This is a genomic window from Candidatus Dactylopiibacterium carminicum, from assembly GCF_014736495.1.
Taxonomy (GTDB): domain Bacteria; phylum Pseudomonadota; class Gammaproteobacteria; order Burkholderiales; family Rhodocyclaceae; genus Uliginosibacterium; species Uliginosibacterium carminicum.
Genome location: NZ_MDUX01000010.1, coordinates 1 through 56,408, shown reverse-complemented (window position 1 = coordinate 56,408; position 56,408 = coordinate 1). Strand labels below are relative to the sequence as shown.

Sequence of the window (56,408 nt, the reverse complement as noted above, 5' to 3'; positions counted from 1 at the left end):
AGGCGCAAGGATACGGGATTTGGGAGACCTGCGCCGCCGACAGAACACCGGCGGCAGGCAGACTGCCTACAGCAGATAGGCGCCTGTAGAAAAATTGGCGATAGGCGCCAACAACCCGTCAGGCATGTCCCCCAATACGATATCGGCCCACAAAAAGGCCGCCAACGGCGGCCTGCGATGCACAACCAGGAAACCGGGGCTCAGATCTGCGGAGCCCAGTCGCCAAACACCTTTGCTGCGGTAAAGGCCTTGGCCTGTTCGGCAGAACCCGTCAGCTGATCACGCATCTTGCTGGCATCCTTGCGCGGTGCGCCGGGGCCCTTGCTGCCATGCTCCAGAAAACGGGCGTGCTTGGGATTGTCCGGCAGGAACGTGTCCTTGGTGCCGGCGGCACGACCGGTGCCGGTCATCGAAGCCCAGCCATCAATCGCGATGTGGTCATCCATCCAGCAATCGATGAACGTGCTGGCTCCGATCGCATCCGGATCAGCATAGCGGCCATCCGGCAGAGAGGCGGTCGGGTGCCAGGGGCGGCCCAGCGGACTGGAATTGGCCGGAACCTTGTCGTTTTCCTTCTTCAGACGGCTGTTGATGAACACCAGCCCATACGGATCGGCGATCTTGGTGCTCGGTGCGGTGACATAGCCGATCGTCTTCAGATCCGGACGCAGGCGCGGGCGGGTGATGATGTCGCTGTCCTCAAACACCGCCTGGCCAGCACCAAAGATGAAATCGACGTGGCCGGAAACATAGCTCTGATAGAAGTAAGCGCGGCCGGCGTTGACGAACAGCGTGTCCTGGAAGCCGGTAACCTTGACCTTGTAGAAGACGGCACGGTCGCTCCCCGTATCCGTCATCAGCGCCACGGCCTGCGGTGCATTGGTGTACTTGGGATCGCTCTTGTCGAGCACGTCGTTGGCGTTATAGTCATAGCCGTTCTCGATCGTCAGACTTTCGGCGCGGAAGTCCGGTGCCTTCACGATCAGCGTCTCGCACCCCCAGGTTCCCCAAGCCTTGCCCCCCGGCCTGTCCAGACCGGAAAAGGCATCGTAGGTCAGCACGGTCTTGTCCTGGCCTTCACCGATGAAGGTGACGTTCGGCCGGGTGATTTCAAGCTTCTCGTAGTAGCGGCCAGCCTTGATCCTGACGACATACGGCTGCTTGCTCCTGGCAGGTGCGGCATCCAGCGCGGACTGAATGGTCTTGTAGGTTTTGATGCCACCGACATTGGCACCTGCCGGGCCGGCATGTGCAGCATCCACGATCACCTGGCTGCTCATATCGGCGGTTTGAGTACCACTTGCCTGCGGCTGTATCGCGCAGGCGCCCAGCATGAAACCTGCAAACGCAAACCCGCCCAGCGTCCATCCTTTGACGATCTTCATCGTGATCCCTTGTTGCGAAGAAAACTGGGCGGCACCTTACGCCTTTCGTACCAGAATCTCCAGCACGGGCATTCCCCGGTCATGTCGATGCAGCGCAGGCCTGGCGTTTCCCGTCAGCCGCTGCGCAGCATGCATGTGTCACGATCAGAGAATCATGCCGGCGCCGACGGTGTTGTTGTTGCTCTCATCGATGACGATGAAAGCCCCCGTGGCGCGGTTCGCGGTATAGGCGTCGGCAAACACAGGCTGGGCAAGCTTGAAGCCGACCCTGGCGATATCGTTCATCGCCAGTTGCGTGGCATCCACATGCTCCTGCGAATTGACGTCGACCTTGAAGGCCACGCCCGTGAGCTTGGCTTTGGTGGTGCGCGTGGTGTGGCGGATCAGGTAGGTGCGGGCGGGAGACAACGGCGTCTCGGAGAGCCAGCACAGCATCGCTTCGATTTCCTTCTTCTGTTCGGGCACTTCGCCGGCCTTCACCAGCATGTCACCGCGCGAGATGTCGATCTCGTCTTCCAGCAGAATGGTCACGGATTGTTCGGTAATGCCTTCGGCGATATCCACTCCGCCGATCTGTACGGCTTTCACGCGGCTCTCACGACCACCGGGCAGCGCGGTCAGCAGATCGCCGACCTTCACGGAGCCGGATTCGATGCGCCCCTGGAAGCCACGATAGTCGTGCAGCTCGGGGTTGGCGGAATCCTGCGGGCGGCACACGAACTGCACCGGGAAGCGGAAGGCTTCCGGACGTTCCGCGTGCGAACCGGGCACGGTTTCAAGGAGTTCCAGCAGTGTCGGCCCTTGATACCAATCCATGACATCGGACTTGTCGACGATGTTGTCGCCCTTCAGTGCGGACATCGGGATGAACCGCAGCGCGCGACCATCGCTGAAAAGCCCCATCTTTTCGACGAAGGCCTTGTACTCGGCGACGATGGCATCGAAGCGGGCCTGATCATGGTCGATCAGATCCATCTTGTTGACCGCCACCACGATATGCGGGATGCCCACCAGATGCGCCAGGTAGCTATGACGTCGGGTTTGCGTCAGCACGCTCTTGCGCGCATCGATGAGGATGATGGCGAGGTTGGCCGTGGAGGCTGCCGTCACCATGTTGCGGGTGTACTGCTCGTGGCCTGGCGCGTCGGCGATGATGTACTTGCGCGTGCCGGTGGAGAAGTAACGATAGGCCACGTCGATGGTGATGCCCTGCTCGCGCTCGGCCTGCAGGCCGTCGGTGAGCAGTGAGAGATCCACAGCTTCCATGCCACGCTTCTTCGAGGTTTTCTCGATGGCCGAGAGCGTGTCGACCAGAATGGTCTTGGTGTCGTACAGCAGGCGGCCGATCAGCGTGCTCTTGCCGTCATCCACGCTGCCGCAGGTCATGAAGCGGAGGAGGCCGTTGTCGGTGATGTTTTCGTGTGCAGACATGTTCTGATTCCGTTCTGTACATTCTGTCGGCCAGCCGATCAGAAGTAGCCTTCCTTCTTGCGCTGTTCCATCGAGGCTTCCGAAGTCTGGTCATCCAGACGGGTGGCGCCGCGTTCGGTGATCGTGGTACTGGCCGTCTCGACGACGATCTTCTCGACCGTATCGGCGTCCGAGGGCACCGGTGCCGTGCAGGGGATGTCACCGACGGTACGGAAGCGAACCTGCAGGTCGATGATCTCTTCACCGGCCTTGGGCTGGTTCAGCACTTCACCACTGGCCAGCGTGACGTTGACCGGCATGATGGCGCCGCCACGCATGACCACCGGACGCTGGTGGGCGAAGTAGATCGACGGCAGTTCGAGCTGCTCGCGCTCGATGTACTGCCAGACGTCCATCTCGGTCCAGTTGCTGATCGGGAAGGCGCGGATGTTCTCGCCCTTGTGCACGCGGGCGTTGTACAGGCTCCACAGCTCGGGACGCTGGTTCTTCGGATCCCACTGGCCGAATTCGTCGCGGAAGCTCATCACGCGTTCCTTGGCACGGGCCTTTTCCTCATCCCGGCGTGCCCCACCGATACAGCAGTCGAATTCGAATTCGGCGATCGCTTCGAGTAGCGTCACGGCCTGATGCTTATTGCGCGATTCGTCCGCGGACTTCAGCACCACGGTGCCACGCTTCATGGAGTCCTCCACCGAGCGCACGATCAGGCGTTCGCCCAGTTCAGCGGCGCGGCGGTCACGGAAGTCGACCACTTCCCTGTAGTTGTGGCCGGTATCGATGTGCATCAGCGGGAAGGGGAACTTGCCCGGGCGAAAGGCCTTCTCGGCAATCCTCAGCATGCAGATGGAATCCTTGCCGCCGGAGAACAGCAGCACCGGGCGTTCGCACTGGCCAGCGACCTCGCGCATGATGTGGATCGCCTCGGCTTCCAGCCAGTCGAGGTGGGAAAGGGTTTGTTTTGTGAATGCAGACATTCTCAGCGTCTTCTTTTATGTTTGACCCGAAAGGCCTGAAAGGCTCTCTCCGTCTCAACTTCATCAATTAAAGCCAGCCCGGCAGAGCGAAACAGCCGGCTAACCAACATCGCAAATGTAAATAGCACAAGGAAGACCGACGAAAATCCAGGAGAAACAATGGACTCAAAGATTGAATCAAGATTTTTACCACCTATCACAGCCGTCACTGGAGCAAGACACAAGGACAAAACGGCAGCAACGAGTATCGTCGACGATCCAGTGATCAAGCTTTTCCGTAGAATTTCTTTACTTTGGAGTGTCCTTCCATTTATCTCAGGGAAGAAAATCCGCAACACCCACGCCCTTCGATATATCAAAATATCCCCTAGTCACTTTTTATGCAGCCCGCATTCCTTGCTGTCCGGGTTCTCCCACCACCAGCGGCCAGCGCGGATGTCTTCACCGATAGTGATGGCGCGGGTGCAGGGTGCGCAGCCGATGCTGGGATAGAACTGGTCGTGCAGGGCGTTGTAGGGCACGCCGTGGATGCGGATGTAGGCCCACACTTCTTTCTCGCTCCAGTCGGCCAGCGGGTTGTACTTCTCGAGGCCGTTGCCCTCGTCGAACTGGCGCGTCGGCAGATCGGTACGAGTGGCGCTCTGTGCCGCACGCATGCCGGTGATCCAGGCCTTCTTGCCGGCCAGCGCGCGCCGCAGCGGTTCAACTTTGCGCACCGCGCAGCAAGCCTTGCGCAACTCAACGGAGTCGTAAAAGGCGTTGATGCCGTGCGTACGCACGTACTGCTCGACCGCACCACTTTCGGGGAAGAACACCTTCAGCCGCGTACCGTAGTGCTGTTCCACCTCACCGATCAACGTATAGGTTTCGGCGGGCAGGCGCCCGGTATCCAGCGAGAAGATCTCGATCGGCAGACCTTCCTTGAGGATCAGGTCGGTGAGCACCATGTCTTCGGCGCCAAAACTGTTGGCAAAGGTCACTTCACCACCGACCTTGCCGAATTCCTCGACGGCGGCGTGCAGCAACTCCACGGCATTCGCCCGCTTGACGGCGAGATTGGCGCGCAGCACTTCATCGATCATCGGGTTGGTCGCCGGATTGACGAAACGCGGTTGCAACAGCGAAACGCTTTCCACCATTTCAGCTTCGCGCATGACGCCGCCAGACAGGCTGATCCACCACCACAGCGGCCTGATAGGGCTCGGAGAAATCGTTCAGTGACGCCAGTGCGTCCTGCGCGGAGCGATCGGCGCGGATCTGGTAGGCATCGAAGCCGCAGCGCTTCATGAAGAAGAGCTGATCACGCAGCACATCCCCGAGGGCGCGCAATTCGCCCTTGAAGCCATAACGTGTCCGCAACAGTGCCGCCATGGAATAGGCGCGGCCATCGGCAAAGCGCTCGATGAAAACGGCAATCAGCGGGAAAACGTTCAAGTCCGGCTGGTCGGCGGCCAGGGTTTCGACCAGTTCGTGGGTTTCCAGCCACACGCCGACCTCACCGGCCGCCACGCGCGCCGCAAACTCCGCCTTGCGTGCTAGCCAAACACTCAGCGGCAATACCACCTTGCCTGCCGGTACTTCGGTGGCGGCGATCTGCTCCGCCGTCGCGCTTTCCGCGCCGGTGAGCTTGAACAGCACGACCTTGCCGGCCTGTTTCTTCACTTCGGCCTCAGCCGCTGGCAGATGCACGATCTGCCATGCGTCATCCGCCACGATGGCGGCAACGCCCGCATTCAGCTTGATCAGGTTGGACATGCTCAGGCCTCCACTTTCTTCTTGCCCGGCTGGCGATCGGCGTACACACGTTCCTTGAACGGAGCCACGCCCAGGCGGCGCACCGTATCGATGAATCGCTCTTCGGGCTCCCGGTTTTCGACATAGACATCGATCAGACGCTGAACCACGCCAGCCACCTCGTCCGCAGCAAAGGACGGACCGATGACCTCACCGATGCTCGCATCATTGCCCTGCTTGCCACCGATGCTGACCTGGTACCACTCGCTGTCGTTCTTGTCGACGCCGAGCACACCGATGTGGCCTACGTGATGGTGACCGCAGGAATTCATGCAGCCGGAAATGTTCAGCTCCAGATCGCCGATGTCGTGCTGGTAGTCCAGGCTTTCGAACTGCCGCTGCACGGACTCCGCAATCGGAATGCTCTTGGCGTTGGCCAGATCGCAGAAGTCGCCCCCGGGGCAGCAGATGACGTCGGTGATGAGGCCAATGTTCGGCGTCGCCAGCCCGGCCGCCTTCGCGTCCTGCCACAGGGCGAAGAGTTCGCCCAGCTTCACGTCGGAGAGCACCACGTTCTGCTCGTGGGTGGTACGCAGCTCACCGAAACTGTACTTGTCGGCCAGATCGGCCAGCGCATCCAGTTGCTTGTCGCTGATGTCGCCGGGTGCGATGCCGATGGTTTTCAACGACAGCGTCACGGCACGATAGCCCGGCTGCTTGTGCGCGTGCACGCAGCGCTTCACCCAATTGGCGAAGGCCTTCTCTTCGGCGAGCCTGGCGTCGAAGCTGGCGTCGCTGTCAGTCAGCGCCTCGTAGTCGGGTGCCGTGAAGCTCTTCGCCACACGCTCAAGCTCAGCCTGGGTGACCGTATTCGGACCATCCTTCTGGAATGCCCATTCCGCCTCGACCTGCCGTTTAAATTCCTCGATGCCGAGCGCCTTCACAAGGATCTTGATGCGCGCCTTGTAGATATTGTCGCGGCGACCGTGCAGGTTATAGACACGAACGATGGCCTCGATATAAGTCAGGATGTGCTGCCAGGGGAGTGCTTCATGCAGCACGCTGCCCAATACCGGGGTACGCCCCATGCCACCACCGACCCAGACCTTGATCCGCAACTCGCCAGCGGCATCCCGGAACAACTGCAGGCCGATGTCATGCATCTGCAGCACGGCACGGTCTTCCAGAGCCCCGGTCACGGCGATCTTGAACTTGCGGGGCAACAGCGCGAACTCGGGGTGGAAGGTGCTGCACTGACGGATGATTTCGGAAATCGGCCGCGGATCGACCACTTCATCGGGCGCGATACCGGCGAACTGGTCGGTCGTCACGTTGCGGATGCAGTTGCCGGAAGTCTGGATGGCGTGCATCTGTGCCGAAGCCAGCGCGGCGAGGATGTCCGGCACGTCCTTCAGCGCGGGCCAGTTGTACTGGAAATTCTGACGCGTGGAGACGTGGGCATAGCCCTTGTCCCAGGTACGGGCCACATAGGCCAGCTTGCGCACCTGCGTCGAGTTCAGCAGGCCGTAGGGAACGGCCACGCGCAGCATCGGGGCATAACGCTGGATGTAGAGGCCGTTCTGCAGACGCAGGGGCTTGAATTCATCTTCACTGAGCTCGCCCGCCAGATAACGGCGGGTCTGATCGCGGAACTGCGCAACGCGCTCATCCACAATCCGCTGGTCGTATTCGTCGTATCGGTACATTTACAAATTCCCTATTGAATCAGCGCGCCATTATCAGTTTGGCACCCACCAGCACCAGCATGACCGCCAACAGCGGCCGTAACACACGCTCCGGCACCCGGGCGGCCACGAGGCTACCCAGCCAGATTCCCGGCAAGGATCCCACCAGCAGACTGCCCAGGAGCACCCAGTCGATGCTGCCCAGCAACCAGTGCCCGGCCCCGGCCACCAGGGTCAGCGGCACCGCATGCGCGATGTCCGAGCCCACGATGCGGTGTGCCGGCAAGGCTGGATACAGCAGGAACAGCACGGTCACCCCGAGGGCGCCCGCGCCGACTGATGAGATGGATACCAGAATCCCCAGCACCGCGCCTGTCACCACCGTCAGGCGGAAGGTGTGGCGCGGGTCTGCCCCGAATCCGTGACGCTGCGCGAATGCCTGAACATGACGACGCAGCACCAGGGAGATCGCGGTCAATAACAGCGCGATTCCCAGGGCAAAGGAGATCAGTTTACTCGCCCCTTCCAGGCCGCCGGGGAAGAAAGTATGAACGGTCAGCAGGGTCAGGATGGCGCCGGGGATAGAACCATACGCCAACGCGCGCGTGATTTGCCAGTCCACCGTGCCCCTGAGGCTGTGTGCCAGCGTACCGCCAGCCTTGGTGACCGCCGCGTAGAGGAGATCGGTGCCTACCGCCACGGCCGGATTCACACCGAACAGCAGCACCAGCAAGGGAGTCATCAGGGAGCCGCCGCCAACACCGGTCAGACCGACGATGGCGCCCACGGCAAAGCCGGCAACCGGGTACATCAGATCCATGAAGCTTCTTCCTGCCTGTCAGGTGGGATGGGATACGAAAAGATGCCCGCATCTTAAGACCTTGCTTCAGTCAGACATCCCAGGGAAGGCATGCTTGCTTAAAACTATTAGTGATATAGAATCCAAAAAAACACAGATTCCACCATGAACCTCCAACAACTGCGTTACATCCTGGAAGTCTCCAAACGCAAGCTTTCCGTCTCGGAAGCAGCCGAGGCGCTGTATACCTCCCAACCCGGCGTTTCCAAGCAGATCCGCCTGCTGGAAGAGGAACTCGGCATCGACATCTTCGTGCGCCACGGCAAGCGTCTGGTTGCGATCACCGAGCCGGGGCTGCAGGTCATGGCCATTGCCGAGCGCATGCTGCGGGAAGCAGACAACCTGCGGCAGGTCGGCGCGGACTTCCGCAACGAAGACAGCGGCCGCCTCATCGTAGCTACCACGCACACCCAGGCACGCTATGCACTGCCGCGCGTCGTAGCGGACTTCATGCGCCGCTACCCCCGCGTGCAACTACACATCCACCAGGGCAACCCGCGCCAGATCTGCGAACAAGTACTCGCCGGAGAGGCAGACATTGCCATCGCCACAGAAGCGGCTGCCGACATGCCCGACCTCGTGCTGCTGCCCTGCCACCAGTGGAACCGCAGCGTGATCGCCAAACGCGGCCACCCCATCCTGCGCGAAAGCCCGCTCACGCTGGAAGCCATCAACCGCTTCCCGGTGATCACCTACGATGCCGCCTTCGCCGGCCGCAGCCTCATCAACAAGGCCTTCCTCGCCCGCGGGCTCAAGCCCAACGTGGTGCTCACGGCCATCGATTCGGACGTGATCAAGACTTACGTCAATATGGACCTGGGCATCGGCATCATCGCCAGCATGGCTTTCGATCCGCTCGTGGACCGGGACCTTGCCGCACTGGACGCCAGCCACCTGTTCGAATCATCCACCACCCGCATCGGCCTGCCCCGCAACACCTGGCTACGTGGCTACGCCTACGCCTTCATCGAAATGTTCGCCCCGCACCTGAGCCGGCGCGTGGTGGACGCCGCGCTCGGCGGCGACAACGAAAGCGATCCGGGGCTCTGAACGACGCAGGCTGCACACCCCGGCAAGATCCGCCACCAACAAGGAGCCAGCATGACCCTCAACTTCGCTGCCTTCTGCCAACGCCAGGCGCGTTTCCGGCGCCTCACGGATTTCATCGGTGCCAGCCTGGACGAAGACATGCTGCGCGTTCAGGATCTGGCCGACATTGCCTGTCTCTCGCCCGCCCATCTCATGCGCCTGTACCGCGCGCGTACCGGCGAAGGCCCGATGCAGACCGTGCGCCGTCTGCGCCTGCTGCGCGCACGCGAACAGCTCTGCCACGAGCGGCAGCTCTCCGTCACCCAGATCGCCTTCGCCGCCGCTTACGACTCGAATGCAGCGTTTTCCCACGCCTTCAGACGCCAGTTCGGCATCGCTCCAAGTCAGTTCCGCCTGCTGCAGACAAACGTCGCAACGCCCCCGCCCTTGTGGCTGACGCGCCTCGCCGAACGCAAGGTCTGGCAATTCCATTATACCGGCGCCTACGGCGATAACGCCTACTACAAGGCGCGTCTGGCCTGGCTGTGTCTTGCCGCAGGCAGCCGCCGCTGGCGTGGCTGGCGTCGCAATGATCCGGAGCACCCGTTCGCCGAGCATGCTGCCCAGCGCGTAGATCTCTGCCACTTCGTGCCCCTGGCGCTGCATCCCCAGCGACTTGCCGAAGCAGACCTGGTGACACACGCTGGCGGGCTTTACGTCGTGGCCGAGATAAACCCTGCCAAGCGAGATCAATGCATGGCCACACTAGCCACCCGGCTGCGCACGGAGCTGCACTGCACACTCGGCGAAGGGCCATCGCTGGAACAGGATCTTCAGGTCCGCGACTTCCACCCGCCGCAGGAACGACGCATCGCCCTGTACCTTCCGGTCAGCCCGCTCGGCCGCCGGCAAGACTGACAGGACGCAAGTTTCGATCAAGTCTCCGCGTCGCGAAGGCCGCACATTACGGACTTCTTCCTTCCCGGCAGGAGTCGGCCATGTCTTTCCTTCGCACACGTTGTCTGCTCGGCTGCGCGCTCGCCAGCTGGCTATTGTCCGGCGTGGCGATGGCCACACCGCTGCTCGCGCATGAAGAAATCCCCTTATGGGGCGCCGCTGTACCACCGGGCTCCGAAGCGCTCACCGTCACCGAACAGCTCGTCAATCGCAGTGGCGATCCGCAACGGCCAGAGCGCGTGTTCAGTGGCATCACCCGCCCTAGCCTGAGCGCCTTTCTGCCCGCCAAACCCAACGGGGTGGCCCTGATCGTGGCGCCCGGGGGCGGCTATACCAGGCTGGCTTTTGACAAGGAGGGCGTCGCGGTGGCGCAGTGGCTCACCGCGAAAGGTTTCTCGGTATTCGTGCTGAAGTATCGCCTGCCCGACGAGGGGCATCGCGCTGGCCGCCTGGTGCCCCTGCAGGATGGGCAGCGGGCCGTTCGCCTGCTGCGCAGCCAGGCGGAGAAGTGGCACATCGATCCGCAGCGGATCGGCATCATGGGCTTTTCGGCCGGCGGCCATCTCGCCGCAGCGACAGGGCTGGACTTCGCCCGCCCCAGCTACGCCCCGGTGGATGCCATCGATGGTCTCAGTGCCCGGCCCGATTTCGTGGCCCTGATCTATGCCGCAGCAGCCTTCCGCGCACAGCCGGCAGACGCTGGCGGGCGCCCCGAATCCAGCCTGGCCTACAGCGCGTCGGGCACTCTCGACCGGGTCTCGCGCAACGCACCGCCCACTTTCATCCTCATCGCGGGCGACGATGCCCGCGTTCCACCGGAAAGCAATGTGGCCCTATGGCAGGCACTGCATCAGGCGGGGGTGGCGGCCGAGCTGCACGTCGCCCTGCGTGGCGGTCACGGCTTCGGCCTGCTGGAAAACGCCAGTGAGTCCGTTCGCAGCTGGCCCGCCAGCTTCGAAACCTGGCTCCGGGCCATCGGCATGAACCCGTGAATGCCCCATGCATGCCACCTCTCTGAAAGGAACCACAGCATGAAATCGGTCCTCATCCGCTTTTTCATCGTCCTCGTCTGCTGGAGCGGACTCGTCGCGCCGCTCAACGCAGCCATGCCGACCAAGAAAGTCTTGCTCGTGGTCGCCTCGCGAAATTATCTGGAAAGCGAATACCTGAACACCCGCCGTGCCCTCGAAACCGCCGGCATCTCGGTCGAAGTCGCCAGCGACGCCGCCACCGCCACCGGCTATTCCTTCGGCGCAATCAGAGCGGATCTGCTGATCGGACAGGCCAATGCGGCCGATTACGCCGCCATCGCGGTAATCGGCGGCACCGGCGCGAAGGAGCTGCTATGGGAGCACGCCGGTCTGCGTACATTGCTCCAGCGGGCTCACGTGCAAGGCCGGATCGTCGCGGCCCTGTGCGCGGCACCGCCAGTGCTGGCCAATGCCGGCCTGCTCAAAGGACTCAAGGCCACAATGTGGCCCGATCCGCAATGGATCGCCACACTGGAAGCCGGCGGCGCCCGCTACCTCGACGCACCGATAGTGATCGAAGGGCGCGTCATCACCGGCAAGAATCCGGCGGCAGCCCCGGCTTTCGGTGCAAGCCTCGCCGAGGCCGTGCTGCGCGGCGACTAGCACAACCGCCCCTCCCCGGATTCAGGAATTCGCAGATCACGCCGTGCAAAAAGCCGGAATGAAAACCGGTGATCCATGCTCGCACACGGATCACCGGTTTCCTGCAACACCTGCCTTGCGCCGACGGATTACTTCAGATCGAAGCGATCGAGGTTCATGACCTTGGTCCAGGCAGCGACGAAGTCACGCACGAATTTTTCCCTGGCATCTTCCTGCGCATAGACCTCAGCCAGCGCACGCAACTGCGAGTTGGAGCCGAAGACGAGATCCACGCGGGTGGCGGTCCATTTCAGCTTGCCGTCATTGCGGCCGTGCCCCTCGTAGCGCCGCGCCTTGTCGTCCACCGGACGCCATACGGCGCCCATGTCGAGCAGATTGACGAAGAAGTCGTTCGTCAGTTGGCCGACACGTTCGGTGAATACACCATCCTTGGAGCCGCCGTGATTGGCGCCCAGCACACGCAGGCCGCCGATCAGCACGGTCATTTCGGGCGCTGTGAGGGTGAGCAGCTGTGCCTTGTCGACCAGCATCTCCTCGGCAGGGATCCGGTAGGCCGCTTTTTGGTAGTTGCGGAAGCCATCGGCCAGCGGCTCCAGCGGCGCGAAGGAGGCGACGTCGGTGAGTTCCTGCGTGGCATCCGTGCGACCAGGGGTGAAGGGGACTTCCACACTGACCCCTGCAGCCTTGGCTGCCACTTCCACCGCGGCGTTACCCGCAAGCACGATGAGATCGGCCAACGAGACTTTCTGGCCATTGGTCTGCGCGGCGTTGAAACTCTTCTGGATGCCTTCGAGCACGCCCAGCACACGGGCAAGCTGCTCCGGCTGATTGGCGTCCCAATCCTTCTGCGGTGCGAGGCGGATGCGTGCACCATTGGCGCCACCACGCTTGTCGGAGCCACGGAAGGTGGAGGCCGAGGACCAGGCGGTGAACACCAGCTCGGAAACCGACAGCCCGGAGGCGAGCACCCTGGCCTTCAGCGCGGCAATTTCGACGGCGGACACCGGCGGATGATCAAGTGCGGGGAGAGGATCCTGCCAGATCAGGTCTTCAGCAGGTACTTCAGGGCCGAGGTAGCGGCTCTTCGGCCCGAGGTCACGGTGCGTGAGCTTGAACCAGGCGCGGGCGAACGCATCGGCGAACTCGTCCGGATTCTCCATGAAACGACGGGCGATCTTCTCGTAGGCCGGGTCGAAGCGCAGCGAGAGGTCCGTGGTGAGCATGGTCGGCACCAGCCGCTTGGACGGGTCGTGGGCATGCGGAATGGTGGCGCCGGCGCCCTTGGCGATCCATTGATGCGCACCTGCCGGGCTCTTGGTGAGTTCCCATTCGTAGCCGAAGAGGTTCCAGAAGAAGTTGTTGCTCCACTTGGTAGGCGTGGTGGTCCAGGTGACTTCCAGGCCACTGGTGATCGTATCGGCGCCCTTGCCGGTACCGAAACTGTTGGCCCAGCCGAGCCCCTGGGCTTCAAGACCATTCGCCTCGGGCTCGGCGCCGACATGGGATGCCGGGCCGGCACCGTGAGTCTTGCCGAAGGTATGGCCGCCGGCGATCAGGGCGACGGTTTCCTCATCGTCCATCGCTATGCGGGCGAAGGTCTCGCGGATGTCGCGGGCCGCGGCGATGGGGTCCGGATTACCGTCCGGCCCTTCCGGGTTCACATAGATGAGCCCCATCTGCACGGCAGCGAGCGGGTCTTCGAGGTCGCGGTCACCCGAGTAGCGGCTGTTGGCCTTGTCGCTGGTGGCAAGCCATTCCTGCTCGGAGCCCCAGTAGACGTCCTGATCCGGTTCCCACACATCCGCGCGGCCACCGCCGAAGCCGAAGGTCTTGAAGCCCATGGATTCAAGCGCGACATTGCCGGCGAGAATCATCAGATCGGCCCAGGAAATCCGGTTGCCGTATTTCTGCTTGATCGGCCAGATCAGGCGGCGCGCCTTGTCGAGGCTGACGTTATCGGGCCAGCTGTTGAGCGGCGCGAAACGCTGCTGACCGCGCCCGGCCCCTCCACGGCCGTCACCGATGCGATAGGTGCCGGCACTGTGCCAGGCCATGCGGATGAACAAGGGGCCGTAATGCCCGAAATCGGCTGGCCACCAGTCCTGCGACGTGGTCATCAGTGCCTGCAGATCCTTCTTCACCGCAGCCAAGTCGAGCTTCTTGAATTCCTCTGCATAGTCGAAGTCCTCGCCCAGGGGGTTGGATAGCGCCGAATGCTGATGAAGGATGTTGAGATTGAGCTGTTTGGGCCACCAGTCCTGGTTGGACTGCACGCTCACGGTGGTACGTGCGCCATGGAACGGGCATTTCGATTCGCTGCTCATGGTTTTCTCCTTTTAGTGGATTGGAAGTGAGTGGCTGACGTACAGCTTAGAGAGACAGGCGCCGGCTTTCTATTGAATTGCCTCCATGGCCCCAATACCCAACAACTATCAAAACAAGACAAAACATAAAACAAAGCTATTGCAAAAACACAAACGGATTCCCTTGCGCGCCTGGTAACCAGCCGACCATGCCGGCGACTTTCTGGACAGGCCTCCGATCGGAACGTTCGTCCGCCTGGAAAACCTGGCCCATGCAACACGCGCTATTCAATACAAAAGCATAGTTCGGAAGATCCACGGAGCATCGCGGGCGCATCCTTAGCGGTCCCTTTTCCGGACAGGAGAATGCGCTTTACCACCTCGCCATGGCCAGCCTCCCGCCCCCCGATCGAGCGGGCAATCCGACAATGCACAAAAAGACCTAAGAATCTGCGTCTTACATCGCCATGACGGTGCCTCGGAGCAAAGCGGCGCAGATATAATTTCGCGTTTTTTTTGGCCCAGCACGCCTTTCCATCCGCCTGAGATCATGCTGCTCACCTTCGTCATCGTTTATTGGCTGATTTCGATCGCCATCGGGCTGTACGCAGCCATGCGTGTGAAGAACACCACGGACTATGCGGTCGCCGGCCGCGCCTTGCCCTTCCATGTGGTCACGGCGACGGTGTTTGCCACCTGGTTCGGTTCCGAAACGGTGCTGGGTATCCCGGCCACGTTCCTGCAGGAGGGCCTGGGTGGCGTGGTGGCGGATCCTTTCGGGTCTTCGCTGTGCCTGATCCTCGTCGGCCTGTTCTTCGCCAAGCCGCTCTACAAGCTGAACCTGCTCACTATCGGTGACTATTACCGACTGCGCTTCGGACGAACCGTCGAGCTGCTGACCACCGTGGCCATCGTGATTTCATACCTGGGCTGGGTGGCCGCCCAGATCAAGGCATTGGGGCTGGTGTTCTTCGTCCTCTCCAATGGCGCCCTATCGCAGGAACTGGGCATGGTGCTCGGCGCCGCCTCGGTGCTGGTCTACACGCTGTTCGGCGGCATGTGGTCGGTGGCGATCACCGATTTCATCCAGATGATCGTGATCGTGATCGGCCTGCTCTACATCGGCTGGGATATCGGCGGTGCCGCGGGTGGTGTCGGCGAGGTGATCCAGCATGCGCAGGCGGCGGGCAAGTTCGGTTTCCTGCCCGAGTTCCGCCTGGATGCCATCGTGCTCTTCATAGGCACGCTCATCACCATGATGCTGGGCTCGATCCCGCAGCAGGACGTATTCCAGCATGTGCAATCGTCCAAGAGCGCCAATATCGCCATGTGGGGCTCGGTCCTGGGTGGCTCGCTGTACTTCCTGTTCGCCTTCATCCCGATGTTCCTGGCCTACTGCGCCACGCTGATCGCGCCGGATCTCGTCGCCCGGTATCTGGATACCGACCCGCAACTGATCCTGCCGATGCTGGTGCTCTCCGAACAGGTGCCGCTGATCGCGCAGATCATGTTCTTCGGTGCCCTGCTCTCGGCCATCAAGAGTTGTGCCTCGGCCACGCTGCTGGCCCCCTCGGTAACCTTCTCCGAAAATCTGCTGCGCCCCATCCTCAAGGCCTGGAATCCTGACCTGAGCGACAAGCAGTTCCTGCGCTGCATGCAGGGCGTAGTGCTGGTGTTCACCGCCGTGGTGACCTACATCGCGATGAATACCGAGCTTTCCATCTACGGGCTGGTCGAGAATGCCTACAAGGTCACCCTGGTGATGGCCTTCGTGCCGCTGGCGCTGGGCGTGTACTGGAAGAAATCCACCACGCAGGGTGCCGTGGTCTCGATGCTGCTGGGCGTGGCCGTGTGGCTCACGCTGGAACTCATCACGGCTGGCGACAACGCCCCCGCCTGGACGGAATTCTGGCTGCCGCACTTCGTGGGTTTCCTCGTCAGCCTGAGCAGCTTCATCCTGTTCTCGCTGCTGCCCCAGTTCGTGCGCACCCCGCCGATCCCCACGCCGGAAAGCGTGGCGGAAGGCAATCGCCCGCACCACCATCAGCACGCCCACGCAGCCTCGCACACGCACCACACGGCGCCCTGACGCCGCGTGGGCATCTGCTCCGGCGTGGCCGGCGGCACCGCCAGTGGGCGGAAGCTGCCGGCCACGTCCGGAAATTGAGCGCCTTCAAGTACAAGCGTGGCCAAGGCCGTACAATGACGTTTTTTGCGGCGCCCCAAGGCGGTGCATTCGTAACCCCAAGCTCGAGGAACCTCCCAGATGTTCAAGATCCAGACGCTCAACAAGATCGCAGCCTGCGGCCTGAACCGCCTGCCGCGCGACAACTACGAATCTGCCACCGAGATCGTCAATCCGGACGGCATCCTGCTGCGCTCGGCCGACATGCACAGCATGGACATCCCGACCTCCGTGAAGGCCATTGCGCGTGCTGGCGCCGGCGTCAACAACATCCCGCTGGACAAGTGTTCCGAGCGCGGCATCGTGGTGTTCAACACCCCGGGGGCGAACGCCAACGGCGTGAAGGAAATCGTCATTGCCGCGATGCTGATGTCCTCGCGCAACCTGTATGAAGGCATCGCCTGGACCAACACGCTCAAGGGCAAGGGCGCGGACGTGCCGCCGCTCGTGGAGAAGGGCAAGGCTCAGTTCGTCGGCCCCGAGATCCAGGGCAAAACGCTGGGTGTGATCGGCCTGGGCGCCATTGGCGTGAAGGTGGCCAACGCCGCCACCGCGCTGGGCATGACCGTGCTGGGCTACGATCCGTTCGTGAGTGTGGACGCAGCCTGGAGCCTGTCGCGCGACGTGAAGAAGGCCCCCAGCCTGGATGTGCTGATCGCCGAGTCGGACTACATCACCATCCACGTGCCGGCCACCAAAGACACCAAGAACATGTTCAACGAGGAGCGCATCGCCCGCATGAAGAAGGGCGCGCGCCTGCTGAACTTCTCGCGCAACGGCCTCGTCGACAACGCCGCCATCAAGGCTGCCATCGCCTCCGGCCACATCGCCGGCTACGTGATCGACCTGCCGGAAGAAGAACTGCTGGGCGTCGACAAGATCCTCTGCGTGCCTCACCTGGGCGCTTCCACGCCGGAATCCGAAGACAACTGCGCGGTGATGGCCGCCGACCAGATCCGCGAATACCTGGAGCGCGGCAACATCCGCAACTCGGTGAACTTCCCGGCCTGCGAACTGGCCCCCTCCGGCAAGACCCGCATCACCGTGGCCAACAAGAACGTGCCGAACGTGATCAGCAGCCTTACCGCCGCCATCGGCGCTTCGGGCCTGAACATCGACGACATGATCAACAAGAACCGCGGTGACTACGCCTACAACATCATCGACGTCTCCGGCGAAGTCTCTGACGACCTCGTCGCCAAGCTCGGCGCCGTCGAGGGTGTGATCATGGTGCGCGTGCTCCCCGACTGCCAGTAATCCATTACGCGCATTACGCAGACGCCATCCGGCGGCCCGCCAGACAAGATCCAGGCGGGCCGCCGGACAGGACAGTTGGCTATAATCGCGCGCTTTTCCCACCTACCTTCCGCTATCGTCATGACCGATTCCGCCACCCCCGACCTCGCGCTCGAACGTGAAGTCGCCGCCCTGATCGTGGAAGCGCTGAACCTGGAAGTCAGCGCCGACGAGATCCAGCCCGAAGACGCCCTGTTCGGCGAAGGCCTGGGGCTGGACTCCATCGACATCCTCGAAGTCGCGCTGGTGGTGTCCAAGCGGTATGGCTTCCAGCTCAAGGCCGACAGCGAGGACAATTTCAGCATCTTCTCCTCGCTGCGCAGCCTCGCAGCCTACATCCAGGCCCACCGGACCACCTGATGAAAGCGGGGCAGGCGCTGCGCCTGGGCGTCGCCGGGGTGCTCGGCGCCGCCTACCTGTGGCTGGGGCACATCACCAGCGCCTCCGCGAATCCTTCGCTGCTGGGCCTGTTCGTGGGGTTGATCCCGCTCGGCACAGGCGCCTGCGTGCTTGCCTGGCACACACCGCCACGCGTGCTGTGGCTCACCCTGTGCGGGCTGGCGTTCGCAGCCATTGCCTGGCAGGCCGAATTCCTGCGCAGCAACGCCGCCTGGGTCTATTTCATCCAGCACGCGGGCAGCATGAGTCTGCTCGGCCTGATGTTCGGCCGTACGCTACGCAGCGGCAGACATGAAGACGCCCTGTGCACACGCATCGCAGCCCTGCTGCACACCCAGCCGATGAGCCCCGCCTACCTGCGCTATACCTGGCTCGTCACCTGGGCCTGGACGCTGTTCTTCGCCGCCAGCGCACTGCTCTCCATCCTGCTCTTCGTGCTTGCTCCACCAGCAGTCTGGTCGGTTTTCGCCAACCTGCTCACGCCACCGCTGCTGGGGCTGATGTTCGCCGGTGAATACCTGATCCGCCTGCGGGCACTGCCCGGCGAATCCCACTTCAACATCGCCGACACCGTGCGTGCTTGGCAACGCTTCTCCGCCGAGCAGTCCGCGCACGGACGCGCCGGCCGCCAAGATCCATGAGCGCCCCCGACCTGCTGCCACTGCTGCCCGAAGCCGCCCCCGAAACGGTCTGCGCCATCCATCGCGGGCGTGCGATCACGCGCCGCGAGCTGCTGGCACAGGTTGCCGCGCTGGCGACCCGCCTGCCGGCCGGGCGGCCGCTGCTGAACCTCTGCAACGATCGCTACCTGTTCGCCATCGGCCTGCTCGCCGCCATCAGCCGGGGCGCGACCAGCCTGCTGCCCAACGCCACCGCACCCGAAAACATCGCCGCGCTACATGCCGACTGGCCCGAGCTGCTCTGCCTCTCGGATGACGCCGACGCACCTTTCGGCCTGCCCTGGCTGCAGGTCCGCACGGAAGCGCTCCCCGTCGATGCGCCTGCCCCGCTGCCCGTGATTCCCGCCACACAGCGCGTGGCCTGTGTGTTCACGTCCGGCTCCACAGGTCGCCCACAACCTCATGCCAAGCATTTCGGGCCGCTCTTCCGCAACGCCCGGACCGGTGCGCAACGCCTCTGGCAGACGGCGGGCGGCGCCTGTGCCGTGCTCGGCACGGTGCCTTTCCAGCACATGTACGGGCTGGAATCCACCGTGCTGCTGCCACTCTTCGGCGGCGGCATCCTGTGTGGCGAGCGCCCTTTCTTCCCGGCCGACGTGGCCACCGCGCTGGACGCCCTGCCCGCACCGCGCCTGCTGGTCACCACCCCCTTCCATCTGCGCACGCTGCTCGATGCCGGGCTGCCGATGCCGAAGCTGGGCGCCCTCCTCTCGGCTACCGCGCCGCTGCCTGCCGAGCTGGCCATCCGCGCCGAGCAGGCATTGGCTGCGCCGATGCTGGAGATCTACGGCTCCACGGAAACCGGCCAAGTCGCCACGCGGGCGCCGGCACAGGAAACCGACTGGTTGCCCTTTGCCGGCATCCATCTGGAGCAGGAAGGCGATTTCACCTTCGCCAGCGGCGCGCACGTCGAAGGCCGCATTGCGCTGGGCGACCTGATCGAACGCTTGCCCGACGCACGCTTCCGCCTCGTCGGGCGCCACGCCGACATGATCAACATCGCGGGCAAGCGCAGCTCGCTGGCTTACCTCAATCACATCCTGTGCGCCATTCCCGGCGTGCGTGACGGCGCCTTCTGCCTCCCCGGCAACGATGCCGACGCGCTCGCGCCGCAGCGCCTGGCAGCCTTCGTCGTCGCGCCCGGGATGAAGGCCGAGGCAATCCGCACAGCCTTGCGCCAGCGCGTGGATGCGGTGTTCCTGCCCCGCCCCGTCGTGCTGCTCGACGCGCTACCGCGCAACGCCACCGGCAAGCTCACGGCCACCGCGCTGGCCGGCCTGATCAGCGCCCACATCGAGGATGCCGGCTGATGCCGCGCCTAGACCTGCCCGCGCTGCACGGGCACCCCGCCCTGCCCGGCCATTTCCCGGGCCAGCCCATCGTGCCCGGCGTGGTGCTGCTGACCCTGGCCCGCCAGGCCATCGAAGCCGCCAGCAGGCGCCGGATGAATGGCCTGCCCACCGCCAAGTTCCTCAGCCCGGCAGGGCCGCAGGATGCGCTGCAACTCGATTTCCAGCTCGGCGAAGACAGCGCCCGTTTCGAGATCCTGTCAGGCGAACGGCGCATCGCCAGCGGGCGTTTCACCCTGGTATGAGCGGAGAAAACGGCCCCCCCGCCTGGATGCAGCACCAGGAACGCGGCAGCCTGTTCTGGCTGCGCGTGATGGTCTGGCTGTCGCTGCGCCTGGGGCGCAGACTCACCCGGCCCGTGGTGTATTTCATCGCGCTGTATTTCCTGCTCACGGCCCGCACCGCGCGCCGCGCCTCACGCACCTATCTCGGCCGTGCCCTGGGGCGCCCTGCGCGCGGGTTCGAGCTCTACCGCCATGTGCTGTGCTTCGCCGGCAGCATCCACGACCGCCTCTACCTGCTCAACGGCCGCACGCGTGCCCTGCGCCTGCGGCATGCCGGCACGGCGGCGCTGCATGCCGCGCACGCGCAGGGCGGCGTCTTGCTCTTCGGCGCCCATTTCGGCAGTTTCGAAGCCCTGCGCGCACTCGGGCGCGAAAACCTCCCAGGCCAGGTCAGCCTGCTGATGTATCCGGACAATGCACGCCAGATCAACGCCACACTGGCCGCGATCAACCCGCAGGCAATGGCCGACATCATTCCGCTGGGGCAACTCGACACCATGCTGGAGGTCAGCCACCGGCTGGAGCAAGGTGGCCTCATCAGCGTCCTCGCCGATCGCGCCAGCGGCCAGGACCGCCATCTCACGCTGCCTTTCCTCGGCGCGCCGGCACAGTTTCCCACCGGCCCGTTCCGCATGGCCGCGATGCTGCGCCGGCCGGTGTTCTTCATGGCCGGCATCCATGAGGGCGGCAACCGTTACGCCGTACACTTCGAGCCGCTGGCCGACTTCAGCCAGGTGACGCGCGCCACGCGTGAAGCCGCCATCGAGGCCGCACTGCACGCCTACGTCGCCACGCTGGAGCGTCATTGCCGCGCCAACCCCTGGAACTGGTTCAACTTCTTCGATTTCTGGGAGTCTTCCCCTGATGCGTCCGCTTAGATCCGCCCTGCTCACCGTCCTGCTGGTACTCGCACTGCCAGCGCAGGCCTGGTCACCGACCGAACTGATGCAACTGCTCGCGCAGCAGAAGTCCGGTCGTGCCAGCTTTGTCGAGAAGAAGTATCTCGGCATCGTGGACAAGCCGGTCGAGTCCTCCGGCACGCTGGCCTTCACCGCCCCCGATCGCCTGGAAAAGCGCACGCTCAAACCGAAGCCCGAGGCCCTGCTGCTGGCCAGCGACCGGCTCACCGTCGAGCGCGAAGGCAAGCCGGCCACCACCGTGCGCATTTCCAGCTATCCGGAAGCCGCAGCCTTCGTCGACAGCATCCGCGGCACGCTGGCCGGCGATCTGCGCGCGCTGGAGCGCAGCTACTGGGTCAAGCTCAGTGGCGAGCGCAAGCAATGGCGGCTGGAGCTGCAGCCCCGCAGCGAAGACATGGACCGCCTGCTGACCCGCGTAGCCATCAGCGGCGAGCAGGGCGCGGTACAACGCATCGAATTCGAGATGGCCGACGGCGACCGCACCGAGATGCTGATCACGCCCCTGCCATGAAGCGCCTGCTCAACCCCTTGCTGCTGTGGCTGTGCATGCTCGCCGCGTGCATCGCGGTGATCACGCAGACGCGCTTCGCCGCCGATCTCTCGGCTTTCATGCCGCAGGCACCGAATGCCCGCCAGCAGATGCTCATCGAACAGCTGCGCGACGGCATCATCGCCCGCCTGGTGATGGTCGGCATCGAAGGCGGTGACGTCGCCGAGCGCGGCGAGCTTTCACGTGCCCTGGCGGCGCGGCTGCGCGAGGACCCGGCCTTCGTCGGCGTCCTGAATGGCGAGACCAGCATGGAAGCGCGCGACCGTGCCTACGCTTTCGACAACCGCTATCTGCTCAGTCCGGCCGTCACACCGGAGCGTTTCACCGCCGAGGGGCTGAGCGATGCCATCGGCCAGAGTCTGGAAGGGCTGGCCGGCAGCGGCGGCATGCTGTTGAAGCGGCTGCTGCCGCGCGACCCCAGCGGCGAAACCCTGGCCCTGCTCGACCAGTTCACCGGCCAGGGCCAGCCGCATCAGGCTGGCGGCGTGTGGGCCTCGCGCGATGAAACGCGCGCGCTGCTGCTGATCCAGCTCGCCGCCGACGGCGCCAATACCGATGCCGTGGCCGACACACTGGCGCGCATCGAACGGGTTTTCGCCACATTGCCCGACCGCGCCGCCGACAGCCGCCTGGTGATGAGCGGCACGGCGGTATTCACCGTCGCCTCGCGCGACCGCATCCAGGGCGACATCCACAGGCTGGCCACCGCCAGCGCCTTGCTGGTGATCCTGCTGCTGCTCTCCATCTACCGCTCGCCGCGCCTGCTGGGCCTGGGCCTGCTGCCCGTGGGCACCGGCATCCTCGCCGGCATCGCCGCCGTGAGCCTGGCCTTCGGCAATGTGCACGGCTTCACGCTGGCCTTCGGCTGCACGCTGATCGGCGAGTCGGTCGACTACTCCATCTATTTCTTCATCCAGCGCGGCGCCGGCGTGCCGGAGAAACGCTTCTGGCGCACCGTGACGCTCGGCGTGGCAAGCTCGCTGGCCGGCTTCGCCGTGCTGCTGGTGTCCGGCTTCCCGGGGCTGGCGCAACTGGGCGTGTTCTCCATGGCCGGCCTGGTCGCCGCCGCGCTCACCGCACGCTTCCTGCTGCCGCAACTGGCACCGCAACACCTCACGCTACGCGATCTCGGGCGCTTCGCCCGCCTGATCGATGGCCTGTTCGCCCAGGGTCGCCGTCTGCGTCCGCTGTTACTGCTGCTCGTGGCGCTGTCCGCCGGCTTCCTGTGGCACAAGGGCGACGCCGTGTGGAACCGCCAGCTCAATGCGCTGAGCCCGGTGACCCGCGCCGAACAGGATCTGGACATGAGCCTGCGCAACGAACTGGGCGCGCCGGACATGCGCTACATCGCCGCGCTCACCGCGCCGGACACCGAGGCCGCACTGCAGGCAGCCGAAGCCGTGGGCCGGGTACTGCGCGAAGAAGTCGTCCGTGGGCATCTGGGCGGCTTCACCTCGCCCGCGCAGTTCCTGCCCAGCCGTCAGTTGCAGGCCGCGCGCCAGGCTGCGTTGCCGGATGCGGATGACCTGCGCGCGCACCTGGCTGCGGCCACCAGGGATTTACCGCTACGCCCGGAACGGCTGGAAGGCTTCGTCGAGGATGTGCAGACCAGCCGTACCCAGCCGCTGTTGAGCCGCACCGACCTCAAGGGTACGGCCCTGGCGCTGGGCTACGACTCGCTGGTGGTGCAGCGTGCGCAGGATGTGCTGATACTGCTGCCGCTGCGTGCCCCGGCCGGGCAGGAGGAGATCGACCTCCCGGTGCTGGAGGCCGCGCTGGCCGGGGCCGGCCTGCAGGACGTGATCGTGCTCGACATCCTCGAGGAATCCACCGGCCTGTTCGCCAGCTATCTCGGCGAAGCCAAGCGGCTCGTGGGCTTCGGCATGCTCGCCATCTTCCTGCTGCTCTTCGCTGCCCTGCGCTCACTGCCGCGCGCGCTGCGCGCCGTCGCGCCGCTCGCCTGCGCCGTGCTGCTGGTGGCTGCCGGTCTGCTCGCTGCCGGTGTGCAGCTCACCATCCTGCACCTTATCGGCCTATTGCTGGTGGTGGCCATCGGCCGCAACTACACGCTATTCTTCGATTCTGGCGCGCGCAGCGCGGACCCGGCACAGCAACGCCAGGTGCAGGTGTCGATGGTGGTGGCCAATCTCACCACGGTGAGCAGCTTCGGCGTGCTCGCCTTCTCCTCGGTGCCGGTGCTGTCGTACCTGGGCTGCACCGTCGGCCCCGGCGCCGCGCTGGCCCTGCTCTGCGCGGCCATCCTCGCCCGCCCCGCCGATCATGCAGATGCTGCGTGACGAGCTGGCCGGCAGCCCGGCCGGCCGCCTGCTGATCCTGCTGCCTCCCGCACAGGCCAGGCCACAGGATTACGTCGACCAGGGTTTCATCGCCGCCGTGCGCCAGCGCGGCATCGCCACGGACGTCTGGCTGCCAGGCATCGATCAAACACATGTGATGGCACGCACGGTGGTCGACACGCTGGCCGCCGAAGTCCTGGTGCCCGCGCAGGCCGCCGGCTACCGCGAGATCTGGCTCGCCGGCATCTCGCTCGGCGCCTTCAACGGCCTGCTCTGCGCCAGTGCGCACGCCGCGCAGCTCGCCGGTCTGTGCCTGCTCGCGCCGTATCCCGGCACCGGCGACATCCTCAAGGAAATCCACACCGCTGGCGGGCCGCAGGCCTGGGCGCAGACACCCGCCGCGCAGCTGGGTGACGAACGCGTGTTCTGGCGCTGGCTGGGGTCGAGCAGCAAGCAAAACTCACCCTGCCCGTCTGGTTCGCCTGCGGAGCCGAAGACCGCTTCGCGCGCAACCAGCGGCTGCTCGCCAGCCTGCTGCCACCCGAACGCGTGCGCTGGCAGCCCGGCAGGCATGACTGGGACTGCTGGCGGACGCTGTGGGGGCATTGGCTGGATCACTGGCCACTGTAAACGCGCCCGGCTGCGCCTACACGACGGCCCCGGACACGGATTCAGCCAAGCTCCCTTGCCACATGGCGTGATGCGCACGCCACAGCCACCCATCCCTTGTTAACAACGCGCTACGCAATCCGCATGCAACCGAGGCTTCCCGATCGATTTTGCAGAACGCCTCCTGACGACGCTCAATTGAGTATGATTTTTATTTAAATTGTTAAGCCGCTTGTGGCAAGCTGCGCATCCGGTAGCGGATGTGTGTCGGCATCCGCTGGAGTCGGGGTCTTTTCGGGGCGTTCGTCCTTCCATGATGAAAAAAATCTTGTTCCTGCTCTTCGCCTGCATCCTGGCCTTGCCCGCGATGGCGGATCCGGGCGACTACGAGACCTTTATCCAGGATATCGAAGGACGCCTGGACAAGGCTTCGGCAGCCTATCGGGAGGGGCAAGGCGACGCTGCCAAGACACTGGTCCAATCCGCGTACTTCGAGGTTTTCGAAAATCTCGAAGGCCCGATCCGGATCAATCTCTCGGCCCGCAAGAGCTTCGAGATGGAAGCGGCCTTCGGTGAGATCCGCCGGATGATCGTGCAGAAGCAGGGGCTCGATGCGGTGGATGCGCGCATCGCGTGGCTGAAAGCCCAGTTGCGGGAAGTGCAGCCCGCCATCGAGGCCGGCCATCGTCTGGCGGCGCAAGGCACGCACGGCACCTACGACAACGAAAAGATCGATCCGTACTGGCACGACTACTACCGCCTGATCGACGATCTGCTGGCCGACGGCATCTCGCTCTATCAGAGCGGCGACTTCGAAAACGCGCGGGCCAGCATCCAGAAAGCGCAGTTCGATGGCTTCAAGAACTCCGAGATGGAGATCGCGATCCGGCAGAATCGCTCCGCACAGCACACCCAGAAACTGAATCAGGAATTCTCGGCCCTGCTGGCGCTGGCCGCCGAACCCGGGCAGATCACCAGACTCGGCTACGGCATCACCACACTGCTGCAGGACATCGAGGAGCAACTGGAAGCGCTGCCGATTCCCGCCAGCGCCACAGTCAACGTCATGGCGGATGAGGGCAGCACCGGCACAGCCAACTGGGCGAATGTCGCCACCGACATCGATGCAGCCATCGCTCAGGCCCTGGGTCATTACGAAGCGGGCGACGCAAAGCAGGCCATCGCCGCAGTGCAGGACAGCTATTTCGATCTGTTCGAGGCCACCGGCATGGAAAGCCGCGTCGGCGCGCGGGACTCCAGCGCGAAGCTGGCGCTGGAAGGGCATTTCACCCGCCTGACGAGCCTGATGAAGGCTGGCCGGCCGATGGCCGAGCTGCAGGCGGAGGCGCAGGCTCTCTCGGCCGGTCTGGCACAGGCGGCTACACAACTGGGCAGCGCGGGGCAGACCGGGTGGTCGCTGGCACTGATGAGCTTGATCATCATTCTGCGCGAAGGGCTGGAGGCGCTGCTGATCGTGGCAGCCATCGTCGCCTATCTGGTGAAGAACGGGCATCGCGACAAGCTTCCGCTGATTCGCCAGTCGGTAGTGGTGGCGCTGGTCGCCAGCGTCGTCACCGCGGCAGCTTTCTACTGGCTCTTCGCCAATGCCGGTGCGCAACGCGAGCTGCTGGAAGGCTTCACCATGATCATCGCGGTGTTCGTGCTGTTCAGCATGAGCTACTGGCTGCTTTCCAAGGCCGAGGCCGAGCACTGGAAGGCCTATCTGGAAGGCAAGATCTCCGCCTCGCTGACCAGAGGCTCGATGTTCGGCCTGTGGTTCGCCAGCTTCCTGGCGGTGTATCGCGAGGGCGCGGAAACCGTGCTGTTCTACCAGGCACTGATCGCCGACTCGGCGGGCACGGCCGACAACCTTGCCCTGTTGGGTGGCTTCCTTGTCGGCTGCGTGCTGCTGGGTATCGCCTATCTGGTCATGCGCCTGTCGGTGGTACGCCTGCCGCTGCGGCCGTTCTTCCTGTTCACCGGCGGCTTCATGTACCTGATGGCCTTCGTGTTCGCCGGCAAGAGCATGATGGAACTGATCGAAGGCAAGCTGTTCCAGCCCACGCTGTGGGCCTGGGCGCCCGAAATTCCACTGCTCGGCGTACATCCCTACCGGGAAACGCTCATCCCCCAATTGCTATTGCTGCTCGCAGCGCTGTTCGCGCTGTGGGTGCTCAAACGCCAGCGTTCGCCAGCTTCCGCCCCGCCTGCGCCCGCTTCCGTCTCCGGCGAAACATCGCACTGAGGCCCAAGCGTTCCGCTCGTCTTACCTGTCACTCACAAGGAGAGTCGCACCATGAAGTCCCGTTTGCTGTTTGCCGCCGTCTGTGCCGGCGCTTTCACCCTCAGCGCGCAGGCGTTCGAGGAATTCCCCATCGGCGAGCCGGTGACCCTCAATGAAATGGAAATCGCGGCGGTCTATCTGGCCCCGATCGACATGGAGCCGCGCGGCATGGGCCTGTCCGCAGCGCAGTCGGACATCCACCTCGAAGCGGATATCCATGCCGTCGAAGGCAACAAGAACGGCTTCGGTGCCGGCGAATGGATGCCCAACCTGGTGATCGAGTACACCCTGGCGAATACCGATACCGGCGCCAAGCAGACCGGCACCTTCATGCCGATGGTGGCCGCCGATGGCCCCCACTACGGTCAGAACATCAAGATGCCCGGCGTCGGCAACTACAAGCTGACCTATCACATCCAGCCCCCCTCGGCTGGTGGTCTGCACCGCCACACCGATTCCGAAACCGGTGTCGCCCGCTGGTGGAGGCCGTTCGACGTATCGTTCTCCTTCAAGTACGCTGGCCTGAAGAAGAAAAAGTAAGCGCAGTCTCACGGGTGGAATGCCTTTCGTGTTCCACCCGGTTTCATTCGGTCAATCGAAATCATGAGCTACTACTGGGCCTCGATCCTGCCAGCCTTCCTGCCGACAGCCTTGCTGCTGGCGGCGCACTGGGCGGCACGGCCCTCTTGCGGCCCCTGGTCCCTGTTGCTGACCAGCATGGGCGCCCTGCTCGCAGGCATCGGCCTGAGTTTCGCCTTGCCCGCCAGCCAGTTCGCCGCGCTTGGCCTGGGCATCGCGCAGTTCGTCCTGCTCGCCGGATTCCTGCTCTGGCAATTCACCGCACGGCGCGAGTTCTTCTGGCAGATTGCACTGATTCTTCTCGCCGGCCTCCTGTGGGGCAGATCGCCGGTGCTGGCTTCGCTTTCCACTGCGGTCATCAATACCGATTTCATCGTCAATCTGGCCAGCATCGTCACGGCATTCGCCGCCTGCCTGCTGCTGGGCTGGCTGACTTCCCGCCTGCTGCGCGAACTGCCACGTGGGCGCTGGCCGCTGCTGCTGGCAGCGGGCGCCCTGCTGCTGGTGCCGCTGAGCGGCAACATCCTGCTCTCGCTGATGAAGCTGCAGGCGCTGGAGCTGACCCGCGCGCGCCTGTCCTTCGCGGCAAGGACCATCGATCTGGAAACCGGCGCAGCGTATGGCGCGCTGTTGCTGGTCGGCTTGCTGGTGGCGGTGGCGGTTGTCCGCCTGGCCCTGCCACGCCGCCAGGCCTGGCAGGCAGCCCAGCCGCTGATTGCGCGCCGCATCGCGCAAGCCACCTACCGGCAGACACAACGCCTGCTCGGCGCGCTGGCTCTCGTGCTGGTGACGATGGGGGGCGTACATGCCTACTGGGATCTGGTGGCTTCACGGCCGCCAGCCCTGTCCGCTGCCACACGGGTGGAAATCCCGGCGGACGACGAACTACGGCTCGCACTCGCACCGATGATGGATGGCAACCTGCACCGTTTCGCCTGGGTCGCCGACGACGGCAAGGTGGTGCGCTTCTTCGTCATCAACCGTCTGGAAGACCGCGCCTCGCCCAGTGTGGTGATGGATGCCTGCCTGCTGTGTGGCGACAAAGGCTACGTGCAGCAGGGTGACCAGATCGTCTGCGTCGGCTGCGGTGTGCATCTGTTCAAGCCCAGCATCGGCAAGCCTGGCGGCTGCAATCCGGTACCGGTGGAGAACTGGCGGGTCGAAGGGGGCGAGATCGTGATCCCGAAAGCCTCGCTGGAGGCCGGATTGCCCTTGTTCAGCACCGTCCTGACCATCGAGGTGACCGATCCTGTCTCCGGCAGGAAGCTCACCAACACTTCTGCGGCATTCCACTACGTCTACGCCGGCAAGACCTATTTCTTCGCCGACGAAGCCGCGCTTGAAGCCTTCCGCGACGATCCGGAGAAATACCTGCCGGAAGACAAGGCCGCCGAGCCGGCCGCGCAGGGAGCGGCACCATGATCCTGCGCATGCTGCGTCAGTCTTGGCGCCGCAATCCCAGACGCAAGCTGCTGGCCGTGGCGACCGTGTTCCTCGCGGCCAGCCTGCTCTCCGCGCTGATGCTGGTCTCCATCGACATCGGCGACCAGATGGCGAAGGAGATGAAATCCTACGGCGCCAACATCCTGCTCGAACCCGCCGGGCAGGCCGTGCTGCCCTCGCTGCTCGGCGAGGGAGAAGACAATCCGCTGACGGAGCAGAGCACGCTGCCAGAAGCCGAGCTGCCCAACCTGATGGAGATCTTCTGGCGCAACGACCTCGTCGGCTTCGCGCCGCTGCTGGGTGGAGAGATCGCGGTGGAAGGTGCCAACGTGCGCGTCATCGGCACCTTCTTCGACCAACCGCTGGCGGTACCGGACGACCCTGGCTATCACACCGGGCAGAAGATCATCAGCCCGTACTGGCAGATCGACGGCCGCTGGCCGGATGACGCCCGCGCGGAAGCGCTGGCTGGCGCGGAACTGGCCGCCCGCCACGGCTGGACGCCCGGCACGCAGCTGAACGTGGGTGGCGAGCCCCTGCTCATCACCGGCATCCTGCATTCCGGGGGCGACGAGGAAGCTGCGCTGGTGGCCCCGCTGGCGCGGGTACAGACCTGGCTCGGCCAGCCGGGGCGGATCGGCTCGATCCGTGTGTCGGCGCTGACCGTGCCTGAAAACGAACTTTCCCGCCGCGCGCTCCGGAATCCGGACGCGCTCGATGCGGAGACCTACGATCAGTGGTACTGCACCGCCTACGTATCCTCCATCGCGCACCAGCTGGAAGAGGTGGTGTCAGGCAGCATCGCCCGACCGATCTGGCAGGTCGCAGCTTCCGAAGGCGTCATCATCGACAAGATCCAGTGGCTGCTGATCATGGCCACCGGCGCGGCGCTGATCGCGGCGGCGATGGGTATCGCCTCGCTGATGACCAGCACACTGATCGAGCGTGCCAAGGAAATCGGCCTGATGAAGGCCATGGGTGCGCACGACTGGCGCATCGCCCTGCTGTTCTACGCCGAGGCGGCGATGAGCAGCCTGGCCGGCGGGGTGCTGGGCTGCCTGGCGGGCTGGGGGCTGGCGCGTGCCATCGGCTGGCAACTGTTCGGCGAAGCGCTGGCATTCTCCTGGATCGTGGTGCCCGCCGTGCTGCTGGTGTCGTTGCTCATCGCGCTGGCGGGCACCTGGTTCCCCGCCCGGCGCATCGTCCGGCTCTACCCCGCCGAGGTGCTGTATGGCCGCCAGTAGACAGATAACCAGACGGCTGCTGTGGCGCGCCCTCTCGGTGCGCAACCAGCGCGTCTGGGTGGTGTTCTTCGCCTTGATGGTAAGCACGGCGATCGTCAATGCGCTGGTCTCGGTGTATTTCGACATCGACATCAAGATGAGCCGGGAGCTGCGCACCTTCGGCGCCAACTTCTATCTCGGCCCGGCCCACGGCCACACCCTGCCCGAGGCGGATTTTGACCGTCTGGTCAGCGCCGCACCGCCGGGCCTGGTCGCCGCCGGCAGCCCCTATCTGTACGGCACCGCGCGCAGCGAGCTGGAAAACGTGGCGCTCGCCGGCGTTCGTTTTTCCGCGCTGCCCGCGCTGGTGCCCTACTGGCAGGTGGAAGGCGCCTGGATCGGCGTGGATTTCGACGACCGCAACGCCATGATCGGCCGCACACTGGCCTCACGGCTGAATCTCGCCGTGGGCGACACGCTCTCGCTGGTCAAGGACGGGCAGAAGAAGGCTCTGCGGATCAAGGGCATCGTCGATGCTGGAGATGCCAGCGACAGCCTGCTCTTCATCAGCCTCGAACTGGCGCAGGACTGGCTCGAGAAGCCGGGACTCATGTCTCACGCGCTGTTCAGCATGATGAACAGCGCGGGCAACGTGGAGCAGTTCGCCGCGGCCCTGCGCACCGGCCATGCCGACTGGGCCGTGCGCCCGATCCGCAAGGTGTCGGCCAACGAGGGGAACGTGCTGGTCAAGATCCAGGGGCTGATGGGGCTGGTATCCATCGTCATCCTGTTGCTGTCCACGCTGTGCGTGAATACCTCGCTGACTGCCATCGTCAGCGAGCGTCAGCGCGAATTCGCCTTGCAGAAGGCGCTGGGCGCGGCCAACCGCACCATCGTGCGGCAGGTGCTGCTGGAAACCCTGGCCATCTCCCTGGCGGCCACCGTGGTGGGCTGCCTGGCCGGCTTCGTGCTGGCGCAGGTGCTGGGGCAGACGGTGTTTTCCGCAAGCATCGGCCTGCGCGCCTGGGTGCTGCCGATCACGGTCGCCCTGTCCCTGTCGGCAGCACTCGGTGCAGCCGTGCTGCCGCTGCGCCGCATCATGTATATCCAGCCCGCCAGAGTGCTGAAAGGTGAATGACGCAATGCCCGAAGAATCCCGCGTGACCGCCACGAGCGCCATCGAAGCCCGTCATCTGAGCAAGCACTTCGGCAACGTAGCCGCGCTCGATGACGTCAGCTTCTCCGTTGCCAAGGGCGAATTCGTCGCCCTGATGGGCTCCTCCGGCTCAGGCAAGACCACGCTGATGAATCTGCTCACCTGTCTGGACACGCCTACGGCAGGCGAGCTGTGGCTGGATGGCGTGAATGCCGCCGGCTTCGACGAAGAGGCCCGGCGCCAGTTCCGCGCCCGCCACATCGGCCTGGTGTTCCAGCAGTTCCACCTGATCCCGTATCTGAACGCGCTGGAAAACGTCATGCTGGCGCAGCACTACCACAGTGTGACCGACGAGGCTTCGGCCCGCCGGGCGCTGGAGGAAGTGGGGCTGGCACACCGGGTGGACCACCTGCCGAGCGAGCTTTCCGGTGGCGAGCAGCAGCGGGTCTGCATCGCGCGCGCGCTGATCAACGAACCGCCGCTGCTGTTTGCGGACGAACCGACCGGCAATCTGGATGCGGAAAACGAAGCACGCGTGCTGGAGATCCTGCAAGGTCTGCACAGCGAAGGCCGCACCATCGTCATGGTGACGCACAACCCCGCGCTGGGCGCCTACGCCCAGCGGGTCGTGCGCCTGCAACACGGAAGGATCATGCAATGAAACGCTGGCTTGCCCCCGCCTTGATTTCCCTGATCGCCCTGCTGCCCGCCTGCAAGGAAGAATCCGCACAGACGGGCGCAGCCGCGCCCGAAATCGCAGCCGTCGACCTGCAGGGCGAGCCGGTCAAGCTGGCGCAATGGCAAGGGCGCAGCATCTACCTGAATTTCTGGTCGACCACCTGCGGCGCCTGCCTGGCCGAGATGCCCCACCTGGAAGCGCTGAGCCGCGAATACCGCGACCGGGTGGAAGTGGTGGCGATCAATGTCGACCCAGAAGACGTCTCCCTCCAGGAGACCCTGAGCAAACAGGGGCTCACCTTTCCGGTGATCCGGGATTCCCTCGGCATGACGCGCGAACGCTACAAGGTGGTGGGCACGCCGACCTCCTTCGTCATCGGCGCGGATGGCGTCCTGCGCCAGAGTTTCGTCGGCGCACCGCCCCCCGAACGGCTGGAAGCCGTGTTTGCCGAGGCGGCACGGAACGCCTCGTGAACACCCCCCTGCGGGCAATCCCCTCCTGCTGCCTGGCGCTGATGCTGCTGGGCACGGCAAGCACGAGCCTGGCCCAGACCTCAGCCGCCAATGGGGGCGAACGCGGATTCAGGCAATACTGCAAGGCCTGCCACTCGCTCACGCCCGGCAAGGGCAGCCGCCTGGGGCCGGCCCTGAACGGCGTGCCCGGCCAGAAAGCCGGCACCACACCGGGCTATGCCTACTCCGACGCGCTGAAGACCTCCGGCATCGTCTGGAGCGAGGCGGAATTCATGAGCTATCTGCGCGCACCGGCCAAACGGATCCCCGGTACGAAAAAGCTGCTGCCCGGCGTCAACAACGAGCAGGCCCTGCAGGCCATCTATCGCTATCTCGCCACCCTGCCCCGCACAGGCGGCAGATGAGCCGGGCGGACCACGGCGAGCGTTGACGCCCCGGCGCACCTCCCAGAACATGCGGCCGCATGAATCCGCCGCGACGCGCCTGGCGCCCCGCCCCCTTCCTGCTGTTCTCCCTCGTACTGCACGCCCTGTTGCTCGCAGCCGCACTGGCGTGGCCGCAGCACTGGCAGGTGTGGCTGAGCCTGTTCCTGCTCGACCATGGGCTGATCGCGCTCGCCGGCCTGTGGCCGCGCAGCAGCCTGCTCGGCCCCAACATCACGCGCCTGCCGGCGGATGCCGCCGCGCGTGGCGAAGTGGCGATCACCATCGATGACGGACCGGACCCGGACGTGACGCCGCACGTGCTGGACATCCTCGCCGCGCACAGCGTGCGTGCCACTTTCTTCTGCATCGGCGAGCGTGCCGCCGAGCATCCGGAGCTGGTGCGCCTGATGCGTGCCGGCGGTCACGCCGTGGAAAACCACGGCCAGCGCCACCCCCTCGCCTTCTCCGGCCCGGCGGGCTGGCGACGCGAGATCGCCACGGCGCAGGACACGCTGACGGCGATCACCGGCGTACCGCCGCGCTTCTACCGGGCGCTGGCCGGGCTGCGCAATCCCTTCCTCGACCCCGTGCTGCACGCGCAGGGACTACACCTCGCGAGCTGGACACGGCGCGAATTCGATACCCGCGCACGTAGCGCCGACGCGGTTTTCGCCGCCCTGACCGACGAGTTGCTGGCGGGCGACATCCTGCTGCTGCACGACGGCAATGCCGGCGCGCGCGAAGGCCGTGAGCCCCTGATCCTGGAGGTGTTGCCACGCTTGCTGCAGACGCTGAAATCACGCGGGCTGCGCCCGGTCACACTGCGAGACGTATTGCCATGAATTCCGCCATGAGCCCCATTTTCCGCCGCCGTCTGCTGGATGCCGCCAGCGCCCCTTACCGTGCAGTGGGCGTGGTGCATCACCGCTGGGCGCGCGGCAAGCTTGGCGGGGACGCCATCTTCACCGCACTGGTCGACGGCGCGGTCTTCCCGGATCAAGCCCGTGTGCTCGATCTGGGCTGTGGCCGGGGCCTGCTCGCGGCCTGGCATCTGGCCGCCGAAGCGCTCGCCGCGCGTGGGGAATGGCCCGCGGATACCCATCGCCCTCCACGAGACCTGCATTTCACGGGCGTGGAGCTGATGGCGCGCGAAGCCGAGGCCGGCATGCGGGCGCTGCTGCCGCACTATCCGGGACGCGTGGCGCTCTCCGGTGGCGACATGCGTGAAGTGGCGCTGGAAGGCTTCGACGTGGTTGCCATCCTCGACGTACTGCACTACGTGGACCACGCCGCCCAGGATCTCCTGCTCGACCGCATCCGCGCGGCCTTGCCTCCGGGCGGCCTGTTCCTCACCCGCGTGGGTGACGCCAACGGCGGTCTGCGCTTCCGCATCAGCCAGTGGGTGGATCGCGGCATCTCTTTCATCCAGGGGCATCGCCTGTCGCGCATGTGGTGCCGACCGCTGGCCGAGTGGGTGCGCATACTCGAAGCGCGCGGCTTCAAGGTTGAAACCCGGCCCATGAACGGCCATCAGCCCTTTGCCAACGTAATGCTGATCGCACGTGTGCCGCAGGCCGCGGGGTAGAATCGCCTCCTTTCTGCCCGCTCCAGGAGACAGCGTGCCGCTTCGCCTGACCGCTTATACCCTTGCCAGCGCACTCGGCGCCGGCCTTGCCGCCAATCTCGACGCCCTGCGCGCGCAACGCAGCGGCCTCGTGCGCAAGCAGTGGGAAACCACCACGCTGGACACCTGCATCGGCGAAGTGGCCGGGCTGGACGATTTCCGCCTGCGCGACGATCTGGCGGCCTTCGATTGCCGCAACAACCGCCTCGCCCAGCGCGCGCTGGAATGCGACGATTTCTCGGCACGCGTGCGCGAAGCCATCGCGCGCTATGGCGACACACGCATCGGCGTCTTCCTCGGCACCAGCACCGCCGGCATCCTCAGCTCCAAGATCGCCTTCCGCCAGCGCGACACGGCCACCGGCACCTGGCCCGGCGACCTGGATTACCGGCGCACCCACAACAGCTACTCCGTGGGCGACTTCGTGCGCAGCTATTTCGGCCTGCACGGCCCTGCCTGGGTGGTTTCCACTGCCTGTTCGTCCTCCGCCAAGGTATTCGGCGACGCACAGCGCATGATGGCCTGCGGCCTCATCGACGCAGCCATCGTCGGCGGCATCGATTCGCTGTGCCTGACCACGCTGTACGGCTTCAACTCGCTGCAGCTGGTCTCGCGCAACGCCTGCAAGCCCTACGACGAATTCCGCGACGGCATCTCCATCGGCGAAGGCGGAGCCTTCGTATTGCTCGAAGGGGGCGCACCGGCGGCGGGCGAGATCGTGGTGGCGGGCATCGGCGAATCAAGCGATGCACATCACATGTCTGCCCCGCACCCCGAGGGCCTCGGCGCACGCGCCGCAATGCAGGCCGCGCTGGACATGGCCGGTTTGCAGCCTGCCGACATCGATTACATCAACCTGCACGGTACCTCCACGCCCAGCAATGACGCCGCCGAAGACAAGGGCGTGACCGCGCTCTTCGGCACTGGCCCTGCAACACGATTTCATGCCGGGCGGTGCCGGCACCACGCAGCGGGATTCGCGCCTGCACTGCAACTACCTTCTGGCCAATCGTGAGCAACCCATGCGCCACGTCCTCTCCAATTCCTTCGGCTTCGGCGGCAGCAACGCCAGCCTGCTTTTCTCGAAGGTGGCGGCATGAGCCAACTGCAGGTCTGCGTTTCTGCCGTCCGCCTGTACGGCCCCGGTCTCAACGGCTGGCTGCAGGCACGCGCCACGCTGGCCGACGACGCCCCCTTCGCCCCGGGCGAACTTGCATTGCCGCCGGCCCAGGCGCTGCCACCGGCCGAACGCCGCCGTGTCGGTCTGCCCGTGAAGCTGTCGATGGCCATCGGCTTCGACGCCGTGAGCCAGGCCGGCGCAGATGCCAGCCAGCTCGCCAACGTGTTCTCCTCCACCGGCGGCGATTGCGACAACTGCCACGCCATCCTGGAAACCCTGGCCACCGACGACCGCGCAGTCTCGCCCACACGCTTCCACAATTCGGTGCACAACGCGCCCTCGGGCTACTGGAGCATCGCCACGCACTGCATGGCACCCTCCACCAGCCTGTGCGCATATGACGCCACCTTCGCCGCCGGCCTGCTCGAAGCCGCCAGCCAAGTCGCCACGAATGGCCGCCCCTGTCTGCTGCTGGCCTACGACACGGCCTATCCGCAACCGCTCTATGCCTGCCGGCCGATCCCGCACGCCTTCGGTGTCGCACTGCTGTTCACCGCCCAGCCGGCCGCCACGCACTTTGCACGCCTGACCCTCTCGCTGGGACAGGACGCCCCGGACCCGCTCGCCGACACAGGCCTGGAAAACCTGCGCCGCAGCGTGCCGGCCGCCCGTGCCCTGCCGCTGCTGCAACGCCTGGCGCGCAGCGAGCAAGGCCGTTGCGTGATCGACTATTTCGACGACCTGTCGCTCGCCATCGAGGTGGCTGCGTGACGATCCTGGACCGCGCCGGCATCGCCGCACGCATCCCTCACGCCGGCAACATGTGCCTGCTGGACGGCGTGCTTGCCTGGACACCCGAAGCCATCAGCTGCCACGCCGGCAGCCACCGTGATCCGGCCAATCCCCTGCGTGGCGCAGATGGCCTGGACATCCTCAACGGCATCGAATACGCCGCCCAGGCCATGGCCATACATGGCGCGCTGCGCGCCGGTACGGACGAAGCCCCGCGCGCAGGCTTTCTCACCAGCGTGCGCGAAGTCGAATGCCTGGCCTCGCGGCTGGACGACATCCCCGGCGCACTCCGGGTGTACGCCGAATGTCTTTCGGACAGCGGCAACCACCTGATGTACAGTTTCCGGATCGAAACCGAGGGCCGGCCCCTGTTGTGGGGGCGCGCCAGCGTGATGCTGGATGCTGCGGCCCGACAACATGCGTAGTGACCCCGATGAGCTTCAATCCCGCCCCTTTCGCCGCCCGCCGTGCGCGGCTGGCCGAACGCCTGCGTGCCGCAGGCGGCGGCATCGCCCTGATTCCCACCGCACCGGAACGGCCTCGTAACCGCGACAGCGACTTCCCCTACCGCCACGACAGCTACTTCCATTACCTCACCGGCTTCACCGAGCCCGAAGCCTGGCTGGCACTGGTGGTGGACGCCGACAACACGCGCAGCATCCTTTTCTGTCGTGCCAAGCATGAAGAGCGGGAAATCTGGGATGGCTACCGTTTCGGCCCCGCAGCGGCGTGCGAGCAATTCGGCCTCGATGAAGCCCACACCGTCGATACCCTGGGCGAGCAACTGCCTGCGCTACTGGGCGACCAACCCGCGCTGTGGTACGCGCTGGGCCACGACGATACGCACGACAAACAGGTGATGCAGGCGCTGAATGCCGTGCGCGCCGGCGTACGCAACGGCGTGAAGGCGCCTGGCACCCTGCGTGATCCACACGCCGAACTCGACGAGATGCGCCTGATCAAGGATGGCGCCGAGCTGGAGCTGCTGCGCCGCGCCGCCGAAATCACGGCCGCCGCGCACATCTGCGCCATGCGCCACGCCCGCCCGGGCATGTACGAATACGAAGTCGAAGCCGAACTGCTGCACGAATTCCGCCGCAGCGGCAGCCAGTACCCGGCCTACCCCTCCATCGTCGCCAGCGGCCCCAACGCCTGCGTGCTGCACTACGTCTCCAACGACCGCCGGATGCAGGACGGCGAACTGTTGCTGATCGACGCTGGCTGCGAATTCGACAGCTACGCTGGCGACATCACGCGCACCTTCCCGGTCAATGGCCGCTTCGAGGGGGCCGCGCGCGACATCTATGCACTGGTACTCGCCTCGCAGAAGGCCGCACTTGCCGAATGCCGGCTGGGCAACACCTTTGCCACGCCGCACGACACCGTGGTGCGCATCCTTTCGCAAGGCCTGATCGACCTGGGCGTGCTCAAGGGCAGCCTTGACGAAGTGCTGGAAACCACCGCGTACCGCCGTTTCTACATGCACCGTACCAGCCACTGGCTGGGGCTGGACGTGCATGACGCCGGCGAATACAAGCTGAGCGGCGAATGGCGCCCGCTGGAGGAGGGCATGGTGCTCACCATCGAGCCCGGCTGCTACATCCGCCCCGCCGACGACGTGCCCGAAGCCTTCTGGAACATCGGCGTACGCATCGAAGACGACGTACACGTCAGCGCCGCCGGGCCGGAAATCCTCACCAGCGCCGCCCCCAAATGCATCAAGGACGTGGAAGCACTGATGGAGGGCGATTGATGCAGGCCCGGTTTCGGCCTGACATATACGCTCTCATCCCGGCGCAGGCCGGGATCCAGTCGCGTAGGGTGCGCCATGCGCACCATCGCCTGCCACGCCCGATCCGTTCGTGCCGAGGTATCGAAACATGAACGGGCGCCCACCGTGTAGCCCGGATGCAGGCCAAAAGCCGGAATCCGGGAGGTTTCCTCAGGAATGCAGATGAGCGACATCACCCTGATCGGCGCCGGCCCGCTCGGCCTGACCACAGCCCTGGCGCTGCAGCGGCGCGGCCACCAGTGCGTACAGCTGGTGGACGCCCGCCCTGGCCCCGGTGTGCAGCGCGATGCGCGTAGCCTGGCGCTCTCCCATGGCAGCCGCGAATTGCTGGAGCTGCTCGACGCCTGGCCCATTGATGCTGCCACACCGATCACCCGCATCCGCGTGACGCAGGCTGAGGGCTGCGGCGAAACCTGGCTCGACGCCACCGAGCTGGCGCTGCCCGCGCTGGGTTATGTAGTTTCCGCCGAAGCGCTGGAAGCCGCGTTATGGGCACGCGCCCAAGCAGCGGGCCTCGACGTGCGCTGGCAACAACGCATCATCCGGCTACAGGCGGAAGGAAGCCACGTGCGCGTGCATGGTGCCGGCGGAGCCGATTTCACGGCACGCCTTGCGGTGCGCTGCGAGGGCCGCATCGAATCCACGGAAGCGGATCGCCGCCACGACTATGCCCAGGTCGCGCTGATCTGCCACGCCACACCTGCAACGCCGCACGCGGGCCTCGCCCACGAGCGCTTCACGCCGCAGGGGCCGATCGCGCTGCTCCCCGAAGGCGAGGGCTATGCCGTGGTGTGGACCGTGCCCAGCACGCGCGCCGAAGCCTTGCTTGCGGCCCCCGACAACGAATGGCTGGCGACACTGAACGCGGCCCTGCCGACAGACGTGAAACTGACTGCACTGCGCGGCCGCGCGCATTACCCGTTGACGATGAGCCTGCGCGAACGCCCCGTCGCTGCACGCCAGGTCTGGCTGGGCAATGCTGCACAGACCCTGCACCCGGTGGCCGGCCAGGGCTTCAATCTGGCGCTGCGCGATGCCTGGCAACTGGCCGAACAGCTGACCGATGCGCCCGACCCGGGCACCGCCGCGCTGCTCGCACGCTACGCGCGCAGCCGCAGCCTGGACCGCCAAACCACAGCCAGCTTCACTGACCTGCTGGTACGCGGCTTCGGCAGCCAGCTGCCGCTGGCCTCGCCCCTGCGCGACATCGGCCTGCGCGGCCTGCAGGCCCTGCCGCCACTGCGCCGCTTCCTCGCCCGGCGCATGATCTGGGGCGCCCGCGCCTGGCCGTGACCGATGGTGCGCATGGCGGGCGCACCGTCACCTCTTGCGACACGCGCCGTTGCCAAACACCGGCCGCTATTCGATCACCACGCCCAACCCGCTCTTCTCCACCTGGCGCCGCTGGTGCTCCCCGATCACCTCTTCCAGATGCTGCTCCAGCCGCAGGATCACGCCCTGCCAGTCGCGATGCTGCACACTTTCAGGCGCTCGCGTGGCCATCGCTGCGCGCAGTGGACTGTCCGCCCCCAGGCGGGCGGCTGCGGCCACGAAAGCCTGTTCATCGCCAAAGGGGGCGAGCAAGCCGTTCACGCCATCGCGCAACATCTCGGCCGCGGCGGCGTAATCGAAGCCCAGCACCGGCAGGCCACTGGCAAGCGCCTCGGTGATCACGTTGCCGAAGGTCTCGGTGAGGCTGGGGAAGAGGAAAAGCTCCGCCGACGCATAGTGCGCGGCCAGATCCTCGCCCGTGCGCATGCCGGCATACAGATGCTGCGGATGGCTGGCCTGCAGCGCCACCCGCGCCGGACCGTCGCCGACGACGAGCAGGCGCGCGTCGGGGCGCTGTGCACGGAAGGCCTCGAAGGCCCGCAGCCCCAGGGCCAGGTTCTTTTCCGGGGCCAGACGGCTGACGATGGCGCACACCGGCGTGCCTGGCGTCACGCCCCACTGCGCGCGCAGGGCCTCGCTGCGCCGCGCAGGAGAGAACAACTGTGTATCCACGCCGCGCGCCAGCACCGCCAGCCGCGCATAACCGCCAGCAACCAGCTCGGCGCGCAAGGCGTCGGTAGGCACCAGGCAAAGATCACCCTTGTTGTGGAAACGGCGCAGCCAGGCAGCCAACGGCTGCTTGAGCCAGCCCACACCGTAATAGCGGCTGTAGCTGTGGAAGTTGGTATGGAACTCGGTGACCACCGGCAGCCGCAATTTGCGCGCGGCGGCTACTGCTGACCAGCCCAGCGGCCCTTCGGTGACGATCTGCACCACGTCCGGCCGGCGCAGGTTCCAGGCGCGCAGCAAGGCCTGGCGCGCTGGCAACCCCAGTTTCAGGTGGTTGTAACGGGGCAGGGGAATGCCAGCCGACAGCATCTCGTCGAATCCAGGCGCATTCACGGGCCGATCGGCCGGCGTCTGGCGCGGACGGATCAACTGCACCTCATGACCACGCGCGAGCAGCCCCTCGACCACGCGCCCGGTACTCATTGCCACGCCGTTGACCTCGGGCGGATAGGTCTCGGTAACCACGGCCAGACGCAGCTGGCGACGCGACGGCGCTAGGGTCTGCAGGTGCAGGCGGGCGGTTTCCATCGGCGGACCTCGGCGGAATTCCCGCCGAAAGCCGGACGGGGATACCGCCGATGATGGCCGCCACGCGTGACAGACCGATGACGTTCACCCCAAGAACACCAGCAGCCAGACCGCCAACAAGTTGAGCAGCGTGATCAGCACGGCGGCGCTGCCAATGTCCTTGGCGCGTTTGGCAAGTTCGTGCCGCTCCAGCGAGACGCGGTCCACCACGGCCTCCACGGCCGAGTTCAGCAGCTCCACGATCAGCACCAGCAGCACGCAGGCTATGAGCAGGGCTTTCTCTGCGCCGCTGCGGGATGAGAGCAACGCGAACGGAATCAGCACGCAGGCCAGCAGCACTTCCTGGCGGAAGGCGTCCTCGTGGCGGAAAGCCTCGCACAGACCGGCACGCGAATAGTTGAAGGCATTCCAGATACGGGCCAGGCCGGTCTTGCCTTTGAAGGGACTTTCCATCTCGCGGGTTCTCCGGACGGGGCCGGCAAGCATATGTCAGGACTGTTGCAGCGAGCTTACTATGCTGCGAAGGGACTCAGCGTAGAATGCCGCCTCTCCCATGCTGGACACCGTTGCTCATGACCAAGCTGATCGACTCCACCGACATCATTGCCTTTCACGACGAATGCGTGACCAACCGCAGCTGGGCCAAGAACATCCCCGCACGCTTTAGTGAAGGCCTGTGGCAGTTCCTCGAACTGAATCATCGCTTCAACAACCTGCTGTGGGACGAGGAAGACCTGGCCCGCCGCAAGGACGTGGCGGATGCGGAGATCGCCGCCAACAAGCGCGCCATCGACGGTTACAACCAGAAACGGAACGACGCCATCGAACGCATGGACGAAGTCTTCCTGTCGGCGCTGCCTCCTGCCGTGGAAGGCAGCCGGCTGAATTCCGAAACCGCGGGCAGCATGATCGACCGCATATCCATCCTGGCCTTGAAGATCTTTCACATGGGCGAACAGACCCGCCGTTCCGACGCCTCTGCCGAGCACATCGCCACCTGTCAGGCCAAACTCGCCCGCCTGCGCGAGCAGCGTGCCGACCTGGCGGCCTGTCTGGCGCAATTGCTGGACGATTGCGCGGCCGGCCGCGCGCATTACAAGGTCTATCGCCAGTTCAAGATGTACAACGACCCGACCTTGAACCCCTATCTGTACGGTGCGAAGCAGGGCTGAAGCCTGAGAAATCCGTCTCCTCCGACAGGGAGGATGGGCTTTTGCCAATCCTCTGCGATATCCGTGCCCGGTCAGTGCTTCTGGCTGACGACCGCCGGCTCGCGTAAACGCACTGGCGCAGGCGCATTCATACGCTTGAGCTCCTCGGCAATCTGCGCCCGAAATACTGCGGAAGCAGCTTTCTGTGCCCGCAGACGCCATGCATGGGCAAACCAGCTGCGGGTACCACAGGCCTGCCAATGCATATATTGCTCACCGACAAAACCGGTGAGCGCCTCAAGCCAGCGCTCGGCAACAGCTTCAGCGCGGAATGCAGGAGCCCGTACGGCACAACGCGCCCGCATGGCGGCATAACGCCTCGGGTCGACTCTCAACATATCGATGGCCGCCAGCACATCAGCCGGGCTTTCGATTTCGATGAAGTCGTCCGGATGCTCGCGCAACCGCTGATATTCCGGTTCGGGAGAAAGGAGTGCTGGCACTCCCGCCAACCAGGCATTGCAGAGCTTGGTTCCAGGTTTCTGCCGCAACATGGTGGGAGCTTCCGTACGGTGAGCGAGGACCAGATCGATGTCGTGATAGTCATGCCACGCTTTGTGGCGGATCTCGAAAGAGATCTGCCGGGCGACGAGTTGCTCGAGGAACTCGGTATCGGAAAACCAATGTGGCAGAGAATCCTGGCGGCCGAAATAGGCCATGCGCAGCATCTGCCCTTCACGCGCAGCATCACGCGGAATCAATCCAGGCTGAGGCCAGGAGGGAAGGAATATTTCATGCTCTCGCGCCAGGTCGAGGCCATTCTGCAGAATTTCGACATGCGCTACCGGTGCAGGCGCTCGATCTGCGCGCACGCAGACGATGAAGCAGCGATGCAGGCCACTGAACAGGGTCCCCAAGTCGTCGCGGTGCGCAATCAGCAGACTACCGGCCGGGACTTCAGGGCCAGCCGTCACCTTGTGCCCCATCTGACGCAATGCCGGTGCGAGCTGCAGGCAGGTCTGGATGATCCAGACATCGACCCCAGTCCGAAACCGGGCCTGAATCCGTGAGATGTCTTCACCTGTAAGGTTCGGCAGGTCCGGCCAGGCGCCGAAACGCTTACGGCTGTAGAAATGGATATGCCAGCGCATCAGGCACCCGAGGTGCAAAGAGGAGGAATTTCATCCGTATGCGGCTCCACTAATGACGTCAGTGCCGCAAAGACCGTGCCGTCATCAAGGTCGGACAAGGTCTTCGGGGCTTCGAGCCAACGCGCCCGCGGGCCAACGGGCGCCCATTGCGAAGGCGGAGGAGACGCCTCCACCTCAGCGAAGAATCCCAGGACGCCTCCCGGTGAAGCCGCAGCGAAATGCATCAACCCACTGTCGGGGAAAAGACTGGTACGTCCGTGCCAGATCAGGCCCAACGCTGGCTTGAGCGGCCCCCGGAATGGATGCAGCCAGGGCATGCCTGCGTCCAGTACAGGCTGAGCAATATCGTCATCCCCTGGATACAGGGGGTTGTCACTCTTTCCCGGAGTCCACATGAACACGGTCTGCAGGCCCCATTGCTCATGGAAATATCGGGTCCAGCGCTTGACCTGATCGGCGGTCGGCTGGCGCTTGGCACGCCGGGCACCAAGCCCCAACGTTATATACCCTCCCGGGGCCAAACCGCGCTCGTCAAGCCACGCCCGGGCGAAACGCCTGCTCTCCTCCGGCAGCGAAAAACGCAAGGGCAGAGGAGACTCCGGCAGCGGTACGGTGAGCGCTGAAAGCAGGTGTGTCAGCCTCTGGGTTTCGTGCAGACCCGCAGGAACCGTGAGCGGATGAGAGAGCCAGGAAGGCGCGGCACCCTCGTGATAGGAAACCAGGTTGCGCCCACCGACCCAGCGGGCCCGCTTGAGGGCCCGATGCGAATACTCGCCATTGGCGGCAATCACCCAATCGTAGTGCTCCCGCCTCAGAGAGAAGACCTGCTGCAGCTGTGCCACGACAGCTTTCCAGTGTATTCGCCCCCCCTCGGTGGCGCGCTGGTAGGTCAGCACGCGGTCTACATCGGGATTGCCGTCGAGCACCCAAGCATTGTAGGTATTGGCAAGGACGTCGATGCGTGCATCAGGCAGTTGTTGCCTCAACCAACGCAACATCGGAGTCGTGAGCAGCATGTCGCCCAGTTTGTCTCTCTTCAGGATCAAGATTCGCATGTTTTCCCTATGATCTTGCTGGCCACCCGGGCCTGAGGACTGAGGATCAAGTGCATCAGTCCATATAGAATGCGCGCTCTCCCAACCTGCCGATCCCCAACGGAATGCAGCACGCCTCACCCGAAGTCCGATCCGCATTGACGCCCCTTGAACGCCTTCAGACGGGCAGCCTCTGCCTGCTTCTGGCAGTACTGCCTCTGGCACACGCGCGGGCTGCGCAATCTATCATGATCGCTTGCAGCCTGTTGCTGTTCCTGCCTGCATTCTGCCGCCCCCAAACGCACTTCTCGGATTCGCTGCCTGGTGTCTTATGGTGGGTGCTCGCCATGTGGCCGGGCGTCGCGTTGCTGTCCGCGCTCTGGTCGGCCGATCCGGGGCGCTCACTGCTCGGAGCCATCCAGAGTGCCGTGGCGCCCACGGGAATCTTCCTTGCAGCGCTGGCTGCTGGACGTAATCCCCGCATGCTGCGACGAGTTCTGGTGGGTGGCTCGGCAGGCATCGCATTGCTCTGCCTGACCACGATCGGCGGGCTGCTGAAAGGGGGAATCCCCTTGGTCAGCCAGGGGGCCAATGCCGTACTCGCCTCTGACCTCATCGCCCGCTGGTATCCAGGCCCCGGACTGGCATCGACCTTCGCGCTGATCGGCCTGCCATTGAGCTGGTGGATCTGGCGTGAGCGCCTGCTACCGTGGGGGGGGGCTCTCGTCCTGGCGGCACTGCTCATCGGCTTGCTGAGCTTCAACCGCATGTACTGGCTGGGGCTGGTCGTCCTGATCGTCATCTGGATGGTTAGCTACCGCTCCGGACGATATGCCCCTACCAAAGGTCGCTCAGGGCTGCTACTGATTTGCCTGTGCGCATTGGTCACGCTTGCGCTGTTATCCACCACCGTGGTCAGGCAAAGCGGCTCTTTAAGCGGCCAGAGCATCGTGCAGGCATCGCATGCGCTGGCCAAGGACCCTCGTTGGTCGATCTGGAGCCAATGGCTGGATAGCAGCATGCAGCGCCCTCTGCTGGGAACCGGGTACGGTAAGGAAGTAGCGCGCCAAGTTCATGCAGACCACTTTGCGCCTATCACAGCAGAAATGATGGATCAGGCAGGAAAATCCCATCCGCACAACCTGTTGCTGAGCTTGTGGATCCAGACCGGACTGCCAGGCTTGCTTGCCTTTCTATGCCTGATGGCATCCCTTGCAAGTCTGGCCGCCGCCCATGCGCGTCGCGACACTCCAGCAAGGCATGCTGCACTGGCACTCGGCATGACGATTGCCATGCTGTTCTTCAAGAATCTGACTGACGACTTTTACGATATCGCCTTGCCCGCGATGTTCTGGGCCTATGCCGGACTGATGGCCGGTGCGATGAGAGGAAAGACTCCAACATGAGCGACAAACGCCACATCCTCGTCATCCGCCGAGACAACATCGGCGACCTGGTGTGCACACTGCCTCTGATCCATCGTCTGCGCGAGCTTTTCCCAGAGGCCTGGATCGGCGCGCTGGTGACCAGCTACAACGTCGAGGTGTTGCAGGGCAATCCGGATCTGGATGCCGTGTTCACCTACACCAAGGCCAAGCATCTGGGCGCCGGCGAGAGCGCACTCGGTGCGATGTGGTCCCGGCTACGACAGTTGTGGCAATTACGCCGAAAACACATCGATCTGGTGCTGCTGCCAGCGGGTGGTGCGCAATCCAGCGCGCGCCGGATGGCAAGACTGGTGGGCGCCAGACGCGTGATCGCGCAGGATGATCTGCCTGCCGATCCTGCCGCGCGGCACGAAGTCGAACGTGTCGCCGGGCTATTGCAGGCGCTTGGATTTCAATCCGCCGACATGCCACCAGCACGTATCCAGCCGCGCACGGATTTGCTTGCCCAAGCGCAGGCGAAACTGGTACCCGATGAAAACCGGATGGCACAGGGCGCGGCCCTGGGCCTGCATATCAGCGCCCGCAAACCCACGCAGCGCTGGCCTGCAGAGCGCTTCATAACCTTGATCCAAAGTCTGCACGCGGCCGATCCGACCTTGCGCTTCGCGCTGTTCTGGGCACCTGGCACCAATGACAACCCGCTGCATCCTGGTGATGACGCCAAGGCGCAACAGATCATGGCCGCCTGTGCAGGGCTACCACTAACGCCCATGCCCACGCAAAGCCTGGCCGAATTGATCGCCGGCCTGGCGGCCTGCTCACGTGTCGTATGCTCCGATGGCGGTCACATGCATCTGGCCGCCGCGCTGGGAAAACCCATCGTCTGCCTGTTCGGCAAATCAGATGCAGCTCGCTGGCATCCCTGGGGCGTACCGCATCGCCTGCTGCAACCTGCGACGGAAGATGTCGGTGACGTCACCGTCGCCGAAGTATTGGCGGCCCTGGCCACCCTGCCTGGCTGAACGTCTACGGATGAGGCCCCTCACCCACGGGCCGGCCATCCCGTAAAACCAGCCAGCCCTTGACGATGCGCCAGGTCGCCCACAGCCCGATCAGCCCGTAGAGCAGCCAGTTGATGAGAAACCCCAGCAGCACGAAGTACAGGGCAAAGGCGATGATCATGGCCAGCAGGCTGCGCCAGAAAGTATCGGACTGCCATTGCAGGTGACTGGCAAGGATCGTGTCGCGCAGGTCTTCACGTTTGATGTAGTTGATGATGATGGCCACGATGGAAGTCCAACCGAAGACGAAGGCACCCACCATGGTCACGGCCTGTGAAAAGGCACCGATGGCCAAGCCGATCGCGTGCAGCAGGTAGAGCAAGGTCACCAGCTGGCGTTCGCTGTCCGTCGCGGGGCGCCAGGTTTTGCCATCGATCGCCAGGTTTTGCCATCGATCACATCGAGCGTGTTCTGCTGCGCCATAGGGCAAGCTCCGTCAAAGTTCGAGTTCAGACCACAAGGCATCCACCCGCCGCTTCACCGCGTCGTCCATTACGATCGGCCGCCCCCACTCACGCGGTGTCTCGCCCGGCCACTTGTTGGTGGCGTCCAGCCCCATCTTGCTGCCCAGGCCAGCCACCGGCGAGGCGAAGTCGAGATAGTCGATGGGGGTGTTGTCGACCAGCGTGGTATCCCGCGTGGCGTCCATGCGGGTGGTGATCGCCCAGATCACTTCCTTCCAATCCCGCACGTCGACATCCTCATCCACCACGATGATGAACTTGGTGTACATGAACTGGCGCAGGAAGCTCCAGATGCCAAACATCACGCGCTTGGCGTGCCCCGGATAAGCCTTGCGGATGCTCACCACGGCCATGCGGTAGGAGCAACCTTCGGGCGGCAGGTAGAAATCCGTGATCTCCGGAAACTGTTTCTGCAACAGCGGCACGAAAACCTCGTTGAGTGCCACGCCGAGCATGGCGGGCTCGTCCGGCGGTTTGCCGGTGTAGGTGCTGTGATAGATCGGCTCACGCCGCATCGTGATGCGCTCGACGGTAAACACAGGAAACTCGGCCACTTCGTTGTAGTAACCGGTGTGATCGCCGTAGGGGCCTTCGGCGGCGAAGTCGTCGGGGTGGATCACGCCTTCGAGCACGATCTCGGCGTGCGCCGGCACCTGCAGGTCATTGCCGAGGCACTGCGCCAGTTCGGTTCGCGCACCACGCAGCAGGCCCGCGAACTGGTATTCGGAAAGCGTGTCCGGGACCGGAGTCACCGCACCGAGAATGGTCGCCGGATCGCAACCCAGCACGACACTCACGGGAAAAGGCTTGCCGGGATCGGCCTGCTGGAACTCACGCAGGTCCAGCGCGCCACCGCGATGTGCCAGCCAGCGCATGATCACGCGGTTGCGGCCGATCACCTGCTGGCGATAGATACCCAGATTCTGACGCTTCTTGTGCGGCCCACGCGTGACCACCAGGCCCCAGGTAATCAGCGGCGCGACATCCCCCGGCCAGCAATGCTGCACCGGCAGCTGCGCCAGATCGACCGCATCGCCTTCCAGCACGATCTCCTGGCAGGCAGGACGGCTCACGGTTTTCGGGGCCATGTTCAACACCTGCTTGAGCACAGGCCACTTCTCCCAGGCATCGCGCAACCCCTTCGGCGGCTCGGGCTCCTTCAGGTAGGCCAGCAGCTTGCCGACTTCGCGCAAGGGCGTCTGCCAATCGCGCGACGCCGCTTCATCGATGCCCATGCCCAACGCCACACGCCGCGGGGTACCGAAAAGGTTGGCCAGCACCGGCATGGCCTGCGGCGCACCACGTGTAGTCGGCTTCTCGAACAGAAGGGCCGGGCCACCCGCACGCAGTACACGGTCGGCGATCTCGGTCATCTCCAGGTGGGTGTCCACCGGAACGCGGATGCGCCGCAACTCGCCCATGGCTTCGAGTCGCACGATGAATTCGCGCAGATCCTTGTATTGCATGCCTTCAACCCCATGTTGGAAACCTACCGGCGCTGCCTGCATCGAAGCCCGGTATTCCAGCCATTTTAACGGAACCGGTGATTGACACTTGCTGCCATTTCACCGGGAACGCCACCCTGACGAATGGAGTAAGATGCCCGCCCGGCCTGTGCCTGCATAGAGGAAAGAGATCCCCCATGGTGCCGCATCTGACCACCGCCCTCTCCGGCCCACTGCTAGCGCTCGAACAGACGCTGCTCGACAACGCCACCCGCATCGAACAATGGTTCCGCAACCAGTGGATCGCCCACACACCGCCTTTCTACGGCTCCGTTGACCTGCGCAACAGTGGCTTCAAACTGGCCCCGGTGGACATGAACCTGTTCCCCGGCGGCTTCAACAACCTCGGTGAAGAACTGCTGCCACTCTGTGTACAGGCAGCCAATGCCGCCGTGGAGCGTCTGTGCCCGAAGGCCAGCAAGCTGTTGCTGATCCCCGAAAATTACACTCGCAATCTGTTCTACCTGCAGAACGTTGCCAGGATCGCCAGCATCCTGGGACTCACCGGCATGGAAGTCCGTATCGGCTCCCTGCTCCCGGATCTGACCGAGCCGATGCGCATCGAACTGCCTGAGGGTGGCAGCCTGCTGCTGGAGCCGCTGCAACGCCACGGCAACCGGCTAGGGCTGGCGGGCTTCGATCCCTGTGCGATCCTGCTCAACAACGATCTCTCTGCGGGAGCACCCGATATCCTGCAAGGGTTAGAAGGCCAGCGTCTGCTGCCGCCACTGCATGCGGGCTGGGCCACACGACGCAAATCGCTGCATTTCGCCGCCTACGATCAGGTGGTTGCAGAGTTCGCGAGCCTGCTGGGGCTTGACCCCTGGCTACTGAATCCCTACTTCGGCCGCTGCGGCCAGATCAATTTCCACGAGCGCACCGGTGAAGACTGCCTGGCCGCCAAGATCGATGGCTTGCTCGCCCGTATCCGCGTGAAATACGCCGAATACGGCGTCACTGAGACGCCTTTCGTGGTCGTCAAGGCGGACGCTGGCACCTACGGCATGGGCGTGATGACGGTACACGACGCGTCAGAAGTCATCGGGCTTAACCGCCGCCAACGCAACAAGATGAGCGTGGTCAAGGAAGGCCTGCAGGTCTCCGAGGTCATCATCCAGGAAGGCGTACATACGCTGGAAACCGTAAACGGTGGCGTTGCCGAACCCGTGGTGTACATGATGGACCACTACGTGATCGGTGGTTTCTACCGTGTGCACGGCGAACGTGGGCGCGACGAAAATCTCAACGCGCCGGGCATGCACTTCGAGCCGCTGGCCTTCGAGACCTGCTGCAACATCCCGGACTGTCGCAAGGGGCCTGATGCGGCCCCCAACCGCTTCTACGCCTATGGCGTGGTTGCCTGCCTGGCGCTGCTGGCCGGCGCCCTGGAGCTGGAGCAAACGGCACCGGCGGAGGTGGTTGCGGCATGAAGATCGCGTTCATCGTCGACCCGCTCGACAAGCTCAAAGCCTACAAGGATTCCAGCGTCGCCATGATGCGTGCCGCACAGGCACGCGGCCATCAGGTGTTCGCCGTCGGTCGCGAAGACCTGTCCGTGCGCGATGGACTGGTCGGCGCGCGCGCCACGCCGTTGCGCGTATCTGCCGACGATAAGACCTGGTACGAGGCAGGGGCTGCACAGAGTCTGCCGCTGAATGCACTCGACGCAGTGCTGATGCGCCAGGATCCGCCTTTCGATGCCGAATACGTGGCCGCCACCTGGATCCTGGAGCGCGCCGTGGCTCAGGGCGCACGGGTATTCAACGATCCACGCGCGATCCGTGACCACTCGGAAAAGGTCTCGATCACCGAATTCCCGGAATTCACACCGACAACGCTGGTTGCCCGCGCAGCCGGGGATCTGAACGCCTTCATCGACGAACTGGAAGACGTGATCCTCAAGCCGCTGGACGGCATGGGGGGCAGCGGAATCTTCCGCGTACGCCACGATGATCCGAACCGCAACACCATCATCGAAACGCTGACCGCGAACGGTACCCGCAGCATCATGGCGCAGCGCTTCATCCCTGCAATCAGTGAAGGCGACAAACGCGTGCTGGTGATTGGCGGAGCAGTGATCCCCTACGCGCTGGCACGCATCCCGAAAGCAGGCGAAACACGTGGCAACCTGGCTGCAGGTGGGCGCGGCGTGGTGATGCCACTGAGTACGCGCGAACGTGAAGTGGCTGAAGCACTGGCCCCGAGACTCTGGGAGCGCGGCCTCTTGATCGTAGGACTGGACCTCATCGGCGGCCAGCTCACCGAGATCAACGTCACCAGCCCGACCTGCATGGTAGAGATCGCGCACGAAACGGATTGCGACCCCGCGCTATGCGTGATCCAGGCACTGGACGGGCAAGGCTGAACGACGACCTTTCTGCCCGCGGCTGCCCTTAATTCTGTTACAGACCTACGGGCGCGGCGGCAGATCGCACGAGGCGGTTTCACATAATCAAGGCATCTGTCCTCCCCCATTCCACATCAGAAAATGCCCCACGTCTTCGGACTCTCCGAGCACGCAGGTGAGCCCCCGTCTGCGCTCAGAACGCACCGACGGCGGCCGCGAACCAGACTCGGCCTGCTGCTGATCTTCATCGCCTGCCTGGGCGCGTTGTGCTTGGGCGCGAGCCTGGCTGCGCCGACGCTGGCGCGCAATCTGGCGGACAGCCTGCCTGCGAGCTGGATCAGACAGAGCTCGGAGGATCTCCTCAAGCGGCTGGATGGCCGGCACCTTGCCCCCAGCCTCGCGTCCGACGCGGAGCAGCAGATGCTGCGCGCGCAGTTCTCCACACTGACAGCCCCTGCCAGCGGCGCTCCGCCCTATCGCCTGGTATTCCGCCGCAGCGGCCATCCAGAAGTGTTGCTGTTCACCCTACCCAGTGGCGACATCGTGATCACCGATCGCTTCTTCGAGCGTGTCCAGGATCCTGGCGTGCGCCTGGCGTTGCTCTGCCACGAACTGGGGCATCTGCAACAGCGGCACGCTTTGCGCAATGCCGTCGAATACAACCTGGTCTGGCTGGCCGGCGCGGCGCTCTTCGGCAATGCCGACAGTGCCGTACGCGCCCTGACCCACGGACTGGCGGCCGTCCGTTACAGCCCCGAGCAGATCCAGGAGGCCACCGTCTACGCACGTACCATCCTGCGCGCCAATGACATGGCGGCAAGCTTGCACGCCCAGGCCATGCGTCTCTCTCCACAAGACACCACGCCCGCTGCTTTCGGCGCGCCAACCAGATCCGCACCGGCAGCCTCCCGTTGAACGCACCGACACGTAGCACGTGACCGGCGTGCGATTGCTCCCTTATCATCGGGACATGCCTTCCCGATCCTGCCTGCGCCTCCTGTCCGCCTGCCTGTGCCTGCTCCTGCTGGGCGCTTGCGGTGAAGGGCCGCTGGTCCGGCAGGAATCGTACGTCTTTGGCACCCGGGTCGAGGTGCTTACTTTCGGCACACCAGAACCAGAAGCACAGGCCGCCATCAGCACGGTACTGCGCGAATTCGACCGCCTGCACCGCACGCTTCACGCCTGGCAGCCCTCTCCGCTGACCGAGCTCAATACGGCCCTGGCGCGCGGCGAACAGCTGCAAGTGAGTGCCGAAATGGCCGGGCTGCTGACGGTTTCGCAAGACTTCGCGCAACGCAGCGATGGGCTGTTCGATCCGGCTATCGGTGGTCTGATCGAACTCTGGGGGTTCCATAGCGATACCTACGTTCCGCGCCTGCCTGCACCGGCCGATCTGCAGACCTGGCTGGCCGCGCATCCGGGCATGCAGGATGTGCATATCGAGGGTCTGACCGTCAGCAGCGCCAACCGGGCCGTCCGAATCGATCTGGGCGGCATCGCCAAAGGCTATGCCCTGGACCGTGCTGCCACCCTGTTGCGCGAAGCGGGCATCCGTAATGCGCTGATCAATATCGGCGGCAACATCATGGCGCTGGGCGCCAAAGGCAAACAGCACTGGTCGGTCGGCATTCAGGATCCACGTGGCAGTGGCGCACTGGCCAGCCTCGCGCTATACGACGGCGAGGCTATCGGCACTTCTGGCGATTACCAGCGATTCTTCGAAGTCGATGGCCAGCGCTACAGTCATCTGCTCGATCCGCGTACAGCACGCCCGGCCACGCATACCCAGGCCGTTACCGTACTGATCCCGTCACGTGAAAACGCCGGTCTGCTTTCCGACGTAGTCAGCAAGCCGCTGTTCCTGGCTGCCGGCGATTGGCCGGCAATGGCCCGGCGGCTCGAACTCCGGGATGTCCTGCGTGTCGATGATACCGGCCACATCCAGCTGACCCCGGACCTGCGCCAACGTCTGCGCTGGACCAAGGACATTCCGGCCGCCACGATAATCGACCCGTTTTCCTCCGCATCCGCACCTGCATCATGATCGGCATCCTTCTCATCACCCACGGCAGCCTTGGCGACGCACTGATCGATTGCGCGATCCATGTGCTCAACCGTCGTCCTGTGAACCTGAAGGCGTTGGCAGTGGCTGCAGACGAGGATCCCGCTGCAGTGCTGCACGAGGCACAACACTTGCTGGTATCGCTGGATGAAGGCGAGGGTGTGCTCGTGATGACCGACATCTATGGCGCCACGCCGGCCAATATCGCAATGCGGCTATTGCGCCCCGGGCACGTGGAATGCGTGGCCGGTGTCAACGTGCCGATGCTGCTGCGCGTCTTGACCTATTGCGAGAAGCACGATATCGATGCCCTCTGCCGCAAGGCTGTCAGCGGTGGCTGTGAGGGTGTTCACCACTTCAAAGGGAGTATCTGAAATGCCACGAGCGACAACAGAGATCGCCAACCGCCTCGGGCTGCATGCCCGCCCTTCCGCCAAGCTGACCCAACTGGCCACCCAGTTCCGCGCCGAAGTCTGGCTCGAACGCGAAGGCCGTCGTGTTAACGCAAAAAGCATCATGGGGGTCATGATGCTGGCCGCGTCCCACGGCACCAAGCTGACCGTTGAAACCGAGGGCGAGGATGCCGAAGCCGCCCTGCAAGCCATTCTAGAGCTGATCGCCAGCCGTTTCGGCGAAAGCGAATAAGGCCGCCATCATGACCTTTGCCATCCACGGCCTGCCTGTCTCCCAAGGCATCGCCATCGGGCGTGCGCATCTGATTTCGCATGCTCTGCTGGAAGTCGCCCATCTGGTGATCCCCCCGCGTCACGTGGAGGCCGAAGTCACGCGACTGGAGGATGCCGCAGCAAAGGTCCGTTTCGAACTGCGTGCCCTCAAGGAAAGCTCCAGCGCGGCCCAGTCGGAAGTCTCCGCCTTTGTCGATCTGCATACCATGCTGGTCGAAGACCCCATGCTGGTCGACAGCGCCATCCGCATCGTACGCGAGCGCCGCAACAATGCTGAATGGGCACTGGTACAACAGATGGAAGTGATCGTCGGTGACTTCGACAACATCGACGACCCCTATCTGCGCGAACGCAAGGCCGATGTGGTACAGGTCGTAGAGCGGCTGCTCAAGGCCCTGCTCGGCCACCCGGCGAAAATGCCCAGCCGGCGCGACAAGGACAACCTGGAGGCGATCGTCGTTGCCCACGATCTGTCGCCCGCCGACACCATCCACTTCCGCGACAGCCAGATTGCCGGCTTCGTCACCGATGTCGGCGGTGCAACCTCGCACACGGCCATCGTTGCGCGCAGCCTGGCCATCCCGGCGGTCGTCGGCCTGCGTCATGTACGCCATATCTGCCACGATGGCGACATCATCATCGTCGACGGCATCCGGGGCGTGGTCATCGTCGATCCGGACGACCGCGTGCTCGAAGAGTATCGCCTGCGCCAGAATGCGATCGAGCTCGAACGCAACAAGCTCAAACGGCTCAAGGCCAACCGCGCGGCCACCATCGACGGCATCGAAATCAGCCTGCAGGCCAATATCGAGCTACCACGCGACGTCACCGGCGTGAAGGAAATCTATGCGGACGGAGTCGGCCTGTTCCGTACCGAATTCCTGTTCATGAACCGTGACACGCTACCCAACGAAAACGAGCAGTACGAGGCCTATCGTGCCGTGGCACGCGCCATGGGCGGAAAGCCCGTGACGATCCGCACGCTGGACATCGGCGCCGACAAGACCTTGAACACCGGCGGCCCCCGCCCGGAGACCAATCCCGCACTGGGCCTGCGTGCCATCCGCTACTGCCTGGCCGAGCCCCAGATGTTCCTCACCCAGCTGCGCGCCATCCTGCGCGCCTCGCTGTACGGGAAGATCCGCATCCTGATTCCGATGATCGCGCATGCCCACGAAGTGGATTCCGCGCTTGCCGCCATCGAGCAGGCCAAGGCCCAGTTGCGTGCGGAAAAGGTGAAGTTCGACGAGCACATCCCTGTGGGTGGGATGATCGAGATCCCGGCTGCGGCCTTATCACTAGGCGCTTTCGTGAGGCGTCTGCAATTCCTCTCCATCGGTACCAACGATCTGATCCAGTACACGCTGGCCATCGATCGTACCGACGAAGCCGTCGCTCACCTCTACGACCCCTTGCACCCGGCGATCCTGCGCCTGATCGCGCTGACCATCCAGACAGGTGCCAAGGCCGGCCTGCCGGTCTCGGTCTGCGGCGAAATGGCGGGTGACAAAGCCTTCACGCGCCTGCTGCTGGGCATGGGCCTGCAGCAGTTCTCCATGCACCCATCACAGATACTCGAAATCAAGCAGGAGATCCTACGCGCCAACGCCACGGACCTCGCCGCCAAGGTTGCCAAGCTGCTCAAGCTGGACGAGCCGGAGAAGATCCGCGAAGCGATGGAAAAACTCTGAGGCTGAGTGCTGAGTGCTGAGTGCTGAGTGCTGACAGGATTGTGTGACCAGCTGATCCGGATCCCCGAGGCCCCCTGGCTCGGCAGGTAAGACCTATGCTGACGTCCATTCACACGCACTCATCAATACGCTGCACGGCTTTCCAGCAGGTTTGACTTCTGCCCGCCCCGGGAGTAAGTTTTCGCCTCCATCGCGCCGATTTGATCTCAGCTTGCGGGCGCGTCAAACAAATGCGGCTAAAGCGATGGGGCAATCACCAACCCGGTCGCGCATTAGCCGTCCGGGTTTTTTGTTGTCCGGTTTCTGGATGTCATGAGCGAACACAATCCTGGCAGTGTCGGTATCGTCTCCCCACAGACGGCCCATTTCTCCGAGCCCTTGCCGCTGCGTAGCGGCAGCACGCTTCCCGCCTACGATCTGGTCTATGAGACCTATGGCACGCTGAATGCCGAAAAATCCAACGCCGTATTGGTCTGTCACGCGCTTTCCGGCTCCCATCACGTAGCCGGCCACTATGCAGACAAACCCAAGAGCACCGGCTGGTGGGACAACCTCGTCGGTCCGGGCAAGCCGCTGGATACCGACAAATTCTTCGTCATCGGTGTAAACAACCTGGGCGGCTGTTTCGGTTCCACCGGGCCGAAGACACTCAATCCAGCCACAGGCACGCCCTGGGGCTCGGCCTTTCCCTTCGTGACCGTGGAAGACTGGGTCGACTCCCAGGCACGGCTGATGGACTACCTGGGCATCGATACGCTCGCCGCAACCCTCGGCGGTAGCCTGGGTGGCATGCAGGCTCTGGCCTGGACACTGCGCTACCCCGAGCGTGTACGCCACGGAATGGTGATCGCCGCGGCCCCCAAGCTTTCTGCCGGGAACATCGCCTTCAACGAGGTCGCCCGCCAGGCCATCCTTACCGACCCGGATTTCCACGGTGGCAACTATTACGCGCATGGCGTGGTCCCCGTGCGTGGCCTGCGCCTGGCACGCATGGTCGGCCACATTACCTATCTCTCAGACGACGCAATGGCACAGAAATTCGGCCGCAAACTGCGTCACGGCGAACACAAGTACTGAATCGCCCCGGGTTTCCTAGACAGCCCCGAGCTTCATGAAATACTGTTTTTCA

Annotated in this window: 53 protein-coding genes, 1 pseudogene and 1 riboswitch; of the genes and pseudogenes, 40 read left to right on the top strand and 14 right to left on the bottom strand. The window is 64.4% G+C overall.

Annotation, left to right across the window (positions count from 1 at the left end; translation table 11 throughout):
* Positions 1–200: 200 nt before the first annotated feature.
* The 7 genes from BGI27_RS04815 to BGI27_RS04785 all read right to left on the bottom strand — a co-directional run bounded on the left by BGI27_RS04815 (position 201) and on the right by BGI27_RS04785 (position 8,029).
* Positions 201–1,385 carry a pectinesterase family protein gene (locus tag BGI27_RS04815; RefSeq protein WP_095523765.1) on the bottom strand — a complete coding sequence of 395 codons (1,185 nt, stop codon included), beginning with the start codon at positions 1,383–1,385 and terminating at the stop codon, positions 201–203.
* A gap of 144 nt (positions 1,386–1,529) precedes the next feature.
* Positions 1,530–2,816: a sulfate adenylyltransferase subunit 1 gene (locus BGI27_RS04810; protein WP_095523764.1), complete on the bottom strand. Its 1,287-nt coding sequence runs from the start codon at positions 2,814–2,816 to the stop codon at positions 1,530–1,532.
* Positions 2,817–2,854: 38 nt separating this feature from the next.
* Positions 2,855–3,790, bottom strand: a complete 936-nt coding sequence (gene cysD, locus BGI27_RS04805; protein ID WP_095523763.1) for a sulfate adenylyltransferase subunit CysD — start codon at positions 3,788–3,790, stop codon at positions 2,855–2,857.
* Positions 3,791–4,161: 371 nt separating this feature from the next.
* The gene (locus BGI27_RS04800; protein WP_095523788.1) at positions 4,162–4,929 is read right to left on the bottom strand and encodes a phosphoadenylyl-sulfate reductase; all 768 of its coding nucleotides are present in this window, start codon (positions 4,927–4,929) and stop codon (positions 4,162–4,164) included.
* 1 nt (position 4,930) lies between these two features.
* Entirely contained in the window at positions 4,931–5,545 is a 615-nt protein-coding gene (locus BGI27_RS04795) for a DUF934 domain-containing protein (protein WP_095523762.1), read from the bottom strand.
* Between the two features lie 2 nt (positions 5,546–5,547).
* Positions 5,548–7,230, bottom strand: a complete 1,683-nt coding sequence (locus tag BGI27_RS04790) for a nitrite/sulfite reductase (RefSeq protein WP_095523761.1) — start codon at positions 7,228–7,230, stop codon at positions 5,548–5,550.
* 19 nt (positions 7,231–7,249) lie between these two features.
* Positions 7,250–8,029: a sulfite exporter TauE/SafE family protein gene (locus BGI27_RS04785; RefSeq protein WP_095523760.1), complete on the bottom strand. Its 780-nt coding sequence runs from the start codon at positions 8,027–8,029 to the stop codon at positions 7,250–7,252.
* Between the two features lie 144 nt (positions 8,030–8,173).
* Between BGI27_RS04785 and cysB the strand changes: the two genes are divergently transcribed.
* The 4 genes from cysB to BGI27_RS04765 all read left to right on the top strand — a co-directional run bounded on the left by cysB (position 8,174) and on the right by BGI27_RS04765 (position 11,688).
* Entirely contained in the window at positions 8,174–9,118 is a 945-nt protein-coding gene (gene cysB, locus BGI27_RS04780) for an HTH-type transcriptional regulator CysB (protein WP_095523759.1), read from the top strand.
* 51 nt (positions 9,119–9,169) lie between these two features.
* Positions 9,170–10,015, top strand: coding sequence for a helix-turn-helix transcriptional regulator (locus tag BGI27_RS04775; protein WP_095523758.1), 846 nt, complete (start codon positions 9,170–9,172; stop codon positions 10,013–10,015).
* An 80-nt stretch (positions 10,016–10,095) separates the two neighbouring features.
* Entirely contained in the window at positions 10,096–11,046 is a 951-nt protein-coding gene (locus BGI27_RS04770; RefSeq protein WP_170942916.1) for an alpha/beta hydrolase, read from the top strand.
* Positions 11,047–11,085: 39 nt separating this feature from the next.
* Positions 11,086–11,688 (top strand): DJ-1/PfpI family protein, encoded by a 603-nt coding sequence (locus tag BGI27_RS04765; protein WP_170942917.1) that lies wholly within the window; start codon positions 11,086–11,088, stop codon positions 11,686–11,688.
* Positions 11,689–11,816: 128 nt separating this feature from the next.
* Here the strand turns inward: BGI27_RS04765 and katG are convergent, their stop codons facing one another.
* On the bottom strand, positions 11,817–14,012 hold the full coding sequence (katG, locus tag BGI27_RS04760; protein WP_095523755.1) for a catalase/peroxidase HPI: 2,196 nt from the start codon (positions 14,010–14,012) through the stop codon (positions 11,817–11,819).
* 529 nt (positions 14,013–14,541) lie between these two features.
* On the opposite strand from katG, the gene BGI27_RS04755 reads away from it, so the two are divergent.
* The 25 genes from BGI27_RS04755 (at position 14,542) to BGI27_RS04635 (ending at position 39,443) form a co-directional block, all read left to right on the top strand.
* Positions 14,542–16,080, top strand: coding sequence for a high affinity choline transporter 1 (locus BGI27_RS04755; RefSeq protein WP_095523754.1), 1,539 nt, complete (start codon positions 14,542–14,544; stop codon positions 16,078–16,080).
* A gap of 177 nt (positions 16,081–16,257) precedes the next feature.
* Positions 16,258–17,433, top strand: a complete 1,176-nt coding sequence (locus BGI27_RS04750) for a phosphoglycerate dehydrogenase (RefSeq protein WP_095523753.1) — start codon at positions 16,258–16,260, stop codon at positions 17,431–17,433.
* A 120-nt stretch (positions 17,434–17,553) separates the two neighbouring features.
* Positions 17,554–17,832: a phosphopantetheine-binding protein gene (locus BGI27_RS04745; RefSeq protein WP_095523752.1), complete on the top strand. Its 279-nt coding sequence runs from the start codon at positions 17,554–17,556 to the stop codon at positions 17,830–17,832.
* Positions 17,832–18,512, top strand: a complete 681-nt coding sequence (locus BGI27_RS04740; RefSeq protein ID WP_095523751.1) for a COG4648 family protein — start codon at positions 17,832–17,834, stop codon at positions 18,510–18,512. The genes BGI27_RS04745 and BGI27_RS04740 overlap by 1 nt, the downstream gene beginning before the upstream one ends.
* Positions 18,509–19,861, top strand: coding sequence for an AMP-binding protein (locus BGI27_RS04735; RefSeq protein WP_095523750.1), 1,353 nt, complete (start codon positions 18,509–18,511; stop codon positions 19,859–19,861). Before BGI27_RS04740 ends, BGI27_RS04735 begins: the two co-directional genes overlap by 4 nt.
* Entirely contained in the window at positions 19,861–20,145 is a 285-nt protein-coding gene (locus BGI27_RS04730) for an ApeI family dehydratase (RefSeq protein ID WP_095523749.1), read from the top strand. The genes BGI27_RS04735 and BGI27_RS04730 overlap by 1 nt, the downstream gene beginning before the upstream one ends.
* Positions 20,142–21,062, top strand: a complete 921-nt coding sequence (locus tag BGI27_RS04725; protein ID WP_095523748.1) for an LpxL/LpxP family acyltransferase — start codon at positions 20,142–20,144, stop codon at positions 21,060–21,062. Before BGI27_RS04730 ends, BGI27_RS04725 begins: the two co-directional genes overlap by 4 nt.
* Positions 21,049–21,615, top strand: coding sequence for an outer membrane lipoprotein carrier protein LolA (locus tag BGI27_RS04720; RefSeq protein WP_095523747.1), 567 nt, complete (start codon positions 21,049–21,051; stop codon positions 21,613–21,615). The genes BGI27_RS04725 and BGI27_RS04720 overlap by 14 nt, the downstream gene beginning before the upstream one ends.
* On the top strand, positions 21,612–23,951 hold the full coding sequence (locus tag BGI27_RS04715; RefSeq protein ID WP_095523746.1) for an MMPL family transporter: 2,340 nt from the start codon (positions 21,612–21,614) through the stop codon (positions 23,949–23,951). Before BGI27_RS04720 ends, BGI27_RS04715 begins: the two co-directional genes overlap by 4 nt.
* Positions 23,935–24,684 (top strand): alpha/beta hydrolase, encoded by a 750-nt coding sequence (locus tag BGI27_RS04710; protein ID WP_223871605.1) that lies wholly within the window; start codon positions 23,935–23,937, stop codon positions 24,682–24,684. The genes BGI27_RS04715 and BGI27_RS04710 overlap by 17 nt, the downstream gene beginning before the upstream one ends.
* A gap of 189 nt (positions 24,685–24,873) precedes the next feature.
* Positions 24,874–26,805 carry an FTR1 family iron permease gene (locus tag BGI27_RS04705; RefSeq protein WP_095523745.1) on the top strand — a complete coding sequence of 644 codons (1,932 nt, stop codon included), beginning with the start codon at positions 24,874–24,876 and terminating at the stop codon, positions 26,803–26,805.
* A 51-nt stretch (positions 26,806–26,856) separates the two neighbouring features.
* On the top strand, positions 26,857–27,384 hold the full coding sequence (locus tag BGI27_RS04700; RefSeq protein ID WP_095523744.1) for an iron transporter: 528 nt from the start codon (positions 26,857–26,859) through the stop codon (positions 27,382–27,384).
* Between the two features lie 63 nt (positions 27,385–27,447).
* On the top strand, positions 27,448–28,845 hold the full coding sequence (locus BGI27_RS04695) for a Fe-S-containing protein (protein WP_095523743.1): 1,398 nt from the start codon (positions 27,448–27,450) through the stop codon (positions 28,843–28,845).
* A complete protein-coding gene (locus BGI27_RS04690; RefSeq protein ID WP_095523742.1) occupies positions 28,842–30,110 on the top strand; it encodes an ABC transporter permease in 1,269 nt (422 codons plus the stop codon). The genes BGI27_RS04695 and BGI27_RS04690 overlap by 4 nt, the downstream gene beginning before the upstream one ends.
* Positions 30,097–31,227: an ABC transporter permease gene (locus BGI27_RS04685; RefSeq protein ID WP_095523741.1), complete on the top strand. Its 1,131-nt coding sequence runs from the start codon at positions 30,097–30,099 to the stop codon at positions 31,225–31,227. Before BGI27_RS04690 ends, BGI27_RS04685 begins: the two co-directional genes overlap by 14 nt.
* 4 nt (positions 31,228–31,231) lie before the next feature.
* Complete coding sequence (locus BGI27_RS04680) at positions 31,232–31,906, top strand: ABC transporter ATP-binding protein (protein ID WP_095523740.1); 675 nt, start codon at positions 31,232–31,234, stop codon at positions 31,904–31,906.
* Positions 31,903–32,397, top strand: coding sequence for a TlpA family protein disulfide reductase (locus BGI27_RS04675; RefSeq protein WP_095523739.1), 495 nt, complete (start codon positions 31,903–31,905; stop codon positions 32,395–32,397). Before BGI27_RS04680 ends, BGI27_RS04675 begins: the two co-directional genes overlap by 4 nt.
* Positions 32,394–32,801 (top strand): c-type cytochrome, encoded by a 408-nt coding sequence (locus BGI27_RS04670; RefSeq protein ID WP_095523738.1) that lies wholly within the window; start codon positions 32,394–32,396, stop codon positions 32,799–32,801. Before BGI27_RS04675 ends, BGI27_RS04670 begins: the two co-directional genes overlap by 4 nt.
* Before the next feature lie 59 nt (positions 32,802–32,860).
* Entirely contained in the window at positions 32,861–33,664 is an 804-nt protein-coding gene (locus BGI27_RS04665; RefSeq protein ID WP_095523737.1) for a polysaccharide deacetylase family protein, read from the top strand.
* A gap of 8 nt (positions 33,665–33,672) precedes the next feature.
* On the top strand, positions 33,673–34,407 hold the full coding sequence (locus tag BGI27_RS04660) for an SAM-dependent methyltransferase (RefSeq protein ID WP_095523736.1): 735 nt from the start codon (positions 33,673–33,675) through the stop codon (positions 34,405–34,407).
* Between the two features lie 34 nt (positions 34,408–34,441).
* On the top strand, positions 34,442–35,461 hold the full coding sequence (locus tag BGI27_RS04655) for a beta-ketoacyl-ACP synthase (protein ID WP_223871604.1): 1,020 nt from the start codon (positions 34,442–34,444) through the stop codon (positions 35,459–35,461).
* An 81-nt stretch (positions 35,462–35,542) separates the two neighbouring features.
* Complete coding sequence (locus BGI27_RS04650; protein ID WP_095523735.1) at positions 35,543–36,337, top strand: beta-ketoacyl synthase chain length factor; 795 nt, start codon at positions 35,543–35,545, stop codon at positions 36,335–36,337.
* Positions 36,334–36,783: a hotdog family protein gene (locus tag BGI27_RS04645; protein WP_223871603.1), complete on the top strand. Its 450-nt coding sequence runs from the start codon at positions 36,334–36,336 to the stop codon at positions 36,781–36,783. Before BGI27_RS04650 ends, BGI27_RS04645 begins: the two co-directional genes overlap by 4 nt.
* An 8-nt stretch (positions 36,784–36,791) precedes the next feature.
* On the top strand, positions 36,792–38,111 hold the full coding sequence (gene pepP, locus BGI27_RS04640) for a Xaa-Pro aminopeptidase (RefSeq protein WP_095523734.1): 1,320 nt from the start codon (positions 36,792–36,794) through the stop codon (positions 38,109–38,111).
* Positions 38,112–38,312: 201 nt separating this feature from the next.
* On the top strand, positions 38,313–39,443 hold the full coding sequence (locus BGI27_RS04635) for an FAD-dependent monooxygenase (RefSeq protein ID WP_223871602.1): 1,131 nt from the start codon (positions 38,313–38,315) through the stop codon (positions 39,441–39,443).
* A gap of 66 nt (positions 39,444–39,509) precedes the next feature.
* On the opposite strand, the gene BGI27_RS04630 is transcribed toward BGI27_RS04635, so the two are convergent.
* Positions 39,510–40,739: a glycosyltransferase family 4 protein gene (locus BGI27_RS04630; protein ID WP_095523732.1), complete on the bottom strand. Its 1,230-nt coding sequence runs from the start codon at positions 40,737–40,739 to the stop codon at positions 39,510–39,512.
* Between the two features lie 84 nt (positions 40,740–40,823).
* Positions 40,824–41,192, bottom strand: coding sequence for a diacylglycerol kinase (locus tag BGI27_RS04625; protein WP_095523731.1), 369 nt, complete (start codon positions 41,190–41,192; stop codon positions 40,824–40,826).
* 119 nt (positions 41,193–41,311) lie between these two features.
* Here BGI27_RS04625 and BGI27_RS04620 point away from each other — a divergent pair, with 119 nt between their 5' ends.
* Positions 41,312–41,911 carry a DUF4254 domain-containing protein gene (locus BGI27_RS04620; protein WP_095523730.1) on the top strand — a complete coding sequence of 200 codons (600 nt, stop codon included), beginning with the start codon at positions 41,312–41,314 and terminating at the stop codon, positions 41,909–41,911.
* A 71-nt stretch (positions 41,912–41,982) separates the two neighbouring features.
* On the opposite strand, the gene BGI27_RS04615 is transcribed toward BGI27_RS04620, so the two are convergent.
* Positions 41,983–43,041, bottom strand: coding sequence for a glycosyltransferase (locus tag BGI27_RS04615; protein WP_095523729.1), 1,059 nt, complete (start codon positions 43,039–43,041; stop codon positions 41,983–41,985).
* Positions 43,041–44,087 carry a glycosyltransferase family 9 protein gene (locus BGI27_RS04610; protein WP_170942918.1) on the bottom strand — a complete coding sequence of 349 codons (1,047 nt, stop codon included), beginning with the start codon at positions 44,085–44,087 and terminating at the stop codon, positions 43,041–43,043. The genes BGI27_RS04615 and BGI27_RS04610 overlap by 1 nt, the downstream gene beginning before the upstream one ends.
* A gap of 236 nt (positions 44,088–44,323) precedes the next feature.
* Here BGI27_RS04610 and BGI27_RS04605 point away from each other — a divergent pair, with 236 nt between their 5' ends.
* The gene (locus BGI27_RS04605) at positions 44,324–45,481 is read left to right on the top strand and encodes an O-antigen ligase family protein (RefSeq protein ID WP_170942919.1); all 1,158 of its coding nucleotides are present in this window, start codon (positions 44,324–44,326) and stop codon (positions 45,479–45,481) included.
* Positions 45,478–46,485 (top strand): glycosyltransferase family 9 protein, encoded by a 1,008-nt coding sequence (locus BGI27_RS04600; protein WP_095523726.1) that lies wholly within the window; start codon positions 45,478–45,480, stop codon positions 46,483–46,485. The genes BGI27_RS04605 and BGI27_RS04600 overlap by 4 nt, the downstream gene beginning before the upstream one ends.
* 4 nt (positions 46,486–46,489) lie before the next feature.
* Here BGI27_RS04600 and BGI27_RS04595 read toward each other — a convergent pair whose 3' ends face one another.
* Together BGI27_RS04595 and ubiD are read right to left on the bottom strand one after the other, a co-directional pair.
* Entirely contained in the window at positions 46,490–46,954 is a 465-nt protein-coding gene (locus tag BGI27_RS04595; protein WP_223871601.1) for a DUF4870 family protein, read from the bottom strand.
* 6 nt (positions 46,955–46,960) lie between these two features.
* Positions 46,961–48,454 carry a 4-hydroxy-3-polyprenylbenzoate decarboxylase gene (ubiD, locus tag BGI27_RS04590; RefSeq protein WP_095523785.1) on the bottom strand — a complete coding sequence of 498 codons (1,494 nt, stop codon included), beginning with the start codon at positions 48,452–48,454 and terminating at the stop codon, positions 46,961–46,963.
* 176 nt (positions 48,455–48,630) lie between these two features.
* Between ubiD and gshA the strand changes: the two genes are divergently transcribed.
* From gshA to metX, 8 genes and pseudogenes are all read left to right on the top strand, one after another.
* Positions 48,631–49,923, top strand: coding sequence for a glutamate--cysteine ligase (gshA, locus tag BGI27_RS04585; protein WP_095523725.1), 1,293 nt, complete (start codon positions 48,631–48,633; stop codon positions 49,921–49,923).
* The gene (gene gshB, locus BGI27_RS04580) at positions 49,920–50,858 is read left to right on the top strand and encodes a glutathione synthase (protein ID WP_095523724.1); all 939 of its coding nucleotides are present in this window, start codon (positions 49,920–49,922) and stop codon (positions 50,856–50,858) included. Before gshA ends, gshB begins: the two co-directional genes overlap by 4 nt.
* 123 nt (positions 50,859–50,981) lie before the next feature.
* Positions 50,982–51,755 carry a M48 family metallopeptidase gene (locus BGI27_RS04575; RefSeq protein WP_095523723.1) on the top strand — a complete coding sequence of 258 codons (774 nt, stop codon included), beginning with the start codon at positions 50,982–50,984 and terminating at the stop codon, positions 51,753–51,755.
* A gap of 55 nt (positions 51,756–51,810) precedes the next feature.
* Positions 51,811–52,884: an FAD:protein FMN transferase gene (locus BGI27_RS04570; RefSeq protein WP_095523722.1), complete on the top strand. Its 1,074-nt coding sequence runs from the start codon at positions 51,811–51,813 to the stop codon at positions 52,882–52,884.
* Positions 52,881–53,276 carry a PTS sugar transporter subunit IIA gene (locus BGI27_RS04565; protein ID WP_095523721.1) on the top strand — a complete coding sequence of 132 codons (396 nt, stop codon included), beginning with the start codon at positions 52,881–52,883 and terminating at the stop codon, positions 53,274–53,276. Before BGI27_RS04570 ends, BGI27_RS04565 begins: the two co-directional genes overlap by 4 nt.
* A gap of 1 nt (position 53,277) precedes the next feature.
* On the top strand, positions 53,278–53,547 hold the full coding sequence (locus BGI27_RS04560) for an HPr family phosphocarrier protein (RefSeq protein WP_095523720.1): 270 nt from the start codon (positions 53,278–53,280) through the stop codon (positions 53,545–53,547).
* A 10-nt stretch (positions 53,548–53,557) separates the two neighbouring features.
* Positions 53,558–55,279 carry a phosphoenolpyruvate--protein phosphotransferase gene (ptsP, locus tag BGI27_RS04555; protein WP_095523719.1) on the top strand — a complete coding sequence of 574 codons (1,722 nt, stop codon included), beginning with the start codon at positions 53,558–53,560 and terminating at the stop codon, positions 55,277–55,279.
* Between the two features lie 182 nt (positions 55,280–55,461).
* Positions 55,462–55,540, top strand: a riboswitch (SAM riboswitch).
* A 51-nt stretch (positions 55,541–55,591) separates the two neighbouring features.
* A pseudogene (gene metX / locus BGI27_RS04550) lies at positions 55,592–56,353 on the top strand (homoserine O-acetyltransferase MetX); the annotation flags it as partial.
* Positions 56,354–56,408: the final 55 nt, after the last annotated feature.

Excerpts from the sequence above, each read along its gene's own strand:
- BGI27_RS04815 (WP_095523765.1), bottom strand. The coding sequence starts at position 1,385 with ATGAAGATCGTCAAAGGATGGACGCTGGGCGGGTTTGCGTTTGCAGGT.
- BGI27_RS04810 (WP_095523764.1), bottom strand. The coding sequence starts at position 2,816 with ATGTCTGCACACGAAAACATCACCGACAACGGCCTCCTCCGCTTCATG.
- cysD (WP_095523763.1), bottom strand. The coding sequence starts at position 3,790 with ATGTCTGCATTCACAAAACAAACCCTTTCCCACCTCGACTGGCTGGAA.
- BGI27_RS04800 (WP_095523788.1), bottom strand. The coding sequence starts at position 4,929 with ATGGTGGAAAGCGTTTCGCTGTTGCAACCGCGTTTCGTCAATCCGGCG.
- BGI27_RS04795 (WP_095523762.1), bottom strand. The coding sequence starts at position 5,545 with ATGTCCAACCTGATCAAGCTGAATGCGGGCGTTGCCGCCATCGTGGCG.
- BGI27_RS04790 (WP_095523761.1), bottom strand. The coding sequence starts at position 7,230 with ATGTACCGATACGACGAATACGACCAGCGGATTGTGGATGAGCGCGTT.
- BGI27_RS04785 (WP_095523760.1), bottom strand. The coding sequence starts at position 8,029 with ATGGATCTGATGTACCCGGTTGCCGGCTTTGCCGTGGGCGCCATCGTC.
- cysB (WP_095523759.1), top strand. The coding sequence starts at position 8,174 with ATGAACCTCCAACAACTGCGTTACATCCTGGAAGTCTCCAAACGCAAG.
- BGI27_RS04775 (WP_095523758.1), top strand. The coding sequence starts at position 9,170 with ATGACCCTCAACTTCGCTGCCTTCTGCCAACGCCAGGCGCGTTTCCGG.
- BGI27_RS04770 (WP_170942916.1), top strand. The coding sequence starts at position 10,096 with ATGTCTTTCCTTCGCACACGTTGTCTGCTCGGCTGCGCGCTCGCCAGC.
- BGI27_RS04765 (WP_170942917.1), top strand. The coding sequence starts at position 11,086 with ATGAAATCGGTCCTCATCCGCTTTTTCATCGTCCTCGTCTGCTGGAGC.
- katG (WP_095523755.1), bottom strand. The coding sequence starts at position 14,012 with ATGAGCAGCGAATCGAAATGCCCGTTCCATGGCGCACGTACCACCGTG.
- BGI27_RS04755 (WP_095523754.1), top strand. The coding sequence starts at position 14,542 with ATGCTGCTCACCTTCGTCATCGTTTATTGGCTGATTTCGATCGCCATC.
- BGI27_RS04750 (WP_095523753.1), top strand. The coding sequence starts at position 16,258 with ATGTTCAAGATCCAGACGCTCAACAAGATCGCAGCCTGCGGCCTGAAC.
- BGI27_RS04745 (WP_095523752.1), top strand. The coding sequence starts at position 17,554 with ATGACCGATTCCGCCACCCCCGACCTCGCGCTCGAACGTGAAGTCGCC.
- BGI27_RS04740 (WP_095523751.1), top strand. The coding sequence starts at position 17,832 with ATGAAAGCGGGGCAGGCGCTGCGCCTGGGCGTCGCCGGGGTGCTCGGC.
- BGI27_RS04735 (WP_095523750.1), top strand. The coding sequence starts at position 18,509 with ATGAGCGCCCCCGACCTGCTGCCACTGCTGCCCGAAGCCGCCCCCGAA.
- BGI27_RS04730 (WP_095523749.1), top strand. The coding sequence starts at position 19,861 with ATGCCGCGCCTAGACCTGCCCGCGCTGCACGGGCACCCCGCCCTGCCC.
- BGI27_RS04725 (WP_095523748.1), top strand. The coding sequence starts at position 20,142 with ATGAGCGGAGAAAACGGCCCCCCCGCCTGGATGCAGCACCAGGAACGC.
- BGI27_RS04720 (WP_095523747.1), top strand. The coding sequence starts at position 21,049 with ATGCGTCCGCTTAGATCCGCCCTGCTCACCGTCCTGCTGGTACTCGCA.
- BGI27_RS04715 (WP_095523746.1), top strand. The coding sequence starts at position 21,612 with ATGAAGCGCCTGCTCAACCCCTTGCTGCTGTGGCTGTGCATGCTCGCC.
- BGI27_RS04710 (WP_223871605.1), top strand. The coding sequence starts at position 23,935 with ATGCAGATGCTGCGTGACGAGCTGGCCGGCAGCCCGGCCGGCCGCCTG.
- BGI27_RS04705 (WP_095523745.1), top strand. The coding sequence starts at position 24,874 with ATGATGAAAAAAATCTTGTTCCTGCTCTTCGCCTGCATCCTGGCCTTG.
- BGI27_RS04700 (WP_095523744.1), top strand. The coding sequence starts at position 26,857 with ATGAAGTCCCGTTTGCTGTTTGCCGCCGTCTGTGCCGGCGCTTTCACC.
- BGI27_RS04695 (WP_095523743.1), top strand. The coding sequence starts at position 27,448 with ATGAGCTACTACTGGGCCTCGATCCTGCCAGCCTTCCTGCCGACAGCC.
- BGI27_RS04690 (WP_095523742.1), top strand. The coding sequence starts at position 28,842 with ATGATCCTGCGCATGCTGCGTCAGTCTTGGCGCCGCAATCCCAGACGC.
- BGI27_RS04685 (WP_095523741.1), top strand. The coding sequence starts at position 30,097 with ATGGCCGCCAGTAGACAGATAACCAGACGGCTGCTGTGGCGCGCCCTC.
- BGI27_RS04680 (WP_095523740.1), top strand. The coding sequence starts at position 31,232 with ATGCCCGAAGAATCCCGCGTGACCGCCACGAGCGCCATCGAAGCCCGT.
- BGI27_RS04675 (WP_095523739.1), top strand. The coding sequence starts at position 31,903 with ATGAAACGCTGGCTTGCCCCCGCCTTGATTTCCCTGATCGCCCTGCTG.
- BGI27_RS04665 (WP_095523737.1), top strand. The coding sequence starts at position 32,861 with ATGAATCCGCCGCGACGCGCCTGGCGCCCCGCCCCCTTCCTGCTGTTC.
- BGI27_RS04660 (WP_095523736.1), top strand. The coding sequence starts at position 33,673 with ATGAGCCCCATTTTCCGCCGCCGTCTGCTGGATGCCGCCAGCGCCCCT.
- BGI27_RS04650 (WP_095523735.1), top strand. The coding sequence starts at position 35,543 with ATGAGCCAACTGCAGGTCTGCGTTTCTGCCGTCCGCCTGTACGGCCCC.
- pepP (WP_095523734.1), top strand. The coding sequence starts at position 36,792 with ATGAGCTTCAATCCCGCCCCTTTCGCCGCCCGCCGTGCGCGGCTGGCC.
- BGI27_RS04635 (WP_223871602.1), top strand. The coding sequence starts at position 38,313 with ATGAGCGACATCACCCTGATCGGCGCCGGCCCGCTCGGCCTGACCACA.
- BGI27_RS04630 (WP_095523732.1), bottom strand. The coding sequence starts at position 40,739 with ATGGAAACCGCCCGCCTGCACCTGCAGACCCTAGCGCCGTCGCGTCGC.
- BGI27_RS04625 (WP_095523731.1), bottom strand. The coding sequence starts at position 41,192 with ATGGAAAGTCCCTTCAAAGGCAAGACCGGCCTGGCCCGTATCTGGAAT.
- BGI27_RS04620 (WP_095523730.1), top strand. The coding sequence starts at position 41,312 with ATGACCAAGCTGATCGACTCCACCGACATCATTGCCTTTCACGACGAA.
- BGI27_RS04615 (WP_095523729.1), bottom strand. The coding sequence starts at position 43,041 with ATGCGCTGGCATATCCATTTCTACAGCCGTAAGCGTTTCGGCGCCTGG.
- BGI27_RS04605 (WP_170942919.1), top strand. The coding sequence starts at position 44,324 with ATGATCGCTTGCAGCCTGTTGCTGTTCCTGCCTGCATTCTGCCGCCCC.
- BGI27_RS04600 (WP_095523726.1), top strand. The coding sequence starts at position 45,478 with ATGAGCGACAAACGCCACATCCTCGTCATCCGCCGAGACAACATCGGC.
- ubiD (WP_095523785.1), bottom strand. The coding sequence starts at position 48,454 with ATGCAATACAAGGATCTGCGCGAATTCATCGTGCGACTCGAAGCCATG.
- gshA (WP_095523725.1), top strand. The coding sequence starts at position 48,631 with ATGGTGCCGCATCTGACCACCGCCCTCTCCGGCCCACTGCTAGCGCTC.
- gshB (WP_095523724.1), top strand. The coding sequence starts at position 49,920 with ATGAAGATCGCGTTCATCGTCGACCCGCTCGACAAGCTCAAAGCCTAC.
- BGI27_RS04575 (WP_095523723.1), top strand. The coding sequence starts at position 50,982 with ATGCCCCACGTCTTCGGACTCTCCGAGCACGCAGGTGAGCCCCCGTCT.
- BGI27_RS04570 (WP_095523722.1), top strand. The coding sequence starts at position 51,811 with ATGCCTTCCCGATCCTGCCTGCGCCTCCTGTCCGCCTGCCTGTGCCTG.
- BGI27_RS04565 (WP_095523721.1), top strand. The coding sequence starts at position 52,881 with ATGATCGGCATCCTTCTCATCACCCACGGCAGCCTTGGCGACGCACTG.
- BGI27_RS04560 (WP_095523720.1), top strand. The coding sequence starts at position 53,278 with ATGCCACGAGCGACAACAGAGATCGCCAACCGCCTCGGGCTGCATGCC.
- ptsP (WP_095523719.1), top strand. The coding sequence starts at position 53,558 with ATGACCTTTGCCATCCACGGCCTGCCTGTCTCCCAAGGCATCGCCATC.